Source organism: Burkholderia ambifaria AMMD, from assembly GCF_000203915.1.
Lineage (GTDB): Bacteria > Pseudomonadota > Gammaproteobacteria > Burkholderiales > Burkholderiaceae > Burkholderia > Burkholderia ambifaria.
The window spans coordinates 1,422,065-1,479,317 of sequence record NC_008390.1 but is presented as its reverse complement, the minus strand read 5'-3'; the positions used below and the strand labels follow the sequence as shown (position 1 = coordinate 1,479,317).

At 68.2% G+C, this 57,253-nt stretch carries 49 protein-coding genes and 1 pseudogene (2 of these 50 cut by a window edge); 19 read left to right on the top strand and 31 right to left on the bottom strand.

Features of this window, described 5'->3' with window-relative positions; translation table 11 throughout:
- From BAMB_RS06800 to rbsK, 3 genes are all read right to left on the bottom strand, one after another.
- On the bottom strand, positions 1 to 198 hold the 5' end (the start) of the coding sequence (locus BAMB_RS06800) for a dihydrodipicolinate synthase family protein (protein ID WP_011656661.1). 750 nt of this gene lie to the left of the window's left edge; the window shows 198 of its 948 coding nt (coding positions 1–198); its start codon is at positions 196 to 198; the stop codon falls past the left edge of the window.
- 49 nt (positions 199 to 247) lie between these two features.
- A complete protein-coding gene (locus BAMB_RS06795) occupies positions 248 to 1,567 on the bottom strand; it encodes an MFS transporter (protein WP_011656660.1) in 1,320 nt (439 codons plus the stop codon).
- Positions 1,568 to 1,630: 63 nt separating this feature from the next.
- A complete protein-coding gene (gene rbsK / locus BAMB_RS06790; protein ID WP_011656659.1) occupies positions 1,631 to 2,560 on the bottom strand; it encodes a ribokinase in 930 nt (309 codons plus the stop codon).
- 238 nt (positions 2,561 to 2,798) lie between these two features.
- Between rbsK and BAMB_RS06785 the strand changes: the two genes are divergently transcribed.
- The gene (locus BAMB_RS06785; protein ID WP_011656658.1) at positions 2,799 to 3,875 is read left to right on the top strand and encodes a LacI family DNA-binding transcriptional regulator; all 1,077 of its coding nucleotides are present in this window, start codon (positions 2,799 to 2,801) and stop codon (positions 3,873 to 3,875) included.
- Between the two features lie 69 nt (positions 3,876 to 3,944).
- On the opposite strand, the gene aroC is transcribed toward BAMB_RS06785, so the two are convergent.
- The 3 genes from aroC to BAMB_RS06770 form a co-directional block, all read right to left on the bottom strand.
- Positions 3,945 to 5,045 (bottom strand): chorismate synthase, encoded by a 1,101-nt coding sequence (aroC, locus tag BAMB_RS06780; RefSeq protein WP_011656657.1) that lies wholly within the window; start codon positions 5,043 to 5,045, stop codon positions 3,945 to 3,947.
- A 197-nt stretch (positions 5,046 to 5,242) separates the two neighbouring features.
- Positions 5,243 to 7,177 (bottom strand): MFS transporter, encoded by a 1,935-nt coding sequence (locus BAMB_RS06775; RefSeq protein WP_011656656.1) that lies wholly within the window; start codon positions 7,175 to 7,177, stop codon positions 5,243 to 5,245.
- Positions 7,178 to 7,319: 142 nt separating this feature from the next.
- Positions 7,320 to 7,775 carry a CBS domain-containing protein gene (locus tag BAMB_RS06770; protein WP_006755543.1) on the bottom strand — a complete coding sequence of 152 codons (456 nt, stop codon included), beginning with the start codon at positions 7,773 to 7,775 and terminating at the stop codon, positions 7,320 to 7,322.
- A gap of 157 nt (positions 7,776 to 7,932) precedes the next feature.
- Between BAMB_RS06770 and BAMB_RS06765 the strand changes: the two genes are divergently transcribed.
- The gene (locus BAMB_RS06765; protein WP_012363714.1) at positions 7,933 to 8,250 is read left to right on the top strand and encodes an Mpo1-like protein; all 318 of its coding nucleotides are present in this window, start codon (positions 7,933 to 7,935) and stop codon (positions 8,248 to 8,250) included.
- 18 nt (positions 8,251 to 8,268) lie between these two features.
- Here BAMB_RS06765 and BAMB_RS06760 read toward each other — a convergent pair whose 3' ends face one another.
- Positions 8,269 to 9,600, bottom strand: coding sequence for a YihY family inner membrane protein (locus BAMB_RS06760; protein WP_011656654.1), 1,332 nt, complete (start codon positions 9,598 to 9,600; stop codon positions 8,269 to 8,271).
- A 144-nt stretch (positions 9,601 to 9,744) separates the two neighbouring features.
- Here BAMB_RS06760 and wrbA point away from each other — a divergent pair, with 144 nt between their 5' ends.
- Genes wrbA through BAMB_RS06740 form a run of 4 tightly spaced genes read left to right on the top strand, consistent with a single transcriptional unit; the run spans position 9,745 to position 13,046 of the window.
- Positions 9,745 to 10,365 (top strand): NAD(P)H:quinone oxidoreductase, encoded by a 621-nt coding sequence (gene wrbA, locus BAMB_RS06755; RefSeq protein ID WP_011656653.1) that lies wholly within the window; start codon positions 9,745 to 9,747, stop codon positions 10,363 to 10,365.
- Positions 10,362 to 10,751, top strand: coding sequence for a DUF2069 domain-containing protein (locus BAMB_RS06750; RefSeq protein WP_011656652.1), 390 nt, complete (start codon positions 10,362 to 10,364; stop codon positions 10,749 to 10,751). Before wrbA ends, BAMB_RS06750 begins: the two co-directional genes overlap by 4 nt.
- Before the next feature lie 20 nt (positions 10,752 to 10,771).
- Positions 10,772 to 12,193, top strand: coding sequence for an FAD-binding oxidoreductase (locus tag BAMB_RS06745; RefSeq protein WP_011656651.1), 1,422 nt, complete (start codon positions 10,772 to 10,774; stop codon positions 12,191 to 12,193).
- Positions 12,194 to 12,218: 25 nt separating this feature from the next.
- Complete coding sequence (locus BAMB_RS06740; protein WP_011656650.1) at positions 12,219 to 13,046, top strand: metallophosphoesterase; 828 nt, start codon at positions 12,219 to 12,221, stop codon at positions 13,044 to 13,046.
- A 57-nt stretch (positions 13,047 to 13,103) separates the two neighbouring features.
- Here BAMB_RS06740 and BAMB_RS35210 read toward each other — a convergent pair whose 3' ends face one another.
- Positions 13,104 to 13,262, bottom strand: coding sequence for a hypothetical protein (locus BAMB_RS35210; protein ID WP_164714810.1), 159 nt, complete (start codon positions 13,260 to 13,262; stop codon positions 13,104 to 13,106).
- Between the two features lie 124 nt (positions 13,263 to 13,386).
- Positions 13,387 to 14,328, bottom strand: coding sequence for a LysR family transcriptional regulator (locus BAMB_RS06735; RefSeq protein WP_011656649.1), 942 nt, complete (start codon positions 14,326 to 14,328; stop codon positions 13,387 to 13,389).
- A 157-nt stretch (positions 14,329 to 14,485) separates the two neighbouring features.
- Between BAMB_RS06735 and BAMB_RS06730 the strand changes: the two genes are divergently transcribed.
- From BAMB_RS06730 to BAMB_RS06715, 4 genes are read left to right on the top strand one after another with little or no spacing between them, the layout of a single operon-like run.
- Positions 14,486 to 16,117, top strand: a complete 1,632-nt coding sequence (locus BAMB_RS06730) for an efflux transporter outer membrane subunit (protein ID WP_011656648.1) — start codon at positions 14,486 to 14,488, stop codon at positions 16,115 to 16,117.
- Positions 16,118 to 16,132: 15 nt separating this feature from the next.
- Entirely contained in the window at positions 16,133 to 18,334 is a 2,202-nt protein-coding gene (locus tag BAMB_RS06725; RefSeq protein WP_011656647.1) for an FUSC family protein, read from the top strand.
- On the top strand, positions 18,331 to 18,534 hold the full coding sequence (locus BAMB_RS06720) for a DUF1656 domain-containing protein (protein ID WP_006755504.1): 204 nt from the start codon (positions 18,331 to 18,333) through the stop codon (positions 18,532 to 18,534). Before BAMB_RS06725 ends, BAMB_RS06720 begins: the two co-directional genes overlap by 4 nt.
- Positions 18,535 to 18,546: 12 nt before the next feature.
- Positions 18,547 to 19,425, top strand: a complete 879-nt coding sequence (locus tag BAMB_RS06715) for an efflux RND transporter periplasmic adaptor subunit (protein ID WP_011656646.1) — start codon at positions 18,547 to 18,549, stop codon at positions 19,423 to 19,425.
- Between the two features lie 18 nt (positions 19,426 to 19,443).
- Here BAMB_RS06715 and BAMB_RS06710 read toward each other — a convergent pair whose 3' ends face one another.
- Complete coding sequence (locus BAMB_RS06710) at positions 19,444 to 21,120, bottom strand: methyl-accepting chemotaxis protein (RefSeq protein WP_011656645.1); 1,677 nt, start codon at positions 21,118 to 21,120, stop codon at positions 19,444 to 19,446.
- A gap of 395 nt (positions 21,121 to 21,515) precedes the next feature.
- Between BAMB_RS06710 and BAMB_RS06705 the strand changes: the two genes are divergently transcribed.
- Complete coding sequence (locus BAMB_RS06705; RefSeq protein WP_011656644.1) at positions 21,516 to 22,754, top strand: MFS transporter; 1,239 nt, start codon at positions 21,516 to 21,518, stop codon at positions 22,752 to 22,754.
- Positions 22,755 to 22,823: 69 nt separating this feature from the next.
- On the opposite strand, the gene BAMB_RS06700 is transcribed toward BAMB_RS06705, so the two are convergent.
- From BAMB_RS06700 to BAMB_RS06685, 4 genes are all read right to left on the bottom strand, one after another.
- On the bottom strand, positions 22,824 to 23,099 hold the full coding sequence (locus BAMB_RS06700; RefSeq protein WP_011656643.1) for a hypothetical protein: 276 nt from the start codon (positions 23,097 to 23,099) through the stop codon (positions 22,824 to 22,826).
- A complete protein-coding gene (locus BAMB_RS06695) occupies positions 23,096 to 23,578 on the bottom strand; it encodes a DUF2778 domain-containing protein (RefSeq protein ID WP_011656642.1) in 483 nt (160 codons plus the stop codon). Before BAMB_RS06695 ends, BAMB_RS06700 begins: the two co-directional genes overlap by 4 nt.
- Positions 23,579 to 23,732: 154 nt before the next feature.
- Complete coding sequence (locus tag BAMB_RS06690; protein WP_041491153.1) at positions 23,733 to 24,542, bottom strand: 5'-methylthioadenosine/adenosylhomocysteine nucleosidase; 810 nt, start codon at positions 24,540 to 24,542, stop codon at positions 23,733 to 23,735.
- A complete protein-coding gene (locus BAMB_RS06685) occupies positions 24,539 to 26,902 on the bottom strand; it encodes a UvrD-helicase domain-containing protein (RefSeq protein ID WP_041491152.1) in 2,364 nt (787 codons plus the stop codon). The genes BAMB_RS06690 and BAMB_RS06685 overlap by 4 nt, the downstream gene beginning before the upstream one ends.
- Positions 26,903 to 27,116: 214 nt before the next feature.
- Between BAMB_RS06685 and BAMB_RS06680 the strand changes: the two genes are divergently transcribed.
- The gene (locus BAMB_RS06680; protein ID WP_011656639.1) at positions 27,117 to 29,984 is read left to right on the top strand and encodes a valine--tRNA ligase; all 2,868 of its coding nucleotides are present in this window, start codon (positions 27,117 to 27,119) and stop codon (positions 29,982 to 29,984) included.
- An 87-nt stretch (positions 29,985 to 30,071) separates the two neighbouring features.
- A complete protein-coding gene (galU, locus tag BAMB_RS06675) occupies positions 30,072 to 30,956 on the top strand; it encodes a UTP--glucose-1-phosphate uridylyltransferase GalU (RefSeq protein WP_011656638.1) in 885 nt (294 codons plus the stop codon).
- 60 nt (positions 30,957 to 31,016) lie between these two features.
- On the opposite strand, the gene BAMB_RS06670 is transcribed toward galU, so the two are convergent.
- From BAMB_RS06670 to BAMB_RS06640, 7 genes and pseudogenes are all read right to left on the bottom strand, one after another.
- Positions 31,017 to 31,631, bottom strand: a complete 615-nt coding sequence (locus BAMB_RS06670; protein ID WP_011656637.1) for a DUF4136 domain-containing protein — start codon at positions 31,629 to 31,631, stop codon at positions 31,017 to 31,019.
- A gap of 37 nt (positions 31,632 to 31,668) precedes the next feature.
- Positions 31,669 to 34,056 carry a CHASE2 domain-containing protein gene (locus BAMB_RS06665; protein ID WP_011656636.1) on the bottom strand — a complete coding sequence of 796 codons (2,388 nt, stop codon included), beginning with the start codon at positions 34,054 to 34,056 and terminating at the stop codon, positions 31,669 to 31,671.
- A gap of 10 nt (positions 34,057 to 34,066) precedes the next feature.
- Entirely contained in the window at positions 34,067 to 35,428 is a 1,362-nt protein-coding gene (locus BAMB_RS06660; RefSeq protein ID WP_011656635.1) for a FecR family protein, read from the bottom strand.
- A complete protein-coding gene (locus BAMB_RS06655; protein ID WP_006756066.1) occupies positions 35,425 to 36,129 on the bottom strand; it encodes a response regulator transcription factor in 705 nt (234 codons plus the stop codon). Before BAMB_RS06655 ends, BAMB_RS06660 begins: the two co-directional genes overlap by 4 nt.
- 259 nt (positions 36,130 to 36,388) lie before the next feature.
- Positions 36,389 to 36,865: pseudogene (locus BAMB_RS06650) on the bottom strand (peptidase).
- 224 nt (positions 36,866 to 37,089) lie between these two features.
- Complete coding sequence (locus tag BAMB_RS06645) at positions 37,090 to 37,317, bottom strand: sulfurtransferase TusA family protein (RefSeq protein ID WP_006753156.1); 228 nt, start codon at positions 37,315 to 37,317, stop codon at positions 37,090 to 37,092.
- A gap of 131 nt (positions 37,318 to 37,448) precedes the next feature.
- Positions 37,449 to 38,384 carry a LysR family transcriptional regulator gene (locus BAMB_RS06640; RefSeq protein WP_011656633.1) on the bottom strand — a complete coding sequence of 312 codons (936 nt, stop codon included), beginning with the start codon at positions 38,382 to 38,384 and terminating at the stop codon, positions 37,449 to 37,451.
- 108 nt (positions 38,385 to 38,492) lie between these two features.
- On the opposite strand from BAMB_RS06640, the gene BAMB_RS06635 reads away from it, so the two are divergent.
- Positions 38,493 to 40,013 (top strand): CoA-acylating methylmalonate-semialdehyde dehydrogenase, encoded by a 1,521-nt coding sequence (locus BAMB_RS06635; protein WP_011656632.1) that lies wholly within the window; start codon positions 38,493 to 38,495, stop codon positions 40,011 to 40,013.
- Positions 40,014 to 40,068: 55 nt separating this feature from the next.
- Here the strand turns inward: BAMB_RS06635 and BAMB_RS06630 are convergent, their stop codons facing one another.
- The 8 genes from BAMB_RS06630 to BAMB_RS06595 all read right to left on the bottom strand — a co-directional run bounded on the left by BAMB_RS06630 (position 40,069) and on the right by BAMB_RS06595 (position 49,105).
- Positions 40,069 to 40,953, bottom strand: a complete 885-nt coding sequence (locus BAMB_RS06630) for a MurR/RpiR family transcriptional regulator (protein WP_006753153.1) — start codon at positions 40,951 to 40,953, stop codon at positions 40,069 to 40,071.
- 271 nt (positions 40,954 to 41,224) lie between these two features.
- Positions 41,225 to 42,397, bottom strand: coding sequence for a Gfo/Idh/MocA family protein (locus tag BAMB_RS06625; RefSeq protein ID WP_011656631.1), 1,173 nt, complete (start codon positions 42,395 to 42,397; stop codon positions 41,225 to 41,227).
- 63 nt (positions 42,398 to 42,460) lie between these two features.
- The gene (locus BAMB_RS06620; RefSeq protein WP_011656630.1) at positions 42,461 to 43,387 is read right to left on the bottom strand and encodes a TIM barrel protein; all 927 of its coding nucleotides are present in this window, start codon (positions 43,385 to 43,387) and stop codon (positions 42,461 to 42,463) included.
- 58 nt (positions 43,388 to 43,445) lie between these two features.
- Complete coding sequence (gene iolG / locus BAMB_RS06615; RefSeq protein WP_011656629.1) at positions 43,446 to 44,459, bottom strand: bifunctional inositol 2-dehydrogenase/D-chiro-inositol 1-dehydrogenase; 1,014 nt, start codon at positions 44,457 to 44,459, stop codon at positions 43,446 to 43,448.
- Between the two features lie 63 nt (positions 44,460 to 44,522).
- Positions 44,523 to 45,437 (bottom strand): sugar phosphate isomerase/epimerase family protein, encoded by a 915-nt coding sequence (locus tag BAMB_RS06610; protein WP_011656628.1) that lies wholly within the window; start codon positions 45,435 to 45,437, stop codon positions 44,523 to 44,525.
- Between the two features lie 37 nt (positions 45,438 to 45,474).
- Positions 45,475 to 46,500 carry an ABC transporter permease gene (locus BAMB_RS06605; protein ID WP_006753148.1) on the bottom strand — a complete coding sequence of 342 codons (1,026 nt, stop codon included), beginning with the start codon at positions 46,498 to 46,500 and terminating at the stop codon, positions 45,475 to 45,477.
- A 26-nt stretch (positions 46,501 to 46,526) separates the two neighbouring features.
- Positions 46,527 to 48,101, bottom strand: a complete 1,575-nt coding sequence (locus tag BAMB_RS06600) for a sugar ABC transporter ATP-binding protein (protein ID WP_011656627.1) — start codon at positions 48,099 to 48,101, stop codon at positions 46,527 to 46,529.
- Positions 48,102 to 48,169: 68 nt separating this feature from the next.
- Positions 48,170 to 49,105: a sugar ABC transporter substrate-binding protein gene (locus BAMB_RS06595; RefSeq protein ID WP_011656626.1), complete on the bottom strand. Its 936-nt coding sequence runs from the start codon at positions 49,103 to 49,105 to the stop codon at positions 48,170 to 48,172.
- A 317-nt stretch (positions 49,106 to 49,422) separates the two neighbouring features.
- On the opposite strand from BAMB_RS06595, the gene BAMB_RS06590 reads away from it, so the two are divergent.
- The 5 genes from BAMB_RS06590 (at position 49,423) to BAMB_RS06570 (ending at position 55,772) form a co-directional block, all read left to right on the top strand.
- Entirely contained in the window at positions 49,423 to 51,378 is a 1,956-nt protein-coding gene (locus BAMB_RS06590) for a bifunctional 5-dehydro-2-deoxygluconokinase/5-dehydro-2-deoxyphosphogluconate aldolase (protein ID WP_011656625.1), read from the top strand.
- A 46-nt stretch (positions 51,379 to 51,424) separates the two neighbouring features.
- Entirely contained in the window at positions 51,425 to 53,308 is a 1,884-nt protein-coding gene (gene iolD / locus BAMB_RS06585) for a 3D-(3,5/4)-trihydroxycyclohexane-1,2-dione acylhydrolase (decyclizing) (protein WP_011656624.1), read from the top strand.
- 61 nt (positions 53,309 to 53,369) lie between these two features.
- Positions 53,370 to 54,299: a myo-inosose-2 dehydratase gene (gene iolE / locus BAMB_RS06580; protein WP_011656623.1), complete on the top strand. Its 930-nt coding sequence runs from the start codon at positions 53,370 to 53,372 to the stop codon at positions 54,297 to 54,299.
- 43 nt (positions 54,300 to 54,342) lie between these two features.
- Positions 54,343 to 55,161: a 5-deoxy-glucuronate isomerase gene (iolB, locus tag BAMB_RS06575; protein ID WP_011656622.1), complete on the top strand. Its 819-nt coding sequence runs from the start codon at positions 54,343 to 54,345 to the stop codon at positions 55,159 to 55,161.
- A gap of 92 nt (positions 55,162 to 55,253) precedes the next feature.
- Positions 55,254 to 55,772 carry a heme-degrading domain-containing protein gene (locus BAMB_RS06570; protein ID WP_011656621.1) on the top strand — a complete coding sequence of 173 codons (519 nt, stop codon included), beginning with the start codon at positions 55,254 to 55,256 and terminating at the stop codon, positions 55,770 to 55,772.
- Between the two features lie 22 nt (positions 55,773 to 55,794).
- Here BAMB_RS06570 and BAMB_RS06565 read toward each other — a convergent pair whose 3' ends face one another.
- Positions 55,795 to 56,541, bottom strand: coding sequence for a glucose 1-dehydrogenase (locus BAMB_RS06565; RefSeq protein ID WP_011656620.1), 747 nt, complete (start codon positions 56,539 to 56,541; stop codon positions 55,795 to 55,797).
- 163 nt (positions 56,542 to 56,704) lie between these two features.
- Positions 56,705 to 57,253, bottom strand: partial view of an ABC transporter ATP-binding protein gene (locus tag BAMB_RS06560; RefSeq protein WP_011656619.1) — the 3' portion only. The gene runs 156 nt beyond the window's last position; 549 of the gene's 705 nt are visible here — the last part of the coding sequence; the start codon falls outside the window, past its right edge; it ends in the stop codon at positions 56,705 to 56,707.

Here is a 57,253-nt window from a genome sequence, read left to right as displayed (position 1 = left end):
CGCCCGTTCGGCCAGACTCAGGAATTGCATCTCGCTCGATTGCGCGACCGCGAACAGCGCATCCGCACCGTGCGCCAGATACCATTCGATGAGTCGCTCGAGCCCCGCGTAATCGATGGCCCCGGCGTCGTCGAACGGCGTCAGCATCACCGGTACGATCCCCTCGATGGTCGCGCTCGACTGCTGATGGTGTTGCATCTGTTTCTCCTTTCCTTGCTTTCTTGAATGCGTGATGGAGGCGCGGCGCTCAGGCGGGCAGCGCGCCGGACGCGGTGCTCGCGGCCTGCTCGGGAATCGGCTTGCGAACCAGCAGCAGGTAGGCCATCGCACCGGCGAATGCGATTGCCGCCGCCGTCAGCAGCGCGGGCACGAACGACCACTTCTGCGCGATCACACCCGTCAGGATAGGCGCGAGCGCCCCGCCGATGAAACCGCCGAAATTCTGGATCGCGCCGAGCGATGCGATGCGGCTCGGCGGCGCGGCCGCCGTCGCGAGCGCCCACGAACACGCCGATGCCGCATTGGCGAGAAAGATCACCACCGAAATGCACGCGAGCGCGACCGTGTTGCTCTGCACGAGCGCGGCCGGAATCGTGAATGCGACCATCCCGAGCATCGCGACGACCACCGCGTTGCGCCGGCTCACGACCGGCGAGCGGCTGCGGCGCGTGACCACATCCGACAGCCAGCCGGCGACCAGCGAGCCGACGAATCCGCACAGGAACGGCACCGACGCCGCGAACCCGGTGCGAATGAGGCTCATGTGACGCTCCATCGTCAGGTACCCCGGCAACCAGGTCAGGTAGACCCAGTTCAGATACACGGAACCGAAGAATCCGATCAGCATGCCCCAGGTCGTGCCGTGCGAGAACAGGCTGCGCCAGTCGGCGAAGGTCAGCTTCGGCATCGCGACGGCGGTCTGCGCATCGGCGTCGAGATACGCACGTTCGGCTGCCGTCAGTTGCGCACGCGCCGGATCGCGGTACAGGGCGAACCAGACGACGGCGACGACGAGGCCGAGCGCCCCGGTCGCGACGAACGCCCAGCGCCAGTTGAACGACGCGACGAGCACCGCCAGCAGCAACGGCGCGAGCGCGGTGCCGAGCGGCGATGCCGCGTTGAAGATGCCGGTCGGCGTCCCGCGCGCGCGCAGCGGAAACCAGTTGCTCACGACCCGCGCCGCCGACGGGAACTGCGGCGCCTCGCCGATGCCGAGCACGATACGCGCGACGATGAACCAGCCGAAGGTGGAGACGATGCCGCCCGACGCCTGCGCGAGCGACCAGACGATCAGCCCGACGCCCAGCAAACGGCGCGGCCCGATGCGATCGACGAGTCCGCCGACCGGGAACTGGCATAACGCATAGCTCCACGAAAATGCCGACAGCAGCAAGCCCATTTCGGAGAGCGACAGACCCAGATCGTTCCGGATGGCCGAACTCGCGACGGCCAGCGTGCCGCGGTCGAGATAGTTGACGATCCCGCTCACCATCAGCAGCGCGAGCGCGATACGTTGTCCGCGCCGGATGCGTGGGGGCGCCGTCGGAACTGCATGATTCTCGTTCATTGCGTCTGTCTCCATTGTCCTGAATGGTTGGCCGGGCTGCTGCCCGTTCCGTCGTCGCGGAATCTATACGGCCGCACGCTCCACTTCTTCGCGTGTCGGAATCGAGGTCTGCGCGCCGTGGCGCGTCACGCTGATCGCGGCCGCGTGCTGGCCGAACGCAATGGCGTCATCCATCGACGCACCGCTCGCACGGGCCGCCGCGAAGCCGCCGACGAAGGTGTCGCCGGCCGCCGTCGTATCGACGGCGACCACTGCCCTCGCCCGATGGCGGCCCTGCCCCGCAATCCCTCGCCAGCAGACACCGCGCGCGCCGAGCGTGACCAGCACGTTGCCGACGCCCTTCGCGCACAGCGCATCGGCGGCGCGCACTGCCGACGCGTCGTCGCCGACAGCGATGCCGGTCAGCGACTCCGCCTCCGTCTCGTTGACGACGAGGTAGTCGATGCGGGCCAGCAATGCGTCGAACAGCGGCCGCGCGGGCGCCGGATTGAGCAGCACGGGCGTCCGATGGGCGATGGCGCTGCCGATGGCGCGCGCGACGGTCTCGATCGGCACCTCGAGCTGGCACACCATCAGCGCCGCGCCGGCGATCACGTCGCGCGACGCGTCGATCAAGGCGGCATCGACGCAGGCGTTCGCACCGGGCACGACGACGATGCTGTTCGCCCCGTGTGCGTCGACCGTGATCGTGGCCACGCCGGTGGCCTCGCCGTCGATCCGGCGCAGGTGCGTGACGTCGATACGCTCCGCCGCAAGCGCGTCGTGCAGGCGTGCGCCGAACGCGTCGTTGCCGACGCAGCCGATCATCGCGACCGACGCACCGAGCCGCGCGGCGGCCACCGCCTGGTTCGCCCCCTTGCCGCCGTGGACGGTCTGGAACGAGGTGCCGAGCAGTGTTTCGCCCGGTACGGGCAGACGCGGCGCGCGCGTGACGAGATCGACGTTGACGCTGCCGACGACGGCGATCCGCGGTGGCTTTACAGAATTCATCATCGAATGTAACCGCTTACATTTGAGGCAAACAAAATGGCCGGAAAGGCCGACGTCGACGAAAACTTCGCAATGCAGCAGGAATCTATGTCTGACATAATACGGATTCGCATCAAGATAGCGCTTACATTCTCACAGGCCGGATTGGAAATGCAAGCGGGACCACGATGAATCGAGGGTAAACGATGGCGCTTTTGAGAACGGGCGGCGTCCACGCGGCAGCCGCGGCCAGGGGGGCCCGATGAGCACGCCTCCTTCCAGCGGCGGCGCGGCGCGCGCACGCCGCGGCAGCGGCCGGTCGGTGCTCGGCGATGTCGCGAAACTCGCCGGCGTGTCGACCGCGACCGTTTCGCGCGTGTACAACGATCCCGGCAAGGTATCGGCCGACGTACAGCAGCGCGTGCGCGACGCCGCGCGCGCGCTGAACTGGATTCCGAACGCCGCCGGCCGTGCACTCGCGTCCACGCGCACCCACATCACGGGCGCGATCATCCCGACGCTCGACGACCAGGTGTTCGCGTCGCAGGTAGCCGGAATGCAGGCGGTCATGGCCGAACACGGCATCACCCTCTTTCTGGGCTGCTCGAATTACGACCCCGCGCAAGCGCTCGCGCAGGTGCGCGCGATGCTGTCGCGCGGCGTGGAAGCCGTGTCGCTGGTCGGTGAAGCGTATCCGCCGGAAGTCTTCGAACTGCTGCACCAGCATCGCGTGCCGTATGTCGTGACCTACGCGTATCGCGACGACAGCCCGCACTGCTGCATCGGCTTCGACAACCGCGCCGCATTCGCACGGCTGACCACGCACCTGCTCGACCTCGGCCATCGCGATTTCGCGATCATCATGCAGCCTTCCGCGGACAACGACCGCGTGCAGGCCCGCCTGCGCGGCATTCACGACACGCTTGCCGCGCGCGGGCTCGCGGTTCGCCCGGTACACCAGCACGAGGGCGCGGCAACGATCGCTTTCGGGCGGGTGAGCCTGCGCGCGATTGCCGACAGCGGGGCGACGCGCCCGACGGCCGTGATTTGCGGCAACGACGCCCTCGCGCTCGGCGCGCTGCTCGAGGCGCAGGCACTGGGGCTGGACGTGCCGTCGCAATTGTCGATCACCGGCTTCGACGACGTCGCGCTCGCGCGTGAAATCCGCCCGTCCCTGACGACGATGTGGGTCGACACCGCTGCGATCGGGCGCAAGGCCGCGCACGCGTTGCTCGACGCGCTCGGGAACGGCGAAACCGGGCCCGGTTACGCGGTACAGCCGGAACTGCGGGTGCGTGAATCGGCCGCGCCGCCACCGCCGGTGCCGGCAGCCGAATGAAAACGGGGCGCTCCAGGCGCCCCGTTTCGCATCGTATCGGTCGAGCCGGCGGGTGCCGGCCCGCGCGGATCAGGTCGCGCTGCCGGCGATCTTCGGGGTCGACGTCTCGACGTCGCCGCACTGCGCGCGATGGCGCAGCGCATGATCGATCAGCACCAGCGCGAGCATCGACTCGGCGATCGGCGTCGCGCGAATGCCGACGCACGGGTCGTGGCGGCCGAAGGTTTCGACCGTCGCTTCTTCGCCGGCCTTCGTGATCGAACGGCGCGGCGTGCGGATGCTCGACGTCGGCTTGATCGCGATCGACACGGTGATGTCCTGCCCGGTCGAAATCCCGCCGAGCACGCCGCCCGCATGGTTGCCGACGAAGCCGGCCGGCGTCAGTTCGTCGCCGTGCACCGAGCCGCGCTGCGCGACGCTGTCGAAGCCCGCGCCGATCTCGACGCCCTTCACCGCGTTGATGCTCATCATCGCCTTCGCGATGTCCGCGTCGAGACGGTCGAATACCGGCTCGCCCCAGCCGACCGGCACGCCCGACGCCACGACGTCGATGCGCGCGCCGATCGAGTCGCCGTCCTTGCGCAACGCGTCCATGTAGGCTTCCAGTTCCGGCACGATCGCCGCGTTCGGCGAGAAGAACGGATTCTCGCGCACATGCGACCAGTCGACGAACGGCACGTCGACCTCGCCGAGGCAGCTCATGTAGCCGCGCACCTCGACGCCGAAACGCTCGCGCAGCCACTTCTTCGCGACCGCGCCCGCGCCGACGATCGGCGCGGTCAGGCGTGCGGACGAACGGCCGCCGCCGCGGTAATCGCGGATGCCGTACTTCTGCCAGTAGGTGTAGTCGGCATGGCCGGGGCGGAACGTCTCGACGATGTTGCCGTAGTCCTTGCTGCGCTGGTCGGTGTTGCGGATCAGCAGCGCGATCGGCGTGCCGGTCGTCACGCCTTCGAACACGCCCGACAGGATCTCGACCTCGTCGGCCTCCTGGCGCTGCGTCACGTGCCGCGACGTGCCGGGCTTGCGGCGATCGAGCTCGAACTGGATGTCGGCTTCGGTCAGCCCCATTCCCGGCGGGCAGCCGTCGATCACGCAGCCGATCGCGGGACCGTGCGATTCGCCGAAGGTCGTGACAGTGAAAAGCGTGCCGAGGGTATTGCCGGACATGATGGAACCGCCCAAAGAGAAATGGACAAACCGATGCGCTGCCGGAGCCGCGGGCAGGCCGATCGTTTGCCGGTCGAGGAAAAGAGGTAAACCGCTATTATGCCAGCCGTGCCGGGCCGGCGGGCCGTGTGAACCGTTCGGACCACACCGGCCGGCCATCCATCTGGCCCGGCACGCTGCCGCCGGACCCGCCGCGCTTACTTGCGCGCGCCGCGCAGTTCGGTCACCGCGGCCTGCAGCGCCTCGGGCGTGGCGACCGACGCCGGCATCGGCTCGCCGACCGCAAGCGTCAGGCGGCTCATCACGCCGCGCTTGATCGGCCGCGGCATCCGCGCATCGGAATGGCGCGAGAAATAGCTACCCCACAGCCCGCGCAGCGCCATCGGAATCACGGGCGCCGGCGTGCGGCCCAGGATTTCGGTGATACCGCGGTGGAACGTGTTGATGTCGCCCGTCTTGGTCAGCTTGCCTTCGGGGAAGATGCACACGAGTTCGCCGTCCTTCAGCGCGGCCTCGCACGCGTCGTATGCACGCGCGAGCATGTCGGGATCCTCGTGGCGCGGCGCGATCGGGATCGCCTTCGCATGCCGGAACACCCAGCTCGCAAAACGTGCCTTGAAGATCCGGTGATCCATCACGAACCGGATCGGCCGCGGGCTTGCGGCGGCCAGCACGAGCGCATCGACGTAGCTCACGTGGTTGCACACGAGCACGGCCGCGCCCTCCGCCGGGATGCGCTCCGCATGCACGAGGCGAATCCGGTAGAACGTGTGCACCAGCACCCACGCGACGAAGCGCAGCAGGAACTCGGGAACGAGCAGGTAGATGTACGTCGCAACGACGACGTTCAGCAGCGCGGTGACGAGGAACAGGCCCGGGATATCGACGCCGGCGTGGGTCAGCCCCATCGCCATCAGGGCCGACAGGATCATGAACAGCGCGTTCAGGATGTTGTTCGCGGCGATGATTCGCGCACGGTGCGTGGGCGCGCTGCGGCTCTGGATCAGCGCATACAGCGGCACGCTGTAGAAACCGCCGAACATCGCGAGCAGGAACAGGTCGGCCAGGATGCGCCAGTGGCGCCCACCGGCCAGGAATTCCCCCACCGACAGCAGATGGCCGGGCGACGGCAGCGAGCGGCTCGCGAAATACAGTTCGATCGCGAACACGCTGATGCCGATCGAGCCGAGCGGCACGAGGCCGATCTCGACGCGCCGCTGCGACAACCGCTCGCACAGCAGCGAGCCGAGGCCGATGCCGACCGAGAACGTCGCGAGCAGGACCGTGACGACGTCGGGGCTCGCGGACAGCACGTCCTTCGCGAAGTTGAAGAACGACGTGAGGAACGTCGCGCCGACGAACCACAGCCACGAGATGCCGAGCAGGCTCAGGAACACGGTGCGGTTCTGCTTCGCGAGGCCGAGGTTGCGCCACGTCTCGCTGAACGGGTTCCAGTTGATCACGAGATCGGGCTGCGGCGCCGGCGTCGGCGGCACGCGTTGCGCGACGAGCCGCCCGGCAAGCGCGATGACGACCACGCTGACGGCCAGCACGCGCTCGCCGCTGCCTTCGATGCCCGCGGCCGCGCCGCCGATGATCGTGCCGATCAGGATCGCGATGAACGTGCCCATCTCGACGAGGCCGTTGCCGCCGACCAGCTCATGCTCGCCGAGATGCTGCGGCAGGTACGAATACTTGACGGGGCCGAACAGCGTCGAATGCATCCCCATCATGAACGTGCACAGATATAGCAGCGTCGCGCTGTGCGTGACGAACCCGGCCGCGCCGACCAGCATCAGCGCGATCTCGAAGGTCTTCACGAAACGCGTGAGCGTCGCCTTGTCGTATTTGTCGGCGATCTGGCCGGACGTGGCCGAGAACAGCACGAACGGCAAAATGAAGATCGCGGAAATCAGGAACGCGGCCGTCTTCGCATCGACGCCGGAGAAGCGCGCGGTGTGATAAGTGACGAGCGACGTGAAACCGATCTTGAACACGTTGTCGTTCAGCGCGCCCAGGAACTGGGTCGTGAAGAACGGTGCGAAACGGCGCTGGCGCAACAGATCGAACTGCGACGCGTGGGCGCGCCGTTCGTCGCGCGACGCGGAAGAGACTTGCGTGTGATCGCTCATGCGGAATACGCGCGCATCGTCTGGGCGAAGCTGCGCGGGCCTCGTGTTGTTGTTGTTGAAAAAACGGCGGCGCAGGATGAACCTGCGCCGCCGGCCGTCGAATGGCAGCGCCCGCGCGTCATGGCACCGGGCGCGGCGTGCTTCACGATTTGTGCGCTTCGGCTTCCGATTCCGGCCAGTCGCGGATGTACGCCTTCAGCATCCGGTTCTCGAAGCTCTGCGCCTCGACGACCGTCTTCGCGACGTCGTAGAACGAGATGACGCCCATCAGCACCTTCTTGTCGAGCACCGGCATGTAGCGCGCATGGCGCTCGAGCATCATCCGGCGCACTTCGTTGACGTCGGTTTCCGGCGTGCAGGTGAGCGGCTCGTCCATCACCTTGCGCACTTGTACGTCGCCGATCGCACCGCCGTTCACGTGCAGGCGCAGGATGATCTCGCGGAACGTCAGCATCCCGACGAGATCGCCGTACTCCATCACGACGAGCGAACCGATATCGTGTTCGGCCATCGTATCGACCGCTTCGCGCAGCGGCTTATCGGGCGTCACCGTAAACAGCGTGTTGCCCTTCACTTTCAGAATATCGCTGACGCGCATCGTAGTCCCCTCATGCTTGAATGCAAATCGCTTTCGATCCTATCGGAAAGCCTGTCAAAAGGAAAGCGCGGGCCCGTGCGGCGCGGCCGCCGGCGCTTGCGGACGCGGGCCGCCCGCCGCACAATGGGTGCATGGACGGCGGCCCGAGGAGACGGCCATGGCGCATACGCATACGGAGCAATTCGCCAGCTTCGCTGATTTCTACCCGTACTACCTGAACGAACACCAGAACCTGACGTCGCGGCGGCTGCATTTCATCGGCTCGCTCGGCGTGATCGGCTGCGTCGCGATGGCGATCGCGACGGGCTACTGGTTGTGGCTGCCGGCGGCGGTCGTGTGCGGCTACGGATTCGCGTGGGTCGGACACTTCTTCTTCGAGAAGAACCGCCCCGCCACGTTCCGGCACCCGATCTACAGCCTGATGGGCGATTGGGTGATGTTCAAGGACATCTGCACCGGCAAGATCGGGCTGTAACGCCCGCCCGGCACCGCGTCACGCCGTTTTCGGCGGCCGCGCGTGCGGGTCGGGTGCCCCGTCGGGCACCGGCCCGGGCACGCTTTCCTCCGGCTGTGCACCTGTGAGCCTGTGCGCGGCGATCAGCGACGCGAGCGATACGTCGAACCGGTCGTTCGTCAGCACGTCGAGCAAGGCCGCGCCATCGACGTGGCTGCGGCGCCGCTGCAGCTGGTAGGTCAGCTCGGTGCGGTCGATCACCAGCACGTCGAACAGCTGCGCGAGCGTCAGGTGCGCCGGGTTCGCCAGCAGGATGTAGCGCGGCCCGACTTCACCGCCATCCAGCCGCGCGATCCATTCCCGCTCCTCCATCGTCAGCAGCAGCCGCTGCGCGGTTTCCATGTCGCAGCGCAACATGGTCGCGAGCCGCGTCGCCGTATAGCCCGCCTTGCCGACCTCGTGCGCCTCGGCCAGCCGCGCGAGCAGTTCGAGCGCGTCGAGCAGGTCGCTGCCCGGATAGCGAATGCGATGGAACTGGCCGACGCGGATCGCCGGCAGCGCGGACGCGACCATCGCGCCGAGCAGCGCGATGAACCAGCTCAGGTACACCCACAGCAGAAACACCGGCAGCGCCGCGAACGCGCCGTATACGGCCGTGTAGGTCGGAATGCGCCGCACGTAATAGCCGAAGCCGCGCTTCGCGAGCTCGAACGCGATGGCTGCGAACAGCCCGCCGATCACAGCGTCGCGCCACGCGACCGTGCAGTTCGGCAGGTACACGTACAGCAGCGTGAACGCGAGCACGGTCAGCGGCAGCGACACGAGCGCGAGCAGCCACTCGACGATCGAGGTCGACGGCGCGGCGCCGGTGAACGCCAGCGACTGCGTAAACAGGTACGACGAAATCGACAGGCTCACGCCGAACAGCAGCGGGCCGAGCGTGATCAGCGCCCAGTACGCGAGCACGCGCTGCGCGAACGGCCGCGGCTTGCGCACGCGCCAGATCAGGTTGAACGCGGATTCGATCGTCATCATCGTCATCACCGACGTGACGACGAGCACGATCAGGCCGGCCGTCGTCAGCCCCTTGGCTTTCGCCGCGAACTGGTTCAGGTACTTGAAGATCTGGACGTTGAACTGCGCGGGCATCAGGTGGTCCGCGAGGAACCCCTGCAGCGAGATCTGGAACGACGAGAACATCGGGAACGCGGTGAACAGCGCGAACGCGACCGTCACGAGCGGCACGAGTGCCAGCATCGTCGTGAACGTGAGGCTGCCCGCCACTTGCGGGATGCGATCCTCGGCGCTGCGCCGGGCCGCGAATTGCGCGAGGCGCTTGATGGTGTCGAGATCGACGCTCAACTTCGGCAAACGGTTTCTCCTTCTTGATGCCGCGCGCCCGACGGCGCGCCGCCGCCGCGCTGCGCGACGACTTCAGCCCCTATAATAGCCGCTCGATCCAGCAGGGGCCGACTGCACCGGGCATCCGCGCGGCCGCACGCGGCCCCGTCGCCCATGAAAGACATTCTCGTCCTCTATTACAGCCGTCACGGCGCCACGCGCGATCTCGCGCTCGCGATCGCGAACGGCGTCGACAGCGTGCCCGGCATGCAGGCGCGCATCCGCACCGTGCCGTCCGTCTCGACGGTCTGCGAAGCCACCGCCCCCGACATCCCCGCCGACGGCCCGCCGTATGCGGAACTGCGCGATCTCGAGGAATGCGCGGGCCTCGCGCTCGGCTCGCCCACCCGCTTCGGCAACATGGCCGCCTCCCTCAAGTATTTCCTCGACGGCACGACCCCGCAATGGCTGTCGGGCGCGCTGACCGGCAAGCCGGCGAGCGTGTTCACGTCGACCGGCAGCCTGCACGGCGGCCAGGAATCGACGCTGCTGTCGATGATGCTGCCGCTACTGCATCACGGGATGATGATCGTCGGAATCCCGTACACGGAAGCCGCGCTCAGCACGACGCGCACGGGCGGCACGCCTTACGGCGCGTCGCACGTGTCGCAGCACGATCGCAGCGCGTCCGCCGGGCTGTCGGCCGACGAAAAGGCGCTCGCGGCCGCGCTCGGCGTGCGGCTCGCCCGCGCGGCGGCCGCGCTCGCCGCCGCCCAGGCGACCGACGCCGCATGAACGCGCCCGCCCGCCCCGCCGCCGCCCGGCCGCACTACGCGCTGGCCGCCGCCGCGTGCCTCGCCGCGCTGATCGCGCTGTCGCTCGCCTGGGAGCTGTGGCTCGCGCCGCTGCGCCCGGGCGGCTCGGCGCTGATGCTCAAGGCCGTGCCGCTCGCGCTCGCGCTGCCCGGCGTCTGGCGGCGTAACATCTATACGATGCAGTGGGCGAGCATGCTGATCCTCGTCTATTTTGCCGAAGGCATCGTGCGCGGCATGTCCGACCGCGGGCTGTCCGCGACGCTCGGCTGGTGCGAGACCGCGCTCGCCGTCGGCTTCTTCGTGGCCGCGCTTGCCTACGTCGCGCCGTTCAAGCGCGCGGCAAAAAAGCAGCGCGCTGCGTCCTGACCCTTACGCGACCGACCGTGATGATTTCTTCCGAAGCCTTCGTTTCCGCCTGCCGCGACGCGATCGGCGCCGCCGGCGTGCTGACCGATCCGCACGATACCGAACCGTTCCTGACCGACTGGCGCCGCCGCTACAAGGGCAGCGCGTGCGCGGTGCTGAAACCGGCCGATACGGCGGAAGTCGCCGCGCTCGTCCGGCTCGCGAACGTGCACGGCGTCGCGCTCGTGCCGCAGGGCGGCAATACGGGCCTCGCCGGCGGCGCGACGCCCGACTCGAGCGGCGCCCAAGCCGTGCTGAGCCTCGCGCGCCTGAACCGCGTGCGCGCGCTCGACCCGCACAACAACACGATCACCGTCGAAGCCGGCGTGATCCTCGCCGACGTGCAGGCGCGCGCCCGCGAAGGCGGCCGTCTGTTCGCGCTGAGCCTCGCCGCCGAAGGCAGCTGCACGATCGGCGGCAACCTGTCGACCAACGCGGGCGGCACCGCGGTGCTGCGCTACGGCAACGCGCGCGAACTGTGCCTCGGGCTCGAGGTCGTGACGCCGCAGGGCGAGATCTGGGACGGCCTGCGCGGGCTGCGCAAGGACAACACCGGCTACGACCTGCGCGACCTGTTCATCGGCGCGGAGGGCACGCTCGGGATCATCACGGCCGCCGTGATGAAGCTGCATCCGCTGCCCGCCGCGCAGGTCACCGCGTTGGCCGCGCTCGAGTCGCCGCACGCGGCGCTCGACTTCCTCGCGCTCGCGCAGCGCGCGGCCGGCCCGCTGCTGACCGGCTTCGAGCTGATGTCGGACTTCTGCATGCAACTCGTCGGCAAGCACTATCCGCAGTTGCGCTACCCGTTCGACCGCCCGCATGCGCAGACGGTGCTGCTCGAGCTGTCGGACAACGAGAGCGAGGCGCATGCGCGCGCGCTGTTCGAGAAGCTGATGGAAGAGGCGTTCGAGGCCGGGCTCGTGGTCGACGCGGTGGTCGCGGAAAATCTCGCGCAATCGCGCGCGTTCTGGGGCCTGCGCGAACACATTCCGCTCGCCCAGGCCGACGAGGGGCTCAACATCAAGCACGACATCGCGGTGCCGATCTCGTCGATTGCGCGCTTCATCGACGAAACCGACGCGGCGATCCAGCAGGCCGCGCCGGGCGCGCGAATGGTCACGTTCGGCCACCTCGGCGACGGCAACCTGCACTACAACGTGCAGACGCCCGAAGGCGGCGATCCGAAGGCGTTCCTCGCGCAATTCCAGAAGCCGATCAACCGGATCGTCTACGACAACGTGCATCGCCACCACGGCACGATCAGCGCGGAACACGGGATCGGCCAGTTGAAGATCGACGATGCGCAGCGCTACAAGTCGCCGGTCGAAACGGCGCTCATGCGCACGCTGAAGACGGCGCTCGACCCGCGCGGGCTGATGAATCCCGGCAAGGTCCTGCGCTGAAGCCACCTACTCCGGAGCGATGGCCATGAGAATCCGCGTGCTGTCCGACCTGCATCTCGAATGCAACGCGCCCGACACGATCGTCCATGCCGACGCGGATCTCGTCGTGCTCGCAGGCGACATCCACAATCATGCGGAAGGCCTGCGCTGGGCCGCCGAGACGTTCGATCCCGCCGTACCGGTGGTCTACGTACCGGGCAACCACGAGTACTACGACGGGGAATTCGGCGCGCTCGAAACCGCGATGCGCGACGCCGCGCATACGCTCGACAACGTGCATTATCTGAACAACGGCGTGTACGTCGATCCGGCGCGGCGCTTTCGCGTGCTGGGCACGACGCTGTGGAGCGATTTCACGCTGTTCGGCGCGGACGATGCGAGCGTCGCGCGCGCGATCGAGGCCGGCAGGCGCGTGATGCTCGATTTCAAGGGATTGATCCAGGTGACGTGGCCGCATGAAGCCGCGCTGCATGCGGGCGGCACGCCGGAGCGGGACTTCGCGCCCGCCGACGCGATCGCGCTGCACCGGCACGGCCGCGCGTGGCTGGAAGCGCGGCTCGCGACGCCGTTCGCGGGGCGGACGATCGTCGTCACCCATCATGCGCCGCATCTGCGCTCGTTGGCGGAGCGTTACGCGGAAGACCTGGCGTCGGCGGGATTCGTCACCGACATGGCGGAACTCGTGCGGCCGCCCGTGGACCTATGGATCCACGGCCACACGCATACTTCATTCGATTACGTGACCGACAGCGGCACGCGCGTGGTGTGCAACCCGCGCGGCTATATCTTCCGGCGCACCGGCGAACTGGAAAATCCCGCGTTTGCGTGGGACAAAGTGGTCGAGCTCGGCTGAACGCCGGGCCACCCGGCCGCGCGATGCGGCCCCTCTTCGATCGGGCATACCGCCCGATCAGCGGTCGGCGCGGCGCGATCCGTTCGACGACGCGCGCACCCGCACCGGCACCGGCTTCATGCGTGCCTTCATCGCCCGCAGCAGATCCCGCGCGGCCGCGGCGGCGGCGGCCGCGCCAAGCAGAACGCCAAGGCCGATCATCAATTGCGTATCCATTGCGACTCCGGGTGTGGGCAGATCCATGTCTCTATGATCCAACAGTATCAAACTGTCTGCCGGCCGATGGTAAAAAAATGTTGCACGAACGACAAATCTCGTCAGATCGGGCTCGGGCGCGCCGTCATGTCGCAGCCCTGAACTGCGCTAGCACGGCTTCGTCGGCTTCGAGCGTGGCCGGCAACTCGTCGCGCAGGAAATCGACCCAGGTGCGGATTTTCGCGTCGAGGTACTGGCGCGACGGATACAGCGCGTAGATGTTCATCACGTGCGACCGGTATTCGGGCAACACGCGCACGATGTTGCCGCTGCGCAGCCCGCCGATCGCCGAATAGAGCGGCAACCCGCCGATCCCCATCCCTTCCCGCACGGCCACCGCGAGCGCCTCCGCGACGTTCACGCGGAACGGCGGCGCCGTGATCGGAATCACCTCGTCGCCGTGCGGCCCCGACAGCGCCCACTCGTCGAAGTGAAAGCCCGGCGCGACCATCCCGAGACAAATGTGCTGCTCGAGATCCGCCGGCGTATGCGGCGCGCCGTGCGCGTCGACATAGCCGGGCGATGCGCACACCACGCTGTAGCTCTCGCCGAGCCGCTGCGACACGAGCCCCGAATCGGGCAGGTCGCGGCCGACGACGATCGCGACGTCGTACCCCTCGTCGAGCAGGTCGGGCATCCGCTGCGCGAGCGTCAGCTCGACGTGCACGTCCGGATAGCGCTGCCGGTAGCGCGCAATGGCCGGCACCAGATAGTGCTGCCCGAGGCTCGTGAAGCAATGGACCTTCAGCTTGCCCGACGGGCGCGCGTGCGCATCGCCCGCTTCGGCTTCGGCCTGATCGACATACGCGAGGATCTGCTCGCAGCGCTGCAGGTAGCGCTCGCCCGCCTCGGTCAGCGCGATCCGGCGTGTCGTGCGGTTGAGAAGGCGCGTGCGCAGGTGCGCCTCGAGATCCGACACGGCGCGCGACGCATAGGCGGTCGTCGAATTCATCTGCTGAGCGGCGGCGGTAAAGCTTCCCGCATCGACCACGCGGACGAATACCCGCATGTTTTGTAACGTATCCATCCCATTACCCCTTTGAATCCGGGTGGATTGTTGCACAGGGGCCAACCAATATTATCTCAGGATTCGTAAAAATGACTTGCACCGTTGTCCGTTTATTCAGGAATCACTGAAAAATATAATCGCATCCGACTCATCTATATCCGAAAGGGAGAAAATCGTGCGGTCTCCGGCAACAAAAGGGACGCTGGCACTGGCGGTTCTTGCAGTCTCATTAATAATGACCGGCTGCGCGAGCATGGGCGACAACAAGCCCAAGTCCACCCGCATCGAAGCGAACGCGCTCGACGCCGGTGCGGCCATCCGCGCGGCCGACCGCGACGCGGGCTGGCCCGCGTCCGACTGGTGGCGCGCGTACCGCGATCCGCAGCTCGACGCGTGGATCGCCGCCGCCCAGGCCGGCAACCCGTCCCTCGCGGCAGCCGAAGCCCGCGTGCGCGAAGCGCAGGCGATGGCGCGCGTGGCCCGGTCGGCGGAACTGCCTCAGATCAACGGCAACCTGTCGCTGATGCGCCAGCACTGGCCCGACAACGTCTACTACGGCCCGGGGCCGCTCGCCGACACCGACACGTGGAACAACACCGGCACGCTCGGCCTGTCGTATCACCTCGACCTGTGGGGCAAGGACAAGAACGCGACCGAGCGCGCGCTCGACACCGCGCATGCGACCGCGGCCGACGCCCGGGCGGCGAAGCTCGAGCTGGAGGTCAACGTCGTGCGCGCGTATGTCGGCATGTCGATGAACTACGCGCTGCTCGACCTCGCGCACGAGACGTTCGAACGCCAGCGCGCGCTGGCCGATCTCGCGCGCAAGCGTCTGCAGGCCGGGATTGGCACGCAGCTCGAAGTCAGCCAGGCCGAATCGACGCTGCCCGACTACGAGCGCCAGATCGACACCTACGAAGAAGCCATCCAGCTCGCGCGCCACCAGCTCGCCGCGCTCGCGGGCAAGGGCCCGGGTGCCGGCGACGCGATCAAGCGGCCGAGCCTCGCGCTCGACGCGCCGGCCGGCCTGCCGTCCGCGATGCCGGCCGACCTGCTCGGCCGCCGCCCGGACGTCGTCGCGGCCCGCTGGACGGTCGACGCGCAGGCCCGCGGCATCGATGTCGCGAAAGCCGCGTTCTACCCGAACATCGACCTGCTCGCGACGGTCGGCGGCTTCGGCGTGACCGCGCCGTTCACCGACTTCCTGCGCGCGATGAACGGCGGCTGGACGGCCGGCCCCGCGCTGTCGCTGCCGATCTTCGAAGGCGGCCGGCTGCGCGCGCAACTCGGTGCGGCCGATGCCGGCTACGACCAGGCGGTCGAGCGTTACAACCAGACGGTCGTCGGCGCGCTGAAGGACATCGCCGACCAGGTCGTGCGGATCCGCTCGCTCGATACGCAGAAGAAGGACGCCGCGCGCTCGGTGGCCGCCAACGACCGCAGCTACCAGCTGTCGCGCGAAGGCTTCCGCCGCGGGCTGACCGATTACGTGAACGTGCTGATCGCGCAACAGCAGCTGCTGCGCGCGCAGGAGACGGCGGCCCGCATCGACGCGGAACGCCTCGCCGCGCACGCGCAGCTGATGGCCGCGCTCGGCGGCGGCGTCGAAACGGGCGAGGACGGACGGGACGGCCATCCGTGGGACGGCCATCCGTCGGGCGACCATCCGTCGCGCGACGAAGCCGCCGCGGGTGCCGCCGCGCCGGCGGCCGCATCGGGTGCGAAGCCCGTCGCGGCTATTGCCCGGCCTGCCCGGCCCGCGCAGGTCGCGACGGCCGGCGCGAGCGCCACGCCGGCCGCACGGTAACGCGGAGCGACCGTCATGTCAGCCTCCTCCTCCGCTTCCACGCACGCCGGCGGCCCGCTCGCGGCCTGGTACGCCGCGTTCGGCGACTGGGCCCGCAGCGACGGCGCCGCGTGGCTCTATCTGTTCAAGGCACTGCTCGCCGCGTTCATCGCGACCGGCGTGTCGATGCGGCTCGACCTGCCGGCGCCGAAGACGGCGATGACCACGGTGTTCATCGTGATGCAGCCGCAAAGCGGCGCCGTGCTCGCGAAAAGCTTCTACCGGGTCGCCGGCACGATCTTCGGGCTGATCGCGACGCTCACGTTCGTCGGACTGTTCCCGCAGCAGCCGCAGCTGTTCCTGCTCGCGGTCGCGCTGTGGATCGCGCTGTGCACGGCCGGCGCCGCGCGCAACCGCAACTTCCGCAGCTACGGCTTCCTGCTCGCCGGCTATACGACCGCGCTGATCGGCCTGCCCGCGTCGCAACATCCGGACGGCGCATTCATGAGCGCCATGACGCGCGTGTCCGAGGTCATCATCGGGATCGTGTCGGCCGGCGTCGTCAGCGCGCTCGTGTTTCCGCAGTACACGGGCGAGCAGATGCGCACGACGGTACGCACGCGCTTCGGCGGCTTCGTCGATTACGTCGCGGCGGCGCTGTCGGGCAAGCTCGACCGCGCGCACATCGAAACGATCCATACGCGCTTCGTCGCCGACGTGGTCGGTTTCGAGGCCGCGCGCAGCATGGCCGTGTTCGAGGATCCGGACACGCGGATGCGCAGCGGCCGCCTCGCGCGGCTGAACAGCGAGTTCATGAGCGTGTCGAGCCGCTTCCATGCGCTGCACCAGCTGATGAACCGGCTGCGCGCGGCCGGCGCACAGGCCGCGATCGATGCGATCGAGCCGTACTTCCGCGAGATCGCGCCGCTCTTGACCCGCAATGGCGAACCCGTGCGCACGCCGACCGACGCGGCGCGCGCGGCCGAACAGCTGCTGGCATGGCGCGACGCGCTGCCGCGGCGCATCCGCGCCACGCGCGCGGCGCTCGAAACGCAGCCGGATTTTCCGCTGCTCGACTTCGACACGGCCGCCGAGCTGCTGTACCGCTTCATCACCGACCTGCACGAATACGCGGCAACCTATGCGTCGCTGTCGACCGCGACGCACGAGCGCGAACGCTGGATCGAGCGCTACGAGCCGCGCACCAACGTGACGGCGATGGTGATCGCCGCGATCCGCACCGCGACCGTGATCCTCGTGCTCGGCTGGTTCTGGATCGCGACCGCGTGGCCGAGCGGCGTGACGATGACGCTGACGGCGGCGGCCACCTGCGCGCTCGCGTCGTCGACGCCGCGCCCGACCGCGATGTCCGCGCAAATGGGCATCGGCACGGCCCTGGCCGTCTGCACGGGTTTCCTGCTGATGTTCGGCATCTACCCGCACATCGACGGCTTCCCGCTGCTGTGCGTGGCGCTCGCGCCGCTGCTCGCGATCGGCATCTACATGACGTTGAAGCCGAAGCTCGCCGGCTACGGGATGGGCTACCTGATCTTCTTCTGCTTCCTCGCCGGCCCGGACAACATCACGCACTACGACCCGACGAGCTTCATGAACGACGCGCTCGCGCTGGTGCTGGCGATGCTGGTCTCGGCGATCGCGTTCGCGGTGCTGTTCCCGCCGACCGCGCCGTGGCTGAAGAAGCGGCTGTTCGCCGACCTGCGCCATCAGGTGGTCGCCGCGTGCCACGCACGGCTGGCCGGATTGCGCACGCGCTTCGAGAGCGGCGCGCGCGACCTGATGTATCAGGCACACACGCTGTCGGCCGACCAGCCCGACGTGCAGCGCGACGCGCTGCGCTGGATGTTCGCGGTGCTGGAAACGGGCAACGCGGTGCTCGACCTGCGCGCCGAGCTGGCGGCGCTGCCGTCCGACCCACGCCATGCGCCGACGACGCCGTGGCGACGCGCGATCGAGACGATGCGCACCGCGCTGTCCGCGCTGTTCAGCAAGCCGGACGCAGCGCGCTTCGACGCGACGCTCGCGGCGGTCAACGCCGCGATCGACGCAACCCGGCACACGCTCGATGCCGTCACGTCGTCGCGCGACGAGCGCCACCGGTTGCAGCGCATCCTGAGCCATCTGCATTTCGTACGCACGGCGCTGCTCGATCCGGAATCGCCGCTCGAGCCGCTCAACCGCAACCGCCCCGTGCGTCCCCAACAAGGAGCCTCGTCATGATGCCGCGTGAAATCGCCATTCTCGATGCCTACATGCCCACGGTGGTCCTGATGTTCGTCTTGGGTGCGCTGGCGACCTGGGCCGTCGACCGCGTGCTCGCCTATACGGGCCTCTACCGTCACGTCTGGCACCCGTCGTTGTTCCGCGCGTGCCTTCTCGTCTGCATTTGCGGCGGACTGAGTCTTGCCGTTTACCGTTGATTCCGAACCATCATGATGCTCAGAAAACTCTTCGGCTTCGTCGCGACCGCCGTCATCCTTCTCGTCGCGATCCTGATCGGGCGCTCGCTGTGGGTGCACTACATGGACGATCCCTGGACCCGCGACGGGCGCGTGCGCGCCGAGATCGTCAACGTCGCGCCGGACGTGTCGGGCGCGATCGTCGAGCTGCCCGTGCATGACAACCAGCTCGTGAAAAAGGGCGACCTGATCATGCAGATCGACCCGTCGCACTACCAGATCGCGGTCGAGCAGGCGCAGGCGGCCGTCGCCGCCCGCCGCGCGGAACTGCAGATGCGCCGCGACGACGCGGCCCGCCGCGCCGACCTCGATGCGCTCGTCGTGTCGAAGGAAAACCGCGAGAACGCGGCGCACAGCGCGTCGAGCGCCGACGCGCAGTACCAGCAGGCGATCGCCGCGCTCGACGCCGCGAAGCTCAATCTGGAACGCACGCGCGTGGTCGCGCCGGTCGACGGCTACGTGACGAACCTGCAGACGTTCAAGGGCAACTACGCGGTAGCCGGCCAGGCGAAGCTCGCAATCGTCGACAGCCACTCGTTCTGGGTCTACGGCTACTTCGAGGAAACCAAGCTGCCGCGCGTGAAGATCGGCGCCCCGGCCGAGATGCGGCTGATGAGCGGCGGCGTGATGAAAGGTCACGTCGAGAGCATCTCGCGCGGCATCTACGATCGCGACAACCCGCAAAGCCGCGACCTCGTCGCGGACGTGAACCCGACCTTCAACTGGGTGCGCCTCGCGCAGCGCGTGCCGGTCCGCATCCGGATCGACGAAGTGCCGGCCGACGTGGTGCTGTCGGCGGGCACGACCTGCACGGTCATCATCGACCCGGACCAGCAGAAGAAGAAGTCCTAAGCGCCGGCGGCCGGGCGCTTACGCCGCGACGCGAAAGCGCCCGACCAGCGACTTGAGCGCCTGCGCCTGCTCGTCGAGCGCATTCGCCGCGGCGGCCGCCTGTTCGACGAGCGCCGCGTTCTGCTGGGTGCCGGAATCCATCTGCATGACCGCGCGGCCGATCTCGTCGATCCCGGCGCTCTGCTCGTCCGACGCCGCGGAGATTTCGCCGATGATGTCAGTCACGCGCTTGACCGCCCGCACCACGTCGTCCATCGTGCGACCCGCATCGTGCGCGAGCGCCGCGCCGTTCGCGACGCGCTCGACCGACGCGCCGATCAGCGTACGGATCTCCTTCGCCGCGCTCGCCGCGCGCTGCGCGAGCAGCCGCACCTCGCCCGCAACCACCGAAAAACCACGGCCCTGCTCGCCCGCGCGCGCCGCCTCGACCGCCGCGTTCAACGCGAGGATGTTGGTCTGGAACGCGATTCCCTCGATCGTGCCGATGATGTCGCGGATGTTCTTCGCGCTGTCGTCGATCTCGCTCATCGTCGCAACCACGCGCCCGACGACTTCGCCGCCGGCTTCCGCGACCGCCGATGCATTGGCCGCGAGCGCGCTCGCCTGCCGCGCGTTTTCGGCGTTCTGCCGCACGGTCGACGTGAGCTCCTCCATGCTGGCCGCGGTGCGCTCGAGCGCGACGGCCTGCTGCTCGGTACGCCGCGACAGGTCGAGATTGCCGGTCGAGATCTCGCCGGACGCAGCCGCGATCGCCTCGGCGCTGACTGCGATCTCGCCGACGGTCGCCGCGAGCCCGGTCTGCATGTCGGACAGCGCACGCACCATGCTGTCGCGGTCGTGGCGGCCAAGCGGGATCGGCCGCGTGAGGTCGCCGCGCGCGATGTCGGCGGCGATCGCCTTCGCATCGGCGGGCTCGCCGCCGAGCTGCGACGCGAGGCGGCGCACGACCTGTTCGGCGATCACGATCGCCAGCACGAACAGCGCGGCCGTCATCGCCGCGATCATCGCGAACGACGACGAGAAGATCGTTGCGGACGCATCGAGCGTCGCCTTCGACTTCGCGCCGCGCGTCTTCACGAGCATGGCGACCAGCTTCTCGAGCTTGGCGGTCTCGACCAGCAGCGACACGTCCTGCGTGCCGACCTGCCAGTTCATCTGCGACAGGTCGAGCGGCTGCGCCTGCACGAGCGCGACGAAATCGCGCAGATGGCCGCTCCACGTGCCGACCGCCATGGAGAACGCGCGCAGGCGCGCGGAATCGTCCGCATCGGCCGGATCCGCGTAATGCTGCAGCGTCGCGAGCGCCTGGCCGATCGACGCGAGCCCCGCGCGAACCTCGGCGCCCAGGTCGTCGCGCTCCTTCGCGGTGGTCGCGGTCAGCAGCATCTTCTGCGCGCGGCTCGCACGCAGCACCTCGGCGCGCACTTCCTCCGCCGCGCGGCTCGCCACGTGCCCCTGCTCGTAGACCGACGCGATCGACGCGTTCAGCCGGCTGATCTGCCATAGCGAAAACACGCCGATCGCGAGCGTGCCGGCCAGCAGGATCGCGAACGCCGCGCGCAACGTCGCCTTGACCGTCCAGGGCCGGCGTTCGCGCCGGGCTGCGCGCGGACGTCGTGCGGCGGCGGGCCTGGCGGCTGCACCAGATGCGCTGGTGGCCGCACCCGGCCGTGGATGCAATGATGCTGCTTTCATCGATATATCCCCGTGTTGATCCCACCGCCGGACAGGTCGGGTCCGGCGGCTACCGTGATGCCCGCCCGGCTCGTGGCCGGTGCGGTGCGCGGCGCGCCTCTGTTGCCGTTGCGTCGTTCTACGGCCGCTCTCGCCATTCCTTGAGTCCGGACAAACACCGAGCCGAGCCCGGCGTGCCCGCGCTCACGGCAGACGCGCTGCCTGCGTTATACCCGGCCAAAAAAGGGCGGAATGGCCGATCGGCCGACCCCGCGGCTGACGGCGATGTCCGAATCGCGATAAAAGTTGGCCGGACATTCTCGATACGCCACATTACACTTCTTTGACGCAACAACGATTCGAACGCGCCGATCCCCATCAGAGCGCGTCCCGTCACCTCAACTCGCTCAGCTCACATGGAAACCAGCCTCGATACGGGTGCCGGCAACGCCGCCGCAGCCCAGCCGTCTGCTCCACCCGCCGCGCGCACCGTCTACCCGGTGCTCGGCGCGATCAGCTTCTCGCACATGCTCAACGACATGATCCAGTCGTTGATCCTCGCGATCTATCCGATGCTCAAGAGCCAGTTCGCGCTGTCGTTCGCGCAGATCGGCCTGATCACGCTGACCTACCAGATCACCGCGTCGCTGCTGCAGCCGCTCGTCGGGCTCTATACGGACAAGCGGCCGAAGCCCTATTCGCTGCCGGTCGGGATGGGCTTCACGCTCGCGGGGCTGCTGCTGATGTCGGCCGCGCAGAGCTTCCCGACGCTGCTGGTGGCGGCGGCCCTGGTCGGCTGCGGCTCGTCGGTGTTCCATCCGGAATCGTCGCGGGTCGCGCGGATGGCGTCGGGGGGCCAACACGGGCTCGCGCAGTCGCTGTTCCAGGTCGGCGGCAACGCCGGCTCGGCGCTCGGGCCGCTGCTCGCCGCGCTGGTGATCATTCCGCACGGCCAGCACAGCATCGCGTGGTTCTCGGCGGCCGCGCTCGTCGCGATGGTCGTGCTCACGCAGATCGGCCACTGGTACAAGAAGCATCCGTCGATGAAGAAGAAGGCCGCGGCGGCCGGCCATCCGACGCTGTCGCCGCGCCGCGTGCTCGCCGCGATCGGCGTGCTGGTGCTGCTGCTGTTCTCGAAGTACTTCTACCTCGCGAGCATCAACAGCTATTTCACGTTCTATCTGATCGACAAGTTCCACCTGTCGGTGCAGGCCGCGCAGATCCATCTGTTCGTGTTCCTCGCGGCCGTGGCGGCCGGCACGCTGATCGGCGGGCCGGTCGGCGACCGGATCGGCCGCAAGTACGTGATCTGGGTGTCGATTCTCGGCGTCGCGCCGTTCACGCTGCTGCTGCCGTATGCGAACCTGTTCTGGACGAGCGTGCTGAGCGTGATCATCGGCATCGTGCTGGCGTCGGCGTTCGCCGCGATCCTCGTCTATGCGACGGAACTGATGCCCGGCAAGGTCGGGATGGTCGCGGGCCTGTTCTTCGGCTTCGCGTTCGGCCTGGGCGGCGTGGGCGCCGCCGTGCTCGGCCAGCTCGCGGACGCGACGAGCGTCACGTTCGTCTACAAGGTGTGCTCGTTCCTGCCGCTGATCGGCGTGCTGACGGTGTTCCTGCCGAACCTCGAAAGCGCGCGCCGCAAGAAGGCGTGACGGGGCGGCCGCGGCATGCGTGCCGCGGCTGGTGGCTCAATAAACGTTGCGAAGTGTGTCGCCAAAGGGCTATCGGCGCGGGGACTTTCGCGTCCCACGATCGAGAATTCGAGCGCCCAGCAGGACCAGCGCCAACGCGATCACGAAGCTGACGCCGAGCATGGTACTAATCAGGATGTCACCCTGGCCGTGAACACCGAGCATGTCGAACACGCTGAACAGCGGTTCGAACGCTCGCCAACCGGCGCCGCTTTGAAACCATTCATCCAGAGGTGAATTCGCCAGGCCGAGATAGACCGGGATCGTCAAAGCGATCGCGGCAAGCAGACGCAGAAGCGCTTTCATTGGACGACCACTCGACCGTAGTACTTCATCCCGGTGCCTGGAATCGTGCCGACGGCCTGCGACTTGAGGAACTTGCGAAGCGCATCGAACTGGGTTTTGTTCGGCAGTGTGATGCAGCCTTCGCTGATGCCCCAGTATCCGACGGGATGCAACCGGAAGTGGCCACGCCGAATGCCGTTGAGCGACGTCCAGTCGTCGATCACGCCATCGTTGCGATACAACGCGAACCAATCCGCGCGATGAGTACCTGCAAGCAGATCGGAGCGAAAGTCGTTCAACCACCCCATGCGTCCACCGCTCTGGCGATCCACGATGTAGTAAACACCGGCCGGCAACGGCCCGTCGTTGGGAACTGTTGTCGAATTCGGATCATTGACATATCGACCGTTGCCGCTGAATGCGGCGACTGCCCCAAAACCCGCACAATGCAGGACGGACGAGCGCTGACGGTTTAACGAGAAAGTACATTCCACAGGCATTCTGGCCCTCTCCGGATAGTTATTTTTTTGATGCGACCGCGTGCGACGTGCGATCGCCCCGACTGCCCCAACTTCCCCGGCAGCCGCGAGAGCTTAATCCATCATGGCCCGTTCGTCATTGCAGCGCCTAAGCACGACGCGCCTCCCTGCCTCCCTAAATGACTGCTGCCCCTCGCTCGGTCGCATGCAGCGTCAGGAACCGCTTGAGGATGCCGGTCGAATAGCTGCTCGCAATCGCCGACAGGAAGTGCGAGAACGACTGCGTCGCGTGGTCGTCGGCCGTATCGGAGATCGTGCGCACGAGGGCGAACGGCACGTCGTGCTCGGCGCACACCTGCGCGATCGCCGCGCCTTCCATCTCGACCGCAAGCGCGTCGGGCAACGCATCGCGCAGCGCGACGACCTCGCGCTCGCTCGACACGAAACGGTCGCCGCTGATGATCAGCCCGCCGTGCAGCGACGCGCCGGCCAGCCCGAAACGCTCCGCGAACCGCGCGCCTTCCTCGGCGACGAACAGCGTGCATGCGGCCTTCAGGCGGGCCGTCAGTTCCAGGTCGGTCGCGAACCGCGTGATGCCGAGCAGCGGCACCTCGTAGCGCGGAAACAGCGGCGACGCATCGAGGTCGTGCTGCAGCAGCGTATCGGCGACGACGACATCGCCGACGCGCACCGTGCGCGACACGCCGCCGGCGACACCGGTGAACACGACGCCGGACACGCCGAACACATGGATCAGCGCACTGACCGTCGCGGCGGCCGCGACCTTGCCGACCCGCGCGAGCGTGACGACGCAGGCCGCGCCGTGCACGGTACCGAGGTGGTAGTCGCGGCGGCCGAGCGTGATCGTCTTCATCACGCCCTCGGCGCGCATCGCGGCGATCAGGTCGCCGAGCTCCTCGGGCAGCGCGGCCAGAATGCCGAGCGGGCGCGTCGAAACCGTTCCGACCATGTCGATGCTCATCATTCCACCGCCTGCAGTTTCGCGACCGCCAGCGCGAGCCACTTCTCGCCGTGCCGCTTGAACTTCACCTGCGCCTTCGCATCGGCGCCGTTGCCTTCGAGCGCGGTGACCGTGCCCTCGCCGAACTTGGTATGAAATACCTGCTGGCCGACGCGAAAGCCGGTGTCGGCCGCGCGCTGCTTGTTCGCGAACGCCGGCAGCGGCGCGGAAACCGCCGCGTCGACGACCTGCTCGCGACTGCCGCCGCCCGGCCGCGAGAACCAGTCGCGCCCCCAGCCGGCATTGTCCGAACGGCCGCCCCAACGCGCGCCCGCCTCGACCTTCGGCGTCAGCCACTTCAGCACGTGCTCCGGCAATTCGTCGAAGAAGCGCGAGCGCACGTTGTAGCGCGTCTGGCCGTGCAGCATCCGGCTCTGCGCGAACGACAGGTAGAGCCGCTCCTTCGCCCGCGTGATCGCGACGTACATCAGCCGGCGCTCTTCCTCGAGGCCGTCCGATTCGAGCACGCTGTTCTCGTGCGGGAACAGCCCTTCCTCCAGGCCGGTGATGAACACGGCCGAGAATTCGAGGCCCTTCGCCGCGTGCACCGTCATCAGCTGCACGGCGTCCTGGCCGGCCTGCGCCTGGTTGTCGCCGGCTTCGAGCGATGCGTGCGACAGGAAGCCCGCGAGCGGCGTCATCGTGTCGGGGTTCTGCGCGGGGTCGTCGAGCGGCGCCGGATCGAGCACGTCGACCGACGGATCGTTCGCATCCACGCCGAGCTCCGGCGCCGCGATCGCCCCCGCGCGCAGCGGGATCGAGCGGGCCGGCGCGTCGAGCCCGTAGCCTTCCTCGCTGACGAACGCGGTGGCCGCGTTCACGAGTTCCTGCAAGTTCTCGAGGCGGTCCTGGCCTTCGCGCTCGCCCTGGTAGAAATCGGCGAGGCCGCTCGCGCGCACGACGTACTCGACCGTCTCGGGCAGGCTCATCTGCTGCGTCTCGGCGCGCATCTTCGCGATCAGCGTCGCGAACCCGCCGAGGCTCGTGCCGGCCTTGCCGGTCACGTACGGAATCGCGGCGGCCATCGAACAGTCGTACAGGCGCGCGGCATCCGCGAGCTGCTCGATGGAGCGCGCGCCGATCCCGCGCGTCGGGAAGTTCACGACGCGCACGAACGCGGTGTCGTCGTTCGGGTTGTCGATCAGGCGCAGGTACGCGAGCGCATGCTTCACTTCCTGGCGCTCGAAGAAGCGCAGGCCGCCGTACACGCGATACGGAATGCCCGAGGTCATCAGCGTGTGCTCGATCGCGCGCGATTGCGCGTTGCTGCGATACAGGACGGCGACTTCGCTGCGCGACATTCCGGTGTTGATCAGCGAGCGGATCTCCTCGACGATCCAGCCGGCTTCCTGCGCATCGGTGCTCGCCTCGTACACGCGCACGGGCTCACCGTGGCCGGCGTCGGTGCGCAGGTTCTTGCCGAGGCGGTGCGCGTTGTTCGAGATCAGCTGGTTCGCCGCGTCGAGGATGTTGCCGTGCGACCGGTAGTTCTGCTCGAGCTTGATCAGGTTGCGCACGCGGAATTCGTCTTCGAAGTCGCGCATGTTGCCGACGTTCGCGCCGCGGAACGCGTAGATCGACTGGTCGTCGTCGCCGACCGCGAAGATCGCGTTCTCGCCGCCCGCGAGCATCTTGAGCCACGCGTACTGCAGCTTGTTGGTGTCCTGGAACTCGTCGACGAGGATGTGCCGGAAGCGTGCCTGGTAGTGCGCGCGCAGCGGCGCGTTGTACGCGAGCAGCTCGTAGCAGCGCAGCAGCAGCTCGGGGAAGTCGACCACGCCCTCGCGCTGGCACTGCTGGTCGTACGCCTGGTACAGCTCGACGAACTTGCGGTTGAAGTTGTCGGTCGCGTCGACCTTGTCGGGACGCAGCCCCTGCTCCTTCGCGTTGTTGATGAAGTACTGGACATTCTTCGGCGGGTACTTCTCGTCGTCGACGTTCGCCGCCTTCATCAACCGCTTGATCGCCGACAACTGATCGGCCGTGTCGAGGATCTGGAAGGTCTGCGGCAGGCCGGCGTCGCGCCAGTGGGTGCGCAGCATCCGGTTGCACAGCCCGTGGAACGTGCCGATCCACATTCCGCGCGTGTCGATCGGCATCATCGCCGACAGGCGCGCCATCATCTCGCGCGCGGCCTTGTTCGTGAAGGTGACGGCCAGCACGGTGGGCGGCGACGCGTAGCCTTGCTGGATCAGCCACGCGATGCGGGTGATCAGCACGCGGGTCTTGCCGCTGCCCGCCCCCGCGAGGATCAGCGCCGGTTCGTTCGGCAACGTGACGGCGGCGTATTGTTCAGGGTTCAGATTGGCGAGCAGATCGGGCATGGAGCGGCAGCGGGCGTGCGAGAAAAATGCGGACCCGACATTATAAGTCGGCGGCGCGATGCCGTTTCCGATCCGTTCGGCCTCGCGCCGCCGCGGCGCAGTGAGGGCCGCCCGACGGGCCGGCGCGGACCCCGCAATGGCTGGCCGATGTGCATCCATTTATAATTGCCGGATTCGGCATCCAATTCACGCATTTTTCGGCAGATTTCCAACCATGAGCGACAGCACGCTTGCGAAGAGTTTCGAACCCCACACCATCGAGTCCCAATGGGGGCCGGAGTGGGAAAAACGCGGCTATGCCGCCCCGGCCTTCGACCCGGCGCGCCCCGATTTCGCGATCCAGCTGCCGCCGCCGAACGTCACCGGTACGCTGCACATGGGCCACGCGTTCAACCAGACGATCATGGACGGCCTCGCGCGCTACCACCGGATGCTCGGCGAGAACACGCTGTGGGTGCCCGGCACCGACCACGCGGGGATCGCGACCCAGATCGTCGTCGAGCGCCAGCTCGATGCGCAAGGCGTGTCGCGCCATGACCTCGGCCGCGAGAAGTTCGTCGAGCGCGTGTGGGAGTGGAAGCAGCAGTCCGGCTCGACGATCACCGGCCAGGTGCGCCGCCTCGGCGCGTCGACCGACTGGTCGCGCGAATATTTCACGATGGACGACAAGATGTCGGCCGCCGTGCGCGACGTGTTCGTCACGCTCTTCGAACAGGGCCTGATCTACCGCGGCAAGCGCCTCGTCAACTGGGATCCGGTGCTGCTCACCGCGGTGTCGGATCTCGAGGTCGCGAGCGAAGAGGAAAACGGCCACCTGTGGCACATCCGCTACCCGCTCGTCGACGGTTCGGGCTCGCTGACCGTCGCGACGACGCGTCCCGAGACGATGCTCGGCGACGTCGCGCTGATGGTCCACCCGGAAGACGAGCGCTACGCGCACCTGATCGGCAAGCTGGTCACGCTGCCGCTGACGGGCCGCGAGATCCCGGTGATCGCCGACGACTACGTCGACCGCGAGTTCGGCACGGGCGTCGTGAAGGTCACGCCCGCGCACGACTTCAACGACTACCAGGTCGGCCTGCGCCATAACCTCGCGCCGATCGAGATCCTGACGCTCGACGCGAAGATCAACGACAACGGCCCCGAGCAGTATCGCGGCCTCGACCGCTTCGACGCACGCAAGGCGATCGTCGCCGACCTCGACGCGCAGGGCTTCCTCGACTCCGTGAAGCCGCACAAGCTGATGGTGCCGCGCGGCGACCGCACGGGCGTCGTGATCGAGCCGATGCTGACCGACCAGTGGTTCGTCGCGATGACGAAGGCGGCGCCGGAAGGCACGTTCAACCCGGGCAAGTCGATCACCGAGACGTCGCTCGACGTCGTGCGCAACGGCCAGATCAAGTTCGTGCCGGAAAACTGGACGACCACCTACTACCAGTGGCTCGAGAACATCCAGGACTGGTGCATCTCGCGCCAGCTGTGGTGGGGTCACCAGATTCCCGCGTGGTACGGCGAGAACGGCGAGGTGTTCGTCGCGCGCAACGAGGAAGAAGCGCGCGCGCAGGCCGCCGCGAAGGGCTATGCCGGCGCGCTCAAGCGCGACGAGGACGTGCTCGACACGTGGTTCTCGTCGGCGCTCGTGCCGTTCTCGTCGCTCGGCTGGCCGAACGAAACGCCTGAACTGCAGCACTTCCTGCCGTCGTCGGTGCTCGTCACGGGCTTCGACATCATCTTCTTCTGGGTCGCCCGGATGGTGATGATGACCACGCACTTCACCGGCAAGGTGCCGTTCCATACCGTGTACGTGCACGGCCTCGTGCGCGACGCGGAAGGCCAGAAGATGTCGAAGAGCAAGGGCAACACGCTCGACCCGATCGACATCGTCGACGGCATCGACCTCGAAACGCTGGTCGCGAAGCGCACGACGGGCCTGATGAACCCGAAGCAGGCCGCCACCATCGAGAAGAAGACGCGCAAGGAATTCCCGGACGGCATCGCCGCGTTCGGCACCGACGCGCTGCGCTTCACGATGGCGTCGATGGCAACGCTCGGCCGCAACGTGAACTTCGACCTCGCGCGCTGCGAAGGCTATCGCAACTTCTGCAACAAGCTGTGGAACGCGACGCGCTTCGTGCTGATGAACTGCGAAGGCCACGACTGCGGCAACGACAAGCCGGAAGTGTGCGGCGCGGGCGACTGCGGCCCCGGCGGCTACCTCGACTTCTCGGCGGCCGACCGCTGGATCGTGTCGCTGCTGCAGCGCACCGAGGCCGACATCGCGAAGGGCTTCGCCGATTACCGCTTCGACAACATCGCGACCAGCATCTACAAGTTCGTGTGGGACGAGTACTGCGACTGGTACCTCGAACTCGCGAAGGTGCAGATCCAGAACGGCACGCCGGAACAGCAGCGCGCGACGCGCCGCACGCTGCTGCGCGTGCTCGAGACGGTGCTGCGCCTCGCGCACCCGATCATCCCGTTCATCACCGAAGCGCTCTGGCAGAAGGTCGCGCCGCTCACCGGCCGTTATCCGCAAGGCAAGGCCGAGGGCGAAGCATCGCTGATGACGCAGGCGTATCCGGTCGCGAACCTGCAGAAGATCGACGAGGCGTCCGAGCAATGGGCGGCCGACCTGAAGGCGATCGTCGACGCGTGCCGCAACCTGCGCGGCGAGATGAACCTGTCGCCGGCGACCAAGGTGCCGCTGCTCGCGGCCGGCGACGCCGAGCGCCTGCGCTCGTTCGCACCGTACGTGCAGGCCCTCGCCCGCCTGTCGGAAGTCCAGATCCTCGCGGACGAAGCGACGCTCGACAAGGAAGCGCACGGCGCGCCGATCGCGATCGTGGGCCCGAACAAGCTGGTACTGAAGGTGGAGATCGACGTCGCGGCCGAGCGCGAGCGCCTGTCGAAGGAAATCGCGCGCCTGACGGGCGAGATCGCGAAGTGCAACGCGAAGCTCGGCAACGAGGCATTCGTCGCGAAAGCGCCGCCGGCCGTGGTCGAACAGGAACAAAAGCGCGTGGCCGAGTTCGGTAGTACGCTGGAAAAACTGCGTGCCCAGCTCGATCGGTTGCCTGCGTAACAAACGGTAAGGTCGTTTGCGTTCACTATAATCGGAACGTGAACATAGACCGTCTGACAAGACGATTACAGGAATAAAGGTTCGATCATGTTGAAAGTCAACAAGGCGGTATTCCCCGTTGCCGGTCTCGGCACGCGGTTCCTCCCTGCAACGAAGGCGAGCCCGAAGGAAATGCTGCCGGTCGTCGACAAGCCGCTGATCCAGTACGCCGTCGAGGAAGCGATCGCCGCGGGCATCACCGAGATGATCTTCGTGACCGGGCGCAGCAAGCGCGCGATCGAGGACCACTTCGACAAGTCGTACGAGGTCGAGGCCGAACTCGAGGCGCGCGGCAAGGCAAAGCTGCTCGAGCTCGTGCGCAGCATCAAGCCGAGCCATGTCGACTGTTTCTACGTGCGCCAGCCGGAAGCGCTGGGCCTCGGCCATGCGGTGCTGTGCGCGGAAAAGCTCGTGGCGGACAACCCGTTCGCGGTGATCCTCGCCGACGACCTGCTCGACGGCAACCCGCCGGTGATGAAGCAGATGGTCGACGTGTTCGACCACTATCACAGCTCGGTGATCGGCGTGGAAGAGATTCCGCCGTCGGAGACGAAGTCGTACGGGATCGTCGATGGCAAGGAGTGGGAGGAGTCGATCGTCAAGATGTCGGCGATCGTCGAGAAGCCCGCGCCGGAAGTCGCGCCGTCGAACCTCGGCGTGGTCGGCCGCTACATCCTGAAGCCGCGCATTTTCGAACACCTGCGCGCGCTGAAGCCGGGCGCGGGCGGCGAGCTGCAGCTCACCGACGCGATCCAGGCGCTGCTCGCCGACGAACAGGTGCTGGCCTACAAGTACCAGGGCACGCGCTACGACTGCGGCAGCAAGCTCGGCTACCTGAAGGCGACGGTCGAATTCGCGCTGCGCCACCCGGAAGTCGGCACCGAGTTCGACGCGTACCTGCGCACGCGCGGCAACGCGCATCCGGCCGCCTGAACGCGGCCCGGGCCGGCCTCGCCTTTCCGGCGGGCCCGCCCTCACCTCACGGCCGGCGCGTCAGCGCGCGGCGGCCGGCTTCACCGAGACGACGCCCGGCATTGCGCCCGCGTCGTCTTTTTTCGTCTTCACGAGCCAGCCGTCACCCTGCTCGAACGGCAGCTTCGCGAGCGCGCTCCGCACGAGCGTCGGCGCGGCCTGCTGCGTGCCCGGATCGCGATCGCGCAGCGACGCCGACACGCGATAGACATCCGCACCCGAGCTCGCGTCGACGAAACGCAGCGTCAGCACGTGGCGGTACACCGTGCCCGCGAACGGCAGCGCGAACGGCGCCGGCCCGTCGACGGTCACGCATGCGCTGCTCGCGGCGCCGCACTGGTCGGCCGTCGCCGCGACCGACGCCGGCTGCGTCGCATACGCGATCGACAGCCGGTAGCGCGCATCCTTGCCGGCTTGCGCGTCGAAGCCGCGCTGCGCGAGCGCGTCGCGCACCAGCGTCTCGATCCGCCGGTATTCGGCATCGTCGGCCTGAGCGGCCGTGCGAACGACATCGTAGCCGTGCGCACCGGACGCGAACGCATTCGGCTGCCCGAGCGCGCTCACGCCGGTCGTGACGCCGGCGCAACCCGTCAACAGCGACGCCGCCAATGCGGTCGCTGCCCATTCCTTTCTCATGACTTCCCCCAAATGCCTGCCGTCGTGCCCGGCCCTGTCAGGCGGACGGCTCGTCGATCGCGGGCAGCGACACCGTCACCGCGGTGCCGACACCCACTTCGCTGTCGACCGTCACGCTGCCGCCGTGGCGCGTGACGACCGTCTTCACGAATGCCATGCCGAGCCCGGAACCCGAGATTTCGGGCCGCTCGCCGGCATGGAACCGCTTGAAACGCTCGAACAGATGCCGCTGATCTTCCGGCGCGATGCCGTACCCCTGATCGCGAATCGTACAGAACATCCGCCTCGATGCGTGCTCGATCGTCAGCGTACACGTGATCACCGTGTCGGACGGACTGTATTTGACCGCGTTGTTCAGCACGTTGACGAACGCGCGCGTGATCAGCGAGCGGTCGGCGCGCGTCCAGCCCATGTCGGTGCCGACGTCGGTATCGATGCGGATGCGCTTGGCCTGCGCCTGCGGCCAGACTTCGTCGCTCGCGTCGATCAGCACGTCGACGAGGCTCGTCAGCTCGAGCTGGTACGCCTGCGACTCCGCGCGCGCCAGTTGCACGAACTCGTCGGCGAGCGACAGCGCACGATGCGCATACCGCTCGATCCGCGCGAGCAGCCGGCGCGTCGCGTCGGTCTCGACGCGTTCGCGCTCGATCTCGACGAGCGCGAGGATCGACGACTGCGGCGAGCGCATGTCGTGCGACAGCAGGTGCAGCGCCTCCTCGCGCTGCCGCTCGGCCGCATGCAGCTCGGTCACGTCGACGAGGCCGGCGATCCAGCCCGTCACGTGGCCCTGCGCGTTCGTACATGCCGCGTAGCGTAGCAGATGGTCGAGCCCGTCGCGGTCGCGCACCTCGATGCCGCGCGCCATCGCGTCGTGCTCGGCCTCGAGCGTCGGGTCGAGCGCGGCCGGCCAGTGTTCGCGGATCGCGACGTCGTGTTCGACGTTGCCGTCGACCGTCTTCATGAAGGTCAGCTCGCCGAGCGCGGCGCGCAGCGGCCGGCCTTCCGGCAACGGCAGCGCGAGCCTCGACCCGTAGCGCTTCGCCGCGTGGTTCGCGATCAGCACGGTGCCGGCCAGGTCGGTGACGAAGATCGGCTCCGGCATGCTGTCGAGGCTGTCCCACACGAAGCGCTTCATGTCCTGCACGCGCTGCGCGGCCTGCGCCATCAGCGCCATCTGCCGTTCGAGCACGTCGCCGCCGACGCTGCGCGTGCGCGGCGCCTCGGGCAGCAGGTGCGGCTCGTCGGCGAGCCGCTGCAGCTCGCGGCGCAGGTACGACATCGTCATTTCGAGGCGCCGCCAGTTCCAGATCGGATACACGGCGATCAGCCCGAAGATCGCGGGCGCGGGCGACAACCACACGCGCGCCTCGAACAACAGCGCGACGCTCGCGACGACGGCCGCCGCGGCCAGGCTCAGCGTCAGCAGCAGGCCGCGCCACGGCGACAGCATCAGGAAGCCGGCCAGCAGCACCGCGAGCGGCAGCAGCGACGCGACGAACAGCCCCGCGCGCGACACGGGCAGGATCGCGCTGCCGGTCGTCAGCATGTCGAGCACGTTCGCGTGGATGTACACGCCGGCGAGCGGGCCGAACTCGCCCGACACCGGTGTCGCGAAGCGGTCGTAGAGGCCCGACGCGGTCACGCCGACGACGACGATCTTGCCGCGCAGCGCGTCGGGTTTCACGCGCCCTTCGAGCACGTCGTTGAACGACAGCGTCGGATACGCGGGCGTGTTGCGGCTGAACGGGATCAGGTAGCGGCCCTCGCCGGTCACGTCGCGCGACAGGTCGTGCGCATGCGCGCCGGGCGCGCCGCCGGCCGGATGCAGGCGGCCGGCCTCGAGCGCGCGGTAGACGGGCACCATCAGTTGCGGCCAGCGCACGCGTCCGTCGCTTTCGAACAGCGCGACGCTGCGCACGATGCCGTCGGGATCGACTTCGAGATTGATGTGGCCGAGCCCCGTCGCGCGGGCCGCCAGCTCCGCCACCGGCGGATCGACGGTGCGCGTGCCGTCCGCCTGCTCCGGGCTCAGCAGCACGGCGAGGAAGGTCGGCACCCGGGCCATCGCGTCCGCGAACGGACGATCCTCGGGCGACTGCTCGGTAAACAACACGTCGTAGACGACCGCGGCCGGCTGCGCACGCGCGAGCGTGTCCAGCAGCCGCGCATGCACGCTGCGCGGCCACGGCCAGCGACCGAGCGCGGACACGCTCTGGTTGTCGATGTCGACGACGACGACGTCGGGCGACAGCGGCAGGCTGCGCAGCATCAGCAGCCGGTCGTAGATCAGCCCGTCGACGCTCGACGACAGCCGGCCGAGCGCGCACGCGAGGATCACCGCGATCCCGAGGCAGCCGATCGCGATCCATTCGATCAGGAAGCGGCGGCCGAGGCGCCGCCGCGGGGAAACGGAGTCGGTTTTCATCTGCCGCGGATCAGCGCGACAACGTGAACGCGCTGACCGGACTCGTCTTCTGGTAGAACTTGCCGCCTTCGAACTCCTCGACCGTCACCGCCCAGTAGTAGTCGCCGGGCGGCAGGTGCGCGACGGTGATCTTGCGCGCGTGCAGGCCGACCTGGTCGACGACCGGCGCGCTCAGGTCCTTCGAGCGCGACAGCACGAACCGGTAGCGCGCATCCTTGCCGGAGCCGTTGGGCGACCAGCGGAACTCGTAGCCGCCGGCGCCGGGCGACGCGCTCGCGTCGAGCCCCATCTGGCGCCGCTCGAACGCATAGGTGCGCGGCATGCCTTCGAGGCCGTTGGTGTCGATCGCGGCGACCCGCACGAAATACGTGCCGTTCGGCACGTCGCGAAACACCGCGCTCGGCGTATCGGTGCGGGTTTCGCGGAACAGGTCGAGCATGCCCGCGTCGTGCGCGAGCTGCAGGTGGTATGCGTGCGCGTCGGCGAGCGGCGCGATGTCGAACGCGACGTCGGGCTCGTCCTGCACCTTGTCCGGATGCGTGAGCGCCGGTGCGGGCAGCAGCTCGACGGGCGCGCCGATCGCGCCGGACGACGTCGCGACGCTGCCGAAGTTCGCATGCACGAGCGTCGGGTCGGCCGGTTGCCGCTTGCCCGCGACGCCGACGGTGCCGTCGAGCACTTCGACGCGCGTCGCCGCGTTGCCGGCCGCGTCGTAGTTCACGCGAAAACGCGTGCCGCGCACGCCGGCCACGACCGACGGCGAGCGGATCTGGAAGCGGTCGTCGCGTTTCTTCAGATGCGTGACTTCGCTGTCGACCGAGCCGCGCGTGAGCTCGAACTCGCGATCGAGCGTGCCGGTCAGCACGGTGCGGCGCAGCGTCTTCAGGTCGAGCTGGCTGTCGGGCGGCAGGCTCATGTGCGTGCCGTCGGTGAGCTCGATCGTCACGAAACCGTTCGCGCCGGTACGCACGCGGTCGCCCTCGTTGAGCGTCGCATCGTCGGCGAGCGGCGCGTAGGCGTCGCCGGACGTGCGCTCGGCCGCACCCTGCACCGCGACGACGCGCGCGGTCAGCTTTTCCTTGCGCAGCCGCGCGACCGGCAGCTTCAGCGCGATGCCGGGCTGCAGGTGCTTCGGGGCGGGTACGCCGTTGATCTGCTGCAGCAGCTGCCAGTCGTCCGGGCCCTGCAGGTAGCGCGCGGCGACGTCGTACAGCGTGTCGCCGGCTTGCGTGCGGTAGACGATCGTCTTGCCCGCGGCAGCCGGCGGCCGCGCGGCGGCCTGCTGTGCCGCGCATGCCAGCGCGACCACGCACGCCGCGCGCAGTGCCGCCGTGCGCAGGCCCGGCGTGCGCTGCGTGATGCGCGCGATCACTCCGGTTCTCCCTGGCCGACGCGCTCGAGCCGGTAGCCGTAGCCGTAGATCGGCGCGAGGCGATAGCCGTTTTCCGGCCGCAGGCCGAGCTTCGTGCGCAGCATCGAGATGTGCGTGTCCATCGTGCGCGACGGAATGTCGGTCGCCTGCTTCCACACGAGATCGAGAATGTGCGCGCGCGACAGCGGCCGGTCGAGATGCTGGAACAGCAGCAGCGCGAGCTCGAATTCCTTCTGCGTGAGGCTCACGGCCTTGTCGCCGACATAGGCCTGCTTCAGGTTCACGTCGAAGCGGAACTGGTCGAACTCGCGAACGGTCGCCTCCGGATTGACCGGATACGCGCGGCGCAGCAGCGAGCCGATGCGCGCGCGCAGGATCGGGCCCGACACGGGCTTGACCACGTAATCGTCGGCGCCGGCGTTGAGGATCTGCGTGATCCCCGCCTCGTCGTCGCGGCTCGTCATGAAGATGATCGGCAGGCTGTGCTCGGACTGGTTCGCACGGACCCACTTCAGCACTTCCTCGCCGGACATGTCGGGCACGTTCCAGTCGAGCACGAGCAGATCGAACGTCTCGCGCTGCAGACGCTTCTTCAGGGCCTTGCCTTCCTTGAACGCATAGCACGTGTGGCCGGCGGCCGTCAGCGTTTGACTGACGAAATCCGTCTGGGCCGGATCGTCATCCAGTACAGCAATTCTCATAGCACCCCGCAAATCGAAATCGATTCGTCCAGTTCAAGCTCCCCGCGCTCACTCCGCCGCGCCGCACGGGCACGGCTTCCGACGCCGGCCGGCGAGCCGCCGTTTGGCCGCTCGCGCACCCTGCGTGACACGGCGCCCCGGCCAATATCTCAAAAACGGGGCACGGACGAACCGGCGATTTCATCATAGTAGTATGAAATTCGCCAAGAAATTGCGCGGACTACGGTCCTTTATTCGAATAATCCTGCCGATCGCGCGATTACGCGCCCTGGTCGGCGCCCGCCAACCGGGCCATCGGCTCGGCAAAATCGTCGGTCGGCACACGCCGCCGCCGACCGAGCGACGGCTACTCCGGCTGCCGCAGCGTCGGCTGCCGCAGCATCGGCTGCCGCAGCATCCGCTCCAGCTGGCCGCGCACGCGCTCCCACGCCGGCGCCGCATAGTCGGGCTGGCTCGCCGCCCACGCGTGCGCGAGATCGAACACGCGTTCGACCGTCGCGCCGCAATACGTGAGGCCCGCGCCGTCGCCATGCGCGGCGTCGCGCAATCGTTCGTCGAGCGATTCGGCCAGCCACGGCATCTCGGCCGCCGCCGAATCGGCATAGGCCTCCAGCGCGGCACGCGCGTGGCGATCCTGTTGCGGGTCGAGCTCGATCCGGCTCGACCCCGCCGCGCGTGCGGGCGCGATGCGTTCCGCCGCGGACGGACTTCGAATGGTCCCTTGTCTGAAGGACATGTCCTCTCCCCGTTTGTACGACGGTAGCGTCAGGCATGGCCCCCGTGCCCGCCTCGTATGACGTACCGTGGCCGGCGCATCCATCCGAGACGGACGACCGGCCGGGTCAGTATACGCAGCCGGTCGTGCGACGAGGTTTAAGAATTGTCAGAGGCATCGGAGGCGCGGTCGGGCCAACGGGCGCTGCCCGGCCGGGTGCCGCGAGAGGCGCGTGATGCGGGCCGTCAGCGGCGGCGCATCAGGAATACGAAGGTTTTGTCCTGGGTCGTGACTTCGACGATCTCGTTGCCCGTCTGCTTCGCGAACGCGGCGAAATCGCGCTGCGAGCCCGGATCGGTCGCGAGCACCTTGAGGATCTGCCCGCTCTCCATATCGGCGAGCGCTTTCTTGGCGCGCAGGATCGGCAACGGGCAGTTAAGCCCGCGCGCGTCCACTTCCTTGTGAATCTGCATCGGCTGTCGACCTTCGAATGACGCGCCACACGGGCGCGGGAGGAAGCGGCGATTTTACCGCAGCGCGGCCGTGCCTGCCCGCGCCGCCCAGGCACGGCCATGGGGCAGGCAGGCACGGCCGCGCGCGCCGCTCAGGCGCCCGAAAAACCGCCGGCGAGCCGCTCGCGCAGGTGCCGCACCAGCGCGCGCACCGCGCTCGGCACGACCGGACTGTACGGCCGGATCGCGAAGATATGGTCGCCGAACGCGCCGGACGGCCGCCAGCCGTCGAGCAGCGCGACGAGCCGGCCTGCGTCGAGATCGCGCTGCGCGCTGAAATCCGGCAGCAGCGCGATGCCGAGCCCGCCGAGCGCGGCCTCGCGCATCGCCTCGCTGTTGTTGGCCGCGAAGCTGCCGCGCACCGGCACGCTCACGCGCTGGCGACGCCGGCCGTCGGGCTCGAAGCTCCAGGCGGCCGGCTCGTTGTCGCGCAGGTAGCACAGGCAGCTGTGATCGACGAGTTCGCTCGGGTGGCGCGGCGCGCCGCGCGCATCGAGGTAGTGGCGGCTCGCGACCAGCAGCGAACGCGTGTCGCACAGCTTCCACGCGACGTGGGTCTGCGGCGCGGTCGTCGTATGGCGGATCGCGAGATCGAAACCCTCCTGCGTCAGCGAATGCAGCCGGTCGGACAGGTCGAGCTCGATGTGCACGCCCGGATGCTGCCGCAGGAAATCGGGCAGGTGCGGCACCACCTGCTGGCGCCCGAGCGCGACGGGCGCCGTCACGCGCAGCAGCCCGCGCGGTTCGCCGGCCAGATCCTTCACGCGCGCGAAATGCTGGCCGATCGACTCGAACGCGTCGCGCGTGCTGTCGACCAGCGTCTGCCCCGCGTCGGTGAGCCGCACGCTGCGGGTGGTGCGCCGCACGAGCGGCACGCCGGCCGCCTTCTCGAGATCGGCGATGCGCTGGCTCATCGCGGCCTTGCTGATGCCGAGCCGCTGCGCGGCGGCCGTGAAACTGCCAGCGGCGGCGAGCACCGTCAGCGAATGGATATGCGGCCAGAGCGCCTGGACATTTTGCTGATTCATCCACTGATTATTCAGAATTCTGAACAGTGAATCAAGCTGCGCGGCCTTCTCCCGCCCCGCCGCTTTGCCTAGACTAGGCTCCATTCGCCCCCATCCCCAGGAGACACGATGAACCCGGTTCCCGCCTACACGTCCGACGCCGACGTCGGCCACTACATCGACGGCGCGCCCGTTGCCGGCCGCAGCGGCCGCTTCCAGGACGTCCTCAACCCGGCGCTGGGCCGCGCGGTGCGCCGCGTCGCGCTCGCCGACGGCGACGAAGTGCAGCGCGCCGTCGCGTCGGCCCATGCCGCGTTCCCGACCTGGGCCGACACGCCGCCGATCCGCCGCGCCCGTGTGCTGCACCGCTTCCTGCAACTGATGAACGAGCACCGCGACACGCTCGCGGCGATCATCACGGCCGAGCACGGCAAGGTGTTCTCCGACGCGCAGGGCGAAGTCGCGCGCGGCATCGACATCATCGAGTTCGCGTGCGGCGTGCCGCAATTGCTGAAGGGCGACTTCACCGACCAGGTCAGCACCGGCATCGACAACTGGACGATGCGCCAGCCGCTCGGCGTCGTCGCGGGCATCACGCCGTTCAACTTCCCGTGCATGGTGCCGTGCTGGATGTTCCCGGTCGCGCTCGCGACGGGCAACACGTTCGTGCTGAAGCCGAGCGAGCGCGACCCGTCGGCGGCGCTGTTCATCGCCGACCTGCTCACGCAGGCCGGCCTCCCCGCCGGCGTGTTCAACGTCGTGCAGGGCGACAAGGGCGCGGTCGACGCGCTGCTCGACCACCCGGACGTGCAGGCCGTCAGCTTCGTCGGCTCGACGCCGATCGCGGCCTACGTGCAGCAGCGCGCGGTGCAGTCGGGCAAGCGCGTGCAGGCGCTCGGTGGCGCGAAGAACCACCTCGTCGTGATGCCGGACGCGAACATCGAGCAGGCGGTCGATGCGCTGATCGGCGCCGCGTACGGCTCGGCCGGCGAACGCTGCATGGCGATCAGCATCGCGGTGCTGGTCGGCGACGTGGCCGACCGGATCGTGCCGGCGGTCGCCGAGCGCGCGCGCAAGCTGGTGATCGGCGACGGGATGCAGCCGGAAGTCGAGATGGGCCCGATCGTCACCGGCGAAGCGCTCAAGCGCATCGAAGGCTATATCGAGCAAGGCGTCAGCGAAGGCGCGCAACTGGTGGTCGACGGGCGCGGGCTGCGCGTGCCGGGCCGCGAGGAAGGCTTCTTCACCGGCGGCACGCTGTTCGATCACGTGAGCCCCGACATGCGCATCTACAAGGAAGAAATCTTCGGGCCGGTGCTCGGCTGCGTGCGCGTGAAGGACTTCGGCGAAGCGGTCGACCTGATCAACGCGCACGAATTCGGCAACGGCGTCGCCTGCTACACGAGCGACGGCGGCATCGCACGCGAGTTCGCGCGGCGCATCCAGGTCGGCATGGTCGGCATCAACGTGCCGATTCCGGTGCCGATGGCATGGCACGGCTTCGGCGGCTGGAAGAAGAGCCTGTTCGGCGACATGCATGCGTACGGCGAGGAAGGCGTGCGCTTCTACACGCGCCAGAAGTCGGTGATGCAGCGCTGGTCGTCGAGCATCGGCAAGGGCGCCGAGTTCGCGATGCCGACCGCGAAGTAAGCGGACGGGTGCGCCGCCCGCCGGGCAATCCCGCGGGCGGCGGGCAAGCGCATGGTCAGCCGGCCTTCGTGCCGTGCGCGCCGTCGGCGGTCGGCAGGTACGACAGTTCGAGGCGGTACGCGAGCGCGACGAACAGGCTCTGCGCGAGGCCCATCGTCGCGGTCAGCGCGCGGAACCCGAACGTCGCGCTGTCCTGCACCATCAGCGTCACCTCGGCCTCCCGCGCGAGCGGGCTCATCCGGCTATCGGTGATCGCGATCAGGCGCGCGCCGCGCTGCACGGCCTGCTGCGCGACCTGCACGGTCTCTTCCGCATACGGCATGAACGAGATCACGATCATCACGTCGCCCTCGCGCACCGAGCGGATCTGGCCGAGATGCATGCTGCCGAGCGCGCTGAACAGGCCGATGCGCTTGTCGGTGTGCTGCAGCGCATAGTCGAGATACACGGCGATCGGAAACGCGCGGCGCGAACCGGCGATCCAGATTGCCTGCGTGTCGGCGAGCAGGTCGACGGCCTGCGCGAGCGCCTGCGGATCGAGCGTCTGCCGCAGCTGCTGCATCCCGGCGATGCTGCCCTTGATGAATTCGTCGGCGATCTGCTCGGGCTGCAGGCTCGACGAGCCCGATTCGATCACGTCGCGCAACCGCAGGTTGTACGCGCGGCCCGGCGCGATCTGCTGGGCCAGGCCCTCGCGGAACAGCCGCTGCATCTCGGAGAAGCCGGAGAAGCCGAAATGCTTCGCGAACCGCACGACGGCCGACGGCTGGACGCCGCAGGCCTCCGCGAGCGACTGGATGCCCTCCAGGCCAAGCTGGTCGCGATGCGTTTCCACATGACGCGCAATCACCTTCAGGCGATTGCTGAGGCCGTCGTACTCCTGCGTCAGATGCTGCAGGAACTGCTCGACGGTGGCGGGAGGTTTCTCGGATGAACTCATCGGATAGCGCGAAGTTGACGGCCCCGACGCACGCGCGGCCTGTGGGCGCGGCCCGGGACTCCCCTGAATACATGCATGAAGGGCGAATTTAATCACGTTTGCGGCACGGCCCGTGCCGCCTGCTCGCTCCCACGCGCTCGATCATCACCTGCACACGCTCCACGGCGATACGGGAACCCTAATGGAACCGTACCGGAGCCCATTTTCCAATGCGCTCGCCGCGCCGTAAAGATCAGGGCCGCTACCGATGCCGCGCATCGGCTGCCATCGCTCAACGATAGTCGACCCACACGCCGCCCGCATCGGCGGAGCGCACGCAGTTCTCCACCCAGCGCACGCCTTCGACGCCTGCGTGAACGTCCGGAAAGCAGATGTTCTGCAATGCTTGCGTGTCGCCGCGATCGGCCGCGTCCATCGCGAGCGCGAAACGCGCATACAGGTTCGACCACGCTTCGAACAGCCCTTCCGGATGCCCGGCGCCGATGCGATCCTCGCGCAATGCGTGCGGATGCAGATAGCCCATCCCGCGATCGAGCACCTGCGCGGGCTGCCCCTGGATTTCGTAGCGCAACTGGTTCGGATGCTCGTCCCACCATTCGACGCTCGCCTTCGAGCCGATCACGCGCACCTTCTGCCCGTGCATCGAGCCCGCGTTCACCGCGCTCGACCAGACGTAGCCGATCGCGCCCGTGTCGTATTCCATGATCGTGAACGCGTTGTCCTCGAGCGGCGCGCGGCTCTTCACGAAGCTCTGCCGCGAGCACATCAGCCGGCGGATCTTCAGCTCGGGCGCCATCACCTCCGAGATGTACAGCGGGTGCGTGCCGATGTCGCCGAGCACGTAGCTCGGGCCCGCGAACGTCGGATCGACGCGCCAGCGCGCGGCCGCGCTGGCGGCCTCGACACCCTCGCTGTGAAAGCCGTGGGCAAACTGCATCTGCACGATGCGGATCTCGCCGAGATCGCCGCGCGCGATCATCTCGCGCGCCTGCTCGATCATCTGGTGGCCCGAATAGCCGTACGCGACGCCGACGATGCGGTTCTTCTCGACCGACAGCCGCTGGAGCGCCTCGGCCTCCGCGGTCGTGAAGCACAGCGGCTTCTCGCAGACCACATGCAGCCCTGCGTTGAGCGCCGCGCGGCAGATCTCGAAGTGCGTGTTGTTCGGCGTCGCGATCGACACCGCGCGGATGCCATCGGCGCGGCGCGCCTCGGCATCGAACATCGTCCGGTAGTCGGGATAGCAGCGCCCGGCGTCGACGCCGAGCTTCACGCCGAACTGCCGCCCGCGCTCGGCATCGATATCGAACGCGCCGGCGACCAGCCGGAAGCTGCCGTCGCGCAACGAGGCCGACCGGTGGCTGTAGCCGATCTGGCTGCCGAGGCCGCCGCCGACCATGCCCCAGGGAATCGAATGTCCGAGCAGAATCTGTCCGTCGATCATGATTGTCGTGTTCCTGTCCGTGTTCAGGTGTTCAGATGTTCAAAGGTTCAGGCGGTCGATCGTTCATGCGAATCCGGCCGACGCGAGAAACGCGCGGCTCGCCGCGACGTCGCGCAGGCTCGTGCCGGCGTTGCGCGGATCGCGCTCCTGTTCGATCGTGATGTAGCCGGCATAGCCGATATCGTCGAGCGCGCGGCGGATCGCGCGGTAGTCGAGCACGCCGGTGCCGATCGGGCACATCACGCCGCGCGCGCAGGCCGCGAAGAACGCGATGTGCTCGCCCATCACCGCGTCGTAGACGGCCGCGTCGATATCCTTGAAATGCACATAGTCGAGCCGCGCCGCATGGCGGCGCAGCCAGGTCTCGGGATCCATCCCCGAGTAGTACAGGTGGCCGGTGTCGAGACACAGGCCGGCCGTGTTGGCCTCAATGTCGGCGACGATCCGGTCGATCTCGTCCGCGAACTCGATGTAGCCGCCCGCATGCGGATGGATCACCGCGCGCACGCCGAATTCGTCGCGCGCGATCGTCGCGATCCGGCGGATGTGGTCGACCATCCGCGCCCAGCGCTCGGCGCCCAGGCGCGGCGCGCGCGCCGTATGGCCGGCCGCGTAGTCGCGCTCCTCGTGCCCCCAGTCCATCACGACCAGATACGGCGCCGCGTAGCGCTGGCCGTGCTGCGTCGGCAGCTTCGGCAGTTGCGTGATCAGCGCGCAGATCTCGCGCGTCTGGCGCAGCAGGTTCGGCAGGTTCTCCGGCGACACCAGATCGTCGAAGATCGTGCCGGCGGTGATGCTCAGTCGCTGCCGTTCGAGCTCCGCGCTCACCACGTCGAGTTCGAGCGGGATATAGCCGTAGGGCCCGAGCTCGATGCCCGAGTAGCCGGCCTGCGCGGCCTCGGCGAGCACGTGCCGCCACGACGGCAGGTGCGGGTTGTTCACGTCGTCGACGCCCCAGCAGCAGGGCGCGCAGCCAATCTTCATCGTCATGTCGGTCAGTCCGGTAGAAAAGCGGCGCGGTGCCGCGTGCGGGTGGCGCGGCCGTGGCTCAGCCGCGATAGAACGCCGGACGTTCGGCCATCGCGATCGGCTCGACCGCCCCGCTCTGCTGTGCGCGCACGCACGCGTCGGCCGCGACCGCCGCCGCGTAGCCGTCCCACGCGGACGGGCCGGTCAGCGCACCTTGCCGCACGCCGTCGATGAATGCCTGCAGCTCGACGTCGTACGACGCGATGAAGCGCTCCTTCCAGTCGGTCATGATCTCGACCGATCGCCGCGCCGCGTGCTTGAGCCCGACGGCCGGCGGATCGGGCAGCTTCGCAATGCCGTTCTCGCCCACGACCTCGCACTGGATGTCGTAGCCGTACTGGCAGTTGACGAAGATCTCGACGTCGATGCGCACCCCGCTCGCGGTTTCGAGCAGCACGATCTGCGGATCGGCGAGATGCGCGCTCGCGTGGCGCGTCTTCTTCGGGTAGACGACCTGCGCGCTCGTGTAGTCCTCGCCGAGCAGCCAGCGCAGCACGTCGAGTTCGTGGATCAGCGTATCGGTGATCGCCATGTCGGTCGTGTAGCGCTCGCCGACCGACTGGTTGCGGTGCGCGCAATGCAGCATCAGCGGCGCGCCGATTTCGCCGCTGTCGATCACGTGCTTCAGCGCGCGATAACCTTCGTCGTACGGCCGCATGAAGCCGACCTGCACGAGCCGGCGGCCGTGCGCGACCTCGGCCTCGACGATCCGCATGCAGCCTTGCGCCGTCACCGCGAGCGGCTTCTCGCAGAACACCGGCTTGCCGTGCGCGATCGCGTCGAGCACGAACGCTTCGTGCGTCGGCCCCCACGACGTGACGAGCACGGCCTGCACGTCGGCGGCCGCGACCACCTCGTGGCCGTCGCCGTAGATTTCCGCATCGAGCCCGTACTTCGTCACCGCGTCGCGCGCCTGCTGCGGATCGATGTCGTTGACGGCCACCACGCGCGCGCCGGACAGCGTGCGCGTCAGCCTGCGGATATGGTCCTGGCCGATCGCGCCGCAGCCGATCACGCCGATTTGCAAGGTCATCCGGATATCTCCAGTCTGTCGTTCATCCATGGCGCGGCCGGTGCCGCGCCGGTCAGTCGTGAGTCAGCGCGCCGCCGCGCGATCGAAATGACGATCGACGTAGCGCTGGATCGTGTCGCGCATGTAGCGCGACGACGCTTCCGCGCGGTCCTCCCACGCGAACACGCACGACGACATCACGCCGTCGAAGCCTGCGTCGCCGAGCGCGCGGAAAAACGTGTCCCAGTCGATCTCGCCCTGCCCGATGTCGAGATGCTGGTGCACGCGGATCTGGTTCGAGCCGGGCGGGTTCACGATGTAGCGCAGCTGGCTGCTCTTGCGGTGGTCGAAGGTGTCGGCCACGCGCACGTGCGCGAGGATCGGCGCGGCCTGCGCGATCATCGCGGCCATGTCGTCGCCGTAGTAGAACGTGTGCGGCGCGATGTACGACAGCTTCAGCGACGGCGAGCCGAGGTTCGTGACGATGTCGATCGCCGGCTGCAGCTGCTCGATCCAGTCCTCCGGATGCGGCTCGACCGACAGCACGATGCGTTCGCGCTCGAGGATCGGCAGCAGCTCGTCCATCGAACGGAACCAGGCGGCTTCGCACAGCTCTTTCGGGTTCGCGCCCGGCCGCTCGCCGACCGAGCGCTCCGGCGACGCGCCGCGCCCGAACTCGGACACCATCAGCGCGCATTCCATCTCGGTGGCGACCTCGATCGCCTTCTTCCAGCAGCGCACCGCCCATTGCCGCTCGTCCTCGAACGGGCTGGCCCAGCGGTACATCGGCTGCAGCGACGCGAGCCCCACGCCGCTTGCGCGCAACGCGTGCCGGAACGCGGTCATGCGCGCGCGCGTCGCGCGCGGCATCACCCACCAGTCGAGAAAATCGCTGCGCGGCGACAACTCGATCTGGTCGTAGCCGAGCTCGGCGACCGCGTGCGGCAACCGGTCGAGCGGCAGGTGGCGAATCATGTAGGGATCCAGAGCGATCTTCATCTTCTTTCCGAATGACGTGGGTATCGGTATCAGCCGCTCAGCGGCGCGACTTCTTGTTGCGGTACTGATCGGCGATCACGGCCGCGACGATGATCGCGCCCTTGACCATCTCCTGGTAGTACGCGTCGATCCGGATGAACGTGAAGCCCGAGGTCATCACGCCGAGAATCAGCACGCCGATCACGGTGCCGGTCACGCGCCCGAGGCCGCCCGACAGCGACGTACCGCCGATCACGACGGCCGCGATCGCGTCGAGCTCGTACATCACGCCCATGCCCGACTGGCCGGAGATCGCACGCGCGGCCGTCACGGTGCCGGCAATCCCGCTCAACAGGCCCGCGATCGCATAGACGAACACCAGGTGGCGCGTCACGTTGATGCCCGACACGACGGCCGCGTGGCGGTTCGCACCGATCGCATACGTGTACTTGCCGAAGCGCGTGTAGCGCAGCACGACGTGGAAGATCGCGGCCACCACGAGAAAGATGATCACCGGGTTCGCGCCCGCGCCGATCGCCGCGAACGGGTCGGTCAGCATCGACACCGGCATGCCGTTGGTGAACCACTTCGCGAAGCCGCGCGCGGCGACCATCGTGCCGAGCGTCGCGATGAACGGCGGGATGCCCGTCAGCGCGATCAGCGAGCCGTTCAGCAGGCCGACCAGCAGCCCGACGCACACGCCGGCCAGCACCGGCCAGATGACCGGCAGGTCGGTCAGGTGCGGGAACACCGCGCGCGGAAAATCGGACACCTGCGCGAGGCTGGCCGATACCACGGCCGCCGCAGCGACGACCGAGCCCGACGACAGGTCGATCCCGCTGGTGATGATCACGAGGTTCACACCGACCGCGATGATGCCGATCACGGCCATCTGCAGCACGATGATCTCGAGCCGCTCCGCGTTGAACAGGAAGCTCTGGCCGACGACGAGCCAGCCGATCACCTCGAAGAACAGGCTGATGCCCACCAGCACCAGGAAGATGCTCAGTTCGGGCGGCCACTTCGCGTGCCGCGTCTTGATCGTCAGGGACTGCGCGTCCGCGACCGGGTTCAGGTTGCCCATTGCTTTGTCTCCAATCTTGTTTCGGCTCAGCGCGAGGCCAGGTCCATGATGCGGACCTGGTCGGCGTCCTTGCGTTCGACGATGCCGGTCATCCGGCCTTCGTGCATCACCATCACGCGGTCGCTCATGCCGAGCACCTCCGGCATCTCCGACGAGATCATCAGGACCGCGACGCCCTTGCCGGCGAGCGCGCTGACGAGGCGGTGGATCTCGGCCTTCGCGCCGACGTCGATCCCGCGCGTCGGTTCGTCGAGGATCAGGATGCGCGGCTGCGTGAGCAGCCAGCGGCCGATCAGCACCTTCTGCTGGTTGCCGCCCGACAGGTTCTGGATTTCCTCGTGCAGCCCGGGCGTCTTCACGCGCAGCATCCGGCTCATTGCCTCGCAGTCGCGTTTCAACTGCGCCTGCCGCACGAAATTGAACTTCACGTAGCGGTTGCTGAGCACGGCCGCTTCCATGTTCGCGAGCAGGTCGAGATTCAGGAAGCAGCCGGTGTCCTTGCGGTCCTCGGTGAGAAACGCCATCCCGTGCTTCATCGCCTGCGCGGGCGTCGTGATGCGCACCGGCTTGCCGTCGATGCGGATCTCGCCGGCGGTCGCGGGCACGACGCCGAACAGCGCCTCCGCGACGTTCGAGCGCCCCGAGCCGACCAGGCCCGCGACGCCGAGGATCTCGCCCGCGCGCAGTTCGAAGCTGACGTCGCGGAACACGCCGTCGACGCCGAGGTTCTTCACGGCCAGCACGACGTCGCCGATCGGCACGTCCTCCTTCGGGAACATCTGCGTGATCTCGCGGCCGACCATCATCCGGATGATGTCGTCGCGCGTGACGTCGGTCGACGCATGCGTGCCGATGTACTTGCCGTCGCGGAACACCGAGAACTCGTCGGCGATCTCGAACAGCTCGTTCATCTTGTGCGTGATGTAGACGATGCCCTTGCCCTGCTCGCGCAGCTGGCGAATGATCCGGAACAGGTGCGAGACCTCCTTGTCGGTCAGCGCGGAGGTCGGCTCGTCCATGATCAGCACGTCGGAGTCGAACGACACGGCCTTCGCGATCTCGACCATCTGGCGGCTCGCGACCGTCAGCGTGCGCACGTCGGCTTCCGGGTCGATGTCGATCGACAGCCGCTCGAACAGCGCGGCGGTGCGGCGGCGCAGCGCGGCATGATCGATCAGGCCGAAGCGGTTCTTCGGTTCGCGGCGGATCCAGATGTTCTCCGCGACCGTCATGTACGGCATCAGGTTGAGTTCCTGGTGAATCATCGCGATCCCGCGATCGAGCGCGTCGAGCGGGCCGCTCAGCACGACGGGCTCGCCGTTGATCAGGATCTCGCCCTGGTCGGGCGTGTAGACGCCGGCGATGATCTTCATCAGCGTCGACTTGCCGGCGCCGTTCTCACCCATCAGCGCATGCACGGTGCCGCGGCGCACGCGGAACTGCACGCCGTCGAGCGCGACGACGCCGGGAAACGACTTGCCGACGCCGCGCACCTCGAGCAGGCAATCGGCGACGGGCGCACCGGACGAACCCGGCGCGGCGAACGACGCGGCCGGCGCGCTTTCGTTGGCCATCGGGCGCGCCATCCTGGCTGTAAACATGGACGTTCCTCGAAAGTCACACGCGAACCCGGACGCGCCGGGCCCGCGCAGTTCAGCGGAAAAACCGGTCAGTGCTTCGCGTACTGGTTCATGTTCTCCGGCGTGACGAGCTCGAACGGCACGTTCACGTAGCGGTCGACCGGCTGCTTCTTCGCCAGCTTCAGCGCGGTCGCGACGGCCTGCGCGCCCTGCCCGGCCGCGTTCTGGTACACGGACACCTTCAGCTCGCCGCTCTTCATCGCCGCGAGGCCGTCCGGCGTCGCGTCGATGCCCGCGACGACCGTCTTCGGCGTCAGCTTGCGCGCGGCCTTCAGCGCGTTGATCGCGCCGATCGCCATTTCGTCGTTGTTCGACACGATCGCGTCGAACTTCGTGCCGGAGCTCAGCCAGTTCATCGTGATGTCCTGGCCCTGCGTGCGGCTCCACTTGCCTTCGCGCTTGTCGACGATCTTCATGCCGGAACAATCCTTGGTCGCGATCACGTCCTCGATGTCCTTGGTGCGCGCCCGTGCCGACTCGTTGGACAGCTCGCCCATCAGCACGAGGATGTCGCCCTTGCCGCCGAGCAGCTTGCACACCTGGCGCGCCTGCAGCGTGCCCGACTGCTTCTCGTCGGACGCGACCACCGCGACGCCGGCCGGCAGCTTGTCGAAGTCGACCGGCTTGCGGTTCACGTAGACGAGCGGAATCTTCGCGGCGCTCACCATCTTCGTGATCTTCGGCGTCGCGTCGGTGTCGACCGCATTCACGATGATCGCGTCGACCTTCTGCGCGATCATGTTCTGGACCTGGCTCAACTGCTTGCCGACGTCGTTGCCGCCATCCTCGATCTGCACGGTCGCGCCGTCCTTCTTCGCCGCGTCGCCGATGCTGTTGCGCAGGATCGTCAGGAACGTCAGGAACGTGTCGTCGAACGATGCCATCGTCACGCCGATCTTCTCGGCGTGCGCGAGCGGCATGGTCAGGATCGCGGCGGCCGCGGCGGCCATCAGCTTGGTCTTCATGATCACTCTGTCTCCTCATCTCCGGGGGCGGAAAGCGGCGCGTTGCGCGCCGTCGGCATCGCGTCCGATACGGACCGAAGCATCCGGATGAAACTGTAGATCACTTCCTCGAGAATTTGGAAATTTATTTCTACGTGATTTCACCTAGGGAACTGGATTTCCAAAAAGTCTAGACTCCGTTCCGTAGCCCGATTCCTTGCGGCAGGCGTTCTCGTGCCGTGCGGCATACGTGACGCGGAGCCGTCAGAACCGTCGCGGAATCGGTCCCCTCAATCCGCCGGCTAGGTCGAACGCCGGCCGCGAGCGTGATACCTGACATGAGCCCGTTGAACTTTCCGACTGACCGCCCCATCGATCTCGCTTGCCTCGGCCGCGTCGCCGTGGATCTTTACGCGCAGCAGTACGGCAGCCGCCTCGAGGACGCGCGCAGCTTCCAGATGTATCTCGGCGGCTCGTCGGGCAACGTCGCGTTCGGCGTCGCCCGGCTCGGGCTGAAGACCGCGATGATCTCGCGCGTCGGCGACGAGCAGATGGGCCGCTTCGTGCGCGAGACGCTCGAGCGCGAAGGTTGCGATACGAGCCAACTGCAGACCGATCCTGAACGCCTGACCGCGCTCGTGCTGCTCGGGCTGAAGGACCGCGACACGTTCCCGCTGCTGTTCGTGCGCGAGAACTGCGCGGACATGGCCGTGCGCGCCGACGAGATTCGCGAGGACTTCATCGCCGGCTGCCGCGCGCTCGCGATCACCGGCACCCATCTGTCGACGCCGGCCACCCGCGAAGCGTCGCTGACCGCGCTCGGCTACGCGCGCCGCCACGGCGTCGTGCGCGTCCTCGACATCGATTACCGGCCGGTGCTGTGGGGGCTGACCGCGCGCGGCGCGGGCGAGAACCGCTACGTGCCGGATGCGCAGGTCACGCGGCAGCTGCAGCAGGTGCTCGGCGAGTTCGACCTGCTGGTCGGCACCGAGGAGGAATTCCTGATCGCGGGCGGCGTGCCGCACGACCTGATCGCGTCGCTTCAGGCCGTGCGCCGCGCGAGCGGCGCGGTGCTGGTGGTCAAGCGCGGCGCGCTCGGCTGCTGCGTGATCGAGGGCGACATCCCCGCACGCATCGACGATGCACCGACTTTCCACGGCGAACGCGTCGAAGTCCTGAACGTGCTCGGCGCGGGCGACGCATTCCTGTCGGGCCTGCTGTCGGGGCTGCTGCGCGGGCGCGACTGGGCCGAATCGACGCGCATCGCGAATGCGTGCGGCGCGATCGTCGTGTCGCGCCACGCGTGCTCGGCCGCGATGCCGACGCCGGCCGAGCTCGCTCACTGGTTCGGCGGCAGCCGCCACCCGCAGGTCGACGCCGATCGCACGCTCGCGCACCTGCATCGCGTGACGGTGCCGCGCCGCGAGTGGGACGAACTGTGCGTGATGGCGTTCGACCATCGCAGCCAGTTCTACGAACTCGCGGTGCAGGCCGGCGCGGACGAAGCACAAATCAAGACGCTCAAGCGCCTGCTCGTGCGCGCGGTCGAACAGGTCGAGCGCGATCGTCATCTCGAAGGCCACGTCGGCGTGCTGATCGACGGCGGCGCCTACGGCCGCGACGCGCTCGCGCAGGCGACCGGCCGCGGCTGGTGGGTCGGCCGGCCAGTCGAATTGCCCGGCTCGCGGCCGCTGCGTTTCGACGACACGCGCTCGGTCGGCTCGTCGCTCACGCACTGGCCGACCGAACAGGTCGTGAAGTGCCTCGTCCACTACCACCCCGACGACGACGTCGACCTGCGCGTCGAGCAGGAGCAGCGCGTGCTGGAATTGTGGGAAGCCACGCGCGCCAGCGGCAACGAGCTGCTGCTCGAAATGATTCCGCCGCGCGCGGTCACGCCGGCCGGCACCGAGGACGACGCGGTGCTGCGCACGGTCGCGCGTTTCTACAACCTCGGCGTGATGCCCGAGTGGTGGAAGCTGCCGCCGCTGAGCGCCGACGGCTGGGCACGGCTCGAGACGCTCGTGGCCGAGCGCGACCATCACTGCCGCGGCGCGGTGATCCTCGGGCTGAACCAGCCGCTGCAGTATCTGGTCGACAGCTTCCGCTCGGCGACCAACTCGATCGTCAAGGGCTTCATGGTCGGCCGCACGCTGTGGGCCGATGCGTCGCTGCGCTGGCTCGCCGGCGAGAGCGACGACCAGGCGCTGATCGACGAAGTGGCCGGCAATTTCACGCAGCTGGTCGACGCGTGGCTCGGCCGCCGTGCCGCCGCGCGCGCCGCCGCGGCGTGATGCCGGCGCCTGTGACGACCACCCGACTCTTTCCTATCGACAGACGATGACCACCACCGTGAGACTGACCGTCAGCCAGGCGCTCGTGCGCTACCTGGCCGCCCTGCGCGCCGAAGTCGTCCAGCCGGACGGCCGCACCGAGATCCTGCCGTACTGCGGCGGCGTGTTCGCGATCTTCGGTCATGGCAACGTCGCCGGGCTCGGCGAGGCGCTCTACGCCGAACGGGAGCAACTGCCGACGTTCCGTGCGCATAACGAGCAAGGCATGGCGAATGCGGCCGTCGCGTTCGCGAAGGCGAATTTCCGCCAGCGGATGATGGCCGCGACGTCGAGCATCGGCCCCGGCGCGACCAACATGCTGACCTCGGCCGCGCTCGCGCACGTCGGCCGGCTGCCGCTGTTGCTGCTGCCCGGCGACGTGTTCGTGTCGCGGCTGCCCGATCCGGTGCTGCAGCAGGTCGAGGACTTCGAACAGGGCGACGTCAGCGCGAACGACTGCTTCCGGCCGGTGACGCGCTACTTCGACCGGATCACGTCGCCCGAGCAGCTGCTGGTCGCGCTGCCGCGCGCGATCCAGGTGATGACCGATCCCGCGCAGTGCGGCCCCGTGTGTCTCGCGCTGCCGCAGGACGTGCAGACCTTCGCGTACGACTGGCCCGAGGACTTCTTCGCGCCGCCGGTGATCCGGATGCGCCGGCCGCCGGCCGACGCGCTCGAACTCGCGGATGCGCTCGACGTGCTGAAGGCCGCGAAGAAGCCGCTGATCGTCGCCGGCGGCGGCGTGCTGTACAGCCAGGCGTGGGACGCGCTGCGCACGTTCGCCGACACGCACGGCGTGCCGGTCGCCGAATCGCAGGCCGGCAAGGGCAGCCTCGCGTGGGACCACCCGCTGAACCTCGGATCGATCGGCGTGACGGGCTCGCCCGCCGCGAACCGCGCGGCCGCGCAGGCCGACGTGGTGTTCGCCGTCGGCACGCGCCTGCAGGACTTCACGACCGGCTCGCACGCGCTGTTCGGCCATGCCACGCTGCTGAGCCTGAACGTGCAGCCGTTCGACGCGGGCAAGAAGCGCGGCCGGCAACTGATCGCCGATGCGCGCACCGGCCTCGGCCAGTTGTCCGCCGCGCTCGCGGGCTGGCGCGCGGATGCGGGATGGACGGCCGCGAACCGCGACCAGGCCGCCGCGTGGAACGCGCGCGTGACCGAGCTGACCACGCGCGTGCCGAACGACACGCTGCCGTACGACGCGGAAGTGATCGGCGCGGTGCGCGACTCCGCGGCCGACGCGGGGCGCGACAGCGCGCGCGACGATCTCGTCGTGTGCGCGGCCGGCACGCTGCCGGCCGAGCTGCACAAGCTGTGGCGCAGCGGCGTGCCGGGCAACTACCACATGGACTATGCGTACTCGTGCATGGGCTACGAGATCGCGGGCGGCCTCGGCGCGAAGCTCGCGCGGCCCGAGCGCGAAGTGATCGTGATCGTCGGCGACGGCTCGTACATGATGCTCAACGCGGAACTCGCGACCTCCGTGATGCTCGGCCGCAAGCTCATCGTCGTGATCCTCGACAACCGCGGCTACGGCTGCATCGAGCGGCTGCAACTGAATTGCGGCGGCGCGAGCTTCAACAACATGCTCGACGACTGCGTGCCGGAAGGCGGCGAGCGCTCGACGATCGACTTCGCGATGCATGCGCGCGCGATGGGCGCCGAAGCCGTGCACGTGCGCGACGTCGGCGAGCTGCGCCGCGAGATGAAGCGTGCGCGCGCGGCCACGACGAGTCAGGTGCTCGTGATCGACACGACGCACGAGCGCACGACCGCGGACGGCGGCGCGTGGTGGGAAGTCGCGGTGCCGCAGGTGTCCGCCCGCGCCGGCGTCGAACGCGCGCACCACGCGTATCTCGACGAGAAAACCCGGCAGCGGCGCTGAACCGTTTTCCCTTCCCCTGGGCCGCCCCGCGAAAACAACAACCGAACCAAGGAAGCACGTCATGAGCTGGAACGTTCGCATCGGTATCAATCCCCTGTCGTGGATGAACGACGACCTGCCGTCGCTCGGCGGCGAGACGCCGCTCGAGACGGCGCTGAAGGAAGGCGCCGAGATCGGCTATGCGGGCTTCGAGCTCGGCAACAAGTTTCCGAAGACGGGCCCCGAGCTGAAGGCCAAGCTCGCCGAGTTCGGGCTTGTGTGCGTGTCGGGCTGGTATTCGGGCTTCCTCGCGGAAGTCGAGCCGGGCATGAGCGATGCCGACGCGGTCGCCGCCGAGATCGAGCGCTGCCGCGCGCACATGACGAAGCTGCAGGTCAACGACGTGAAGGTCGTGGTGTACGGCGAATGCGCGGGGACGATCCAGGGCAGCATCGACACGCCGGTCGCGAAGCGGCCGCGCTTCGTCGACGATGAAAGCTGGCGGCGCTACGCGGCGCGCGTCGACGCATTCGGCGCGCATCTGCTCGAGACCTATGGGATCAAGCTCGCCTACCATCACCACATGGGCGCCTACGTCGAATCGCCGGCCGACGTCGACCGCCTGATGGCGCTGACCGATCCCGCGAAGGTGTTCCTGCTGTTCGATACGGGACACGCGTATTTCGGCGGCGCGGCCGATCCGGTCGCACTGCTGAAGAAGCATGTGTCGCGTGTCGTCCACGTCCACTGCAAGGACGTGCGGCCGCAGGTCGTCACGCAGGCGCGCAACGGCGGCTGGAGCTTCCTGAACGGCGTGATCAACGGCACCTTCACGGTGCCGGGCGACGGCGCGCTCGACTACGAAGCGACGCTGCGCACGCTGAAGGATGCCGGCTACGAAGGCTGGCTCGTCGTCGAGGCCGAGCAGGATCCGGCCGTCGCACCGAGCTATCAGTATGCGAAGAAGGGCTACGAGTCGCTGCGCGCGATCGTCGACCGGTTGAGCGCGTGAGCCCTTCCGCCCCCGCTATCACTCTATTGTGGAGCCCAGTTCCATGACGATTTCTCCCCTGCTGCTCAAGGCATCCGCCGGCCGCGAAATCTGCAACGTGACGCCCGAGTCGGCCGGCTGGAAACACGTCGGCTTCCGCGCGCTGCGCCTGAAGGCCGGCGACACCGAAACGCTCGACACCGGCACGCGCGAACTGTGCGTCGTCGTGCTCACGGGCACGCTGCGCGCACAAGTCGATGGCGAAACCTACGATGCGCTCGGCAAGCGCGACAGCGTGTTCGAGGAGGTGTCGCCGGACGCGCTGTACGTGCCGGGCGGCAAGACTGTCACGCTGGTCGCGACGCGCGACGCGGAGGTTGCGCTGTGCACCGCGCCCTACGCGAGCGGCGACAAGCGCGTGCAGCGCCTCGACGGCGAACGGATGCGCCGCGCGGTGCGCGGACAAGGCACCAACACGCGCTACGTGTGCGACATCCTGATGGGCGACAACCCGGCGGCCGACCGGCTGCTGGTGGTCGAAGTGATCACGCCCGCGAGCCATTCGAGCAGCTATCCGCCGCACAAGCACGATCGCGACGCGGCGCCCGACGAAACCTCGCTCGAGGAAACCTATTACCACCGGATCGATCCGCCGCAGGGTTTCGCGTTCCAGCGCGTGTACACGGACGATCGCAGCCTCGACGAAGCGTGCGCGGTCGAGAACCACGACGTCGTGATGGTGCCGCGCGGCTATCACCCGGTGGTCGCGCCGCACGGCTACAACCTGTACTACCTGAACGTGATGGCCGGGCCGAGCCGCGCATGGGCGTTCAGGAACGATCCCGTGCACGAGTGGATGCTCGACGCGGCGCCCAAGCGCTGACACGTCGATGCCGCTGATGCGCTGAACGATCGACGGCCGGCACGCGCGCGCACGAGCCGGACTAGCCGCACTAGCGACGACACGGAGCTGCCATGGCCATCCCCTTCCCGCGCTTCGCATCCGCGCCCTGCGGCGCCACCGCGTCGGCGCCGATGCTGCCGCACTTCGATGCCGAGGTCGCGCGCCGGCTCGGCGACATCGCAATCAATCTCGCGTCGCGGCGCGGGCTGCCGATCGCGGTCGGCATCGTCGGTGAAGCCGCACCGCTGTTCTATTGCGCGCTCGACGGCGGCGGCGCGGACCACAGCGACGCCATCCGCCGCCGGCAGAACACGGTGTTGCGTTTCGGCGCCAGCTCGCTCGAGGTCGGCGCGCGCTTTCGCCGTGCTGGCTGGTCGTTGGAGTCGCAGGGGTTGTCGGACGCCGACTATGCGCTCGACGGCGGCGGCGTGCCGTTGCGGCTTGCCGGCGGCGCAATCGGTGGTGCAATCAGTGGCGCACTCGTCGGCGCGATGACGATCGCGGGACTCGACGACGAACACGATCACGCGCTCGTCGTCGAGAGCCTGCGCTGGCATGTCGGCGCGAACGCGCTCGCGATGATCGCGTAGCGGCGCGCGCCGACCTGGCGCGTCAGTGCAGCCCGCCGCTCGCGACGAGGCGCTCGCCGGTCAGCCAGCGCGCATCGTCCGACGCGAGGAACACGGCGACCGACGCGATGTCGCCCGGTTCGCCGAGGCGGCCAAGCGGCGTATCGTTGCGCACCTGCGTTTCGAGATCCGAACCGATGATGCCCGCGCTGTGCGTGCCTTCGGTCACGATCATCCCCGGGTTGATCGCATTCACGCGAATCTTGCGCGGGCCGAGCTCGAGCGCGAGCACGCCGGTGATCGCGTCGACGGCGCCCTTGGTGCCGCTGTACACGGCGCTCGCGGGCGGCGTGATGCTCGTCACGACCGAGCTGATGTTGATGATGCTCGCGCCTTCGCCGAGATGCTTGACGGCGGCCTGCGTCGTCAGCAGCACGCCGAACACGTTCGTATCGAACTGCCGGCGATAGTGCTCTTCGGTGATCGCCTCGATCGGCGCGAATTCGTAGACGCCGGAATTGTTGACCAGCACGTCGAGACGGCCATAGTTCTCGATCGCGGCATCGACGATGCGCTGCGCGTCCGCTGCCTTCGACACGTCGCCGCCCACCGCGACCGCGCGGCCGCCTGCTTCGACGATCGCGCTCACGACGGCATCGGCACCGGCCTTGCTGCTCGCGTAGTTGACGACGACCGACGCACCTTCGGCGGCCAGCGCCTTCGCGATCGCGGCGCCGATGCCCTTGGACCCGCCCGTGACGATCGCAACCTTGTTTGTCAGCTTGCTCATGATTTCATTCCTCAGTCGGAAGACTTTCAATGGATGGGAGCCGGTTGCCGCGTGGTGGCGGCGCACCGGCATGACTGGCAATGTAAGGTGCTGCGCCGCAGCGATAAAGCGGCTCGACACGAATTGACTGGCGGGGTTTGCCGAACAATCGGCGCGCTTGCATTCAGCCAGCGCTCAGCCACGCACTGACGACGTCGCCGCCCAACCCGTCGAGCGCGCCGTCGTAGACGATCCGTCCGCGCCCCATCACCGCGACGCGCTGCGCGAGCCGCGGCGCGAGCTGCAGTCGCTGCTCGATCAGCAGGATCGCGACGCCGTCGGCCTGCAGCGCGGCGAGGCACGCCCCGACCTCGTCGACCGCGAGCGGCGCGAGCCCTTCGGCCGGCTCGTCGACGATCAGCACGCGCGGGCGGCCGGCAAGCGCACGCACCAGCGCGAGCACCTGCTGCTCGCCGCCCGACAGCCGCCCGGCCTTCACGTCGATCCGCGCGGCCAGCAGCGGAAAGCGCGCGAGCAGCCGGTCGAGGGCCGTGCGTTCGGCCGCGCCGCGCACACCGCGCAGCCCGAGCCGCAGGTTCTCGCGCACGCTCAGCAGCGGAAACACGTCGCGGCTTTCGGCGACGTAAGCCACACCGCGCCGCGCGATCTCGAACGTGCGGGCGCCCGCGCATTCGGCGCCGGCGATACGCACCGAGCCCGCGGTGCGCACGAG

Coding starts and splice junctions, on each gene's coding strand:
- BAMB_RS06795 (WP_011656660.1), bottom strand. CDS start 1,567: ATGAACGAGAATCATGCAGTTCCGACGGCGCCCCCACGCATCCGGCGC.
- rbsK (WP_011656659.1), bottom strand. CDS start 2,560: ATGATGAATTCTGTAAAGCCACCGCGGATCGCCGTCGTCGGCAGCGTC.
- BAMB_RS06785 (WP_011656658.1), top strand. CDS start 2,799: ATGAGCACGCCTCCTTCCAGCGGCGGCGCGGCGCGCGCACGCCGCGGC.
- aroC (WP_011656657.1), bottom strand. CDS start 5,045: ATGTCCGGCAATACCCTCGGCACGCTTTTCACTGTCACGACCTTCGGC.
- BAMB_RS06775 (WP_011656656.1), bottom strand. CDS start 7,177: ATGAGCGATCACACGCAAGTCTCTTCCGCGTCGCGCGACGAACGGCGC.
- BAMB_RS06770 (WP_006755543.1), bottom strand. CDS start 7,775: ATGCGCGTCAGCGATATTCTGAAAGTGAAGGGCAACACGCTGTTTACG.
- BAMB_RS06765 (WP_012363714.1), top strand. CDS start 7,933: ATGGCGCATACGCATACGGAGCAATTCGCCAGCTTCGCTGATTTCTAC.
- wrbA (WP_011656653.1), top strand. CDS start 9,745: ATGAAAGACATTCTCGTCCTCTATTACAGCCGTCACGGCGCCACGCGC.
- BAMB_RS06750 (WP_011656652.1), top strand. CDS start 10,362: ATGAACGCGCCCGCCCGCCCCGCCGCCGCCCGGCCGCACTACGCGCTG.
- BAMB_RS06745 (WP_011656651.1), top strand. CDS start 10,772: ATGATTTCTTCCGAAGCCTTCGTTTCCGCCTGCCGCGACGCGATCGGC.
- BAMB_RS06740 (WP_011656650.1), top strand. CDS start 12,219: ATGAGAATCCGCGTGCTGTCCGACCTGCATCTCGAATGCAACGCGCCC.
- BAMB_RS35210 (WP_164714810.1), bottom strand. CDS start 13,262: ATGGATACGCAATTGATGATCGGCCTTGGCGTTCTGCTTGGCGCGGCC.
- BAMB_RS06735 (WP_011656649.1), bottom strand. CDS start 14,328: ATGGATACGTTACAAAACATGCGGGTATTCGTCCGCGTGGTCGATGCG.
- BAMB_RS06725 (WP_011656647.1), top strand. CDS start 16,133: ATGTCAGCCTCCTCCTCCGCTTCCACGCACGCCGGCGGCCCGCTCGCG.
- BAMB_RS06720 (WP_006755504.1), top strand. CDS start 18,331: ATGATGCCGCGTGAAATCGCCATTCTCGATGCCTACATGCCCACGGTG.
- BAMB_RS06715 (WP_011656646.1), top strand. CDS start 18,547: ATGATGCTCAGAAAACTCTTCGGCTTCGTCGCGACCGCCGTCATCCTT.
- BAMB_RS06710 (WP_011656645.1), bottom strand. CDS start 21,120: ATGAAAGCAGCATCATTGCATCCACGGCCGGGTGCGGCCACCAGCGCA.
- BAMB_RS06705 (WP_011656644.1), top strand. CDS start 21,516: ATGGAAACCAGCCTCGATACGGGTGCCGGCAACGCCGCCGCAGCCCAG.
- BAMB_RS06700 (WP_011656643.1), bottom strand. CDS start 23,099: ATGAAAGCGCTTCTGCGTCTGCTTGCCGCGATCGCTTTGACGATCCCG.
- BAMB_RS06695 (WP_011656642.1), bottom strand. CDS start 23,578: ATGCCTGTGGAATGTACTTTCTCGTTAAACCGTCAGCGCTCGTCCGTC.
- BAMB_RS06690 (WP_041491153.1), bottom strand. CDS start 24,542: ATGATGAGCATCGACATGGTCGGAACGGTTTCGACGCGCCCGCTCGGC.
- BAMB_RS06685 (WP_041491152.1), bottom strand. CDS start 26,902: ATGCCCGATCTGCTCGCCAATCTGAACCCTGAACAATACGCCGCCGTC.
- BAMB_RS06680 (WP_011656639.1), top strand. CDS start 27,117: ATGAGCGACAGCACGCTTGCGAAGAGTTTCGAACCCCACACCATCGAG.
- galU (WP_011656638.1), top strand. CDS start 30,072: ATGTTGAAAGTCAACAAGGCGGTATTCCCCGTTGCCGGTCTCGGCACG.
- BAMB_RS06670 (WP_011656637.1), bottom strand. CDS start 31,631: ATGAGAAAGGAATGGGCAGCGACCGCATTGGCGGCGTCGCTGTTGACG.
- BAMB_RS06665 (WP_011656636.1), bottom strand. CDS start 34,056: ATGAAAACCGACTCCGTTTCCCCGCGGCGGCGCCTCGGCCGCCGCTTC.
- BAMB_RS06655 (WP_006756066.1), bottom strand. CDS start 36,129: ATGAGAATTGCTGTACTGGATGACGATCCGGCCCAGACGGATTTCGTC.
- BAMB_RS06645 (WP_006753156.1), bottom strand. CDS start 37,317: ATGCAGATTCACAAGGAAGTGGACGCGCGCGGGCTTAACTGCCCGTTG.
- BAMB_RS06640 (WP_011656633.1), bottom strand. CDS start 38,384: ATGAATCAGCAAAATGTCCAGGCGCTCTGGCCGCATATCCATTCGCTG.
- BAMB_RS06635 (WP_011656632.1), top strand. CDS start 38,493: ATGAACCCGGTTCCCGCCTACACGTCCGACGCCGACGTCGGCCACTAC.
- BAMB_RS06630 (WP_006753153.1), bottom strand. CDS start 40,953: ATGAGTTCATCCGAGAAACCTCCCGCCACCGTCGAGCAGTTCCTGCAG.
- BAMB_RS06625 (WP_011656631.1), bottom strand. CDS start 42,397: ATGATCGACGGACAGATTCTGCTCGGACATTCGATTCCCTGGGGCATG.
- BAMB_RS06620 (WP_011656630.1), bottom strand. CDS start 43,387: ATGACGATGAAGATTGGCTGCGCGCCCTGCTGCTGGGGCGTCGACGAC.
- iolG (WP_011656629.1), bottom strand. CDS start 44,459: ATGACCTTGCAAATCGGCGTGATCGGCTGCGGCGCGATCGGCCAGGAC.
- BAMB_RS06610 (WP_011656628.1), bottom strand. CDS start 45,437: ATGAAGATCGCTCTGGATCCCTACATGATTCGCCACCTGCCGCTCGAC.
- BAMB_RS06605 (WP_006753148.1), bottom strand. CDS start 46,500: ATGGGCAACCTGAACCCGGTCGCGGACGCGCAGTCCCTGACGATCAAG.
- BAMB_RS06600 (WP_011656627.1), bottom strand. CDS start 48,101: ATGTTTACAGCCAGGATGGCGCGCCCGATGGCCAACGAAAGCGCGCCG.
- BAMB_RS06595 (WP_011656626.1), bottom strand. CDS start 49,105: ATGAAGACCAAGCTGATGGCCGCCGCGGCCGCCGCGATCCTGACCATG.
- BAMB_RS06590 (WP_011656625.1), top strand. CDS start 49,423: ATGAGCCCGTTGAACTTTCCGACTGACCGCCCCATCGATCTCGCTTGC.
- iolD (WP_011656624.1), top strand. CDS start 51,425: ATGACCACCACCGTGAGACTGACCGTCAGCCAGGCGCTCGTGCGCTAC.
- iolE (WP_011656623.1), top strand. CDS start 53,370: ATGAGCTGGAACGTTCGCATCGGTATCAATCCCCTGTCGTGGATGAAC.
- iolB (WP_011656622.1), top strand. CDS start 54,343: ATGACGATTTCTCCCCTGCTGCTCAAGGCATCCGCCGGCCGCGAAATC.
- BAMB_RS06570 (WP_011656621.1), top strand. CDS start 55,254: ATGGCCATCCCCTTCCCGCGCTTCGCATCCGCGCCCTGCGGCGCCACC.
- BAMB_RS06565 (WP_011656620.1), bottom strand. CDS start 56,541: ATGAGCAAGCTGACAAACAAGGTTGCGATCGTCACGGGCGGGTCCAAG.